This window comes from Neobacillus mesonae (assembly GCF_001636315.1).
GTDB lineage: Bacteria > Bacillota > Bacilli > Bacillales > Cytobacillaceae > Neobacillus > Neobacillus mesonae.
In genome coordinates, this window is the sequence record NZ_KV440949.1 from 3,720,699 (window position 1) to 3,778,369 (window position 57,671).

The window sequence follows — 57,671 nt, forward strand, 5'->3', positions numbered from 1 at the left end:
GTCAGTAAGCCGCTGAAGGTCGGCGCCAACCCGTATGATATTATCGGCGACAAGCACAGGATTTATGTGACAAGCTTGGATGGAGACTCGCTTGCCATTATTGACCGTACGGCTTTTACTAAAAGTAAGCAAATCCGGCTGAACAACGGACCGCATATGATGATTTTAGGTGAAGAAAATGAGTAGATATAAAGTTTTGATAGCTGATGATGAAGAGCAGATGCTGATGCTGGTCGGGTCCTATTTAGAAAAAGAAGGATATGAAACCGTTACCGCTGTGGATGGAGAAGAAGTATTGGCACGGTGGGAACAGGAATCGTTTGATTTGGTGATTTTGGACATCATGATGCCGAAAATGGACGGCTTTACCGTGTGTCAGAAAATTCGAGAGGTCTCAAAGGTCCCGATAATCATGCTGACGGCAAAGAGTGAGGAGTTGGACCGGATTCACGGTTTAAAAATCGGTGCCGATGATTACATTGTAAAGCCGTTCAGCCCTAAAGAATTAGTAGCACGCGTTGAAGCATTGCTGCGGAGGTCAAATGATTTTAAACCAAGGCAGAACCTACTAGAACAAGGGGGGGTGGCTATTGACTTGGAAGGGCATACCGCTGAGGTCCAGGGAAAAAGACTAAATTTGACGCGAAAAGAATTTAGTCTGCTGGAGTTCTTTTTCAATCATAAAGGACAAGTTTTTTCCAGGGAGCAGCTGCTTGACCATGTATGGGGGCTGGAGAGTACCGGAACATTACGAACTGTTGATACTCATATTAAAACCTTAAGAATTAAGCTGGGCCCGGCAGGTCATTTGATCAAAACGGTGTGGGGAGTGGGGTACAAATTCGAAGATTAAACCTTGGGTTAAAGCAGAAAATTTGGACGACCATAACCATCGTTGCCGTGATTGCGATTGTGTTTGGAACGGGATTAACCTACTATTTATATGAAAAATTTTATGTAGAAAAACAAAAAGAAATCTTAATTATGCAAGGGGAAGAGCTTCGGAAATTTTATTTTAAAGCGGCGAACAAGGCGGAGTTTAAGAAACGGGTGCAATGGACCGATGCTAGTTCTGATGCCAAGGTGATTTTTACCGAAGATCCGATGCTCTTAAGTGCAGGGATTCCTTATGATGAATTGGCCGAAAATAACTTAATTACTTTTGATGAAAGACAGCGGCTGCTAGCGGGAAAGACGGTTATTTTCATCCGGGAGCATCCACGATTTCACCAGGATATTTTGGCGGTAACGATTCCGCTTTTAGAAAAAAAACAATTAATTGGGGCACTGTTTCTTTATATGCCGCTCGCTGATATTTACGAACCGTTTAAGTCCATTCGCACCGTGCTGGTTGTGAGCTTAGTTCTGCTTTTAGTGATAGTTGTCTGGATGGGGCTTAAAATGACAAACCGTCTGATTAAACCATTAAATGAGATGGAAACCATTTCGCAAAAAATGTCCCAGGGAGATTTTTCAAAAAGAATCGAGGTTCGTCAAGCCGATGAAGTGGGGAATCTTGCTGCCTCCTTTAATACTCTCGCTTCGTCTTTGGAAGAGGTTGATCAGAAGCGGAGGGAGTTTTTGCAAAATGTCTCCCATGAATTGCGGACACCGCTTAGTTATATGAAAGGATACACTGAGGCCATATTAGATCGCGTTGCTGGCGATGAGGCTGTTGCCCGAAAATATGTTTCGATTATTCATAACGAAACAGAAAGGATGCAGCGGCTCGTCCATGATTTGCTAGATCTAGCTCAGTTGGAGGATGACTCGTATCCGATGAAGGATGAACCGCTCCCGTTTGCTCAGCTGATTACGGAGGTGGCCGAGCGGTTTGGATTGTCTGCTCGTCAAAAAGAGATTCAATTGGTGCAGAAGCTGGATGATGAGATTATCGTCAATGGAGACTCCGATCGGCTTGAGCAGGTAGTCAGCAATCTGCTGGATAATGCGATTCGGTATACGCCTAAGGGTAAACCAATCAAGATTACTTTAACGGAGGAAGGGTCCTTTGCCGTGATGATGATTCAAGATTCGGGACCTGGTATCTCTAAGGAAGACCTGCCGAAAGTCGTAGAACGGTTTTATCGCGTCGAGCGGGCCCGTTCACGAAAAGAGGGCGGAACCGGGCTAGGGCTGGCGATTGTTTTTCAGATTGTTAAAAAACATAACGGGGAACTGAATATTGAATCAGAAGAAGGCAGCGGAGGTACAACGGTTATCGTGAAACTGCCTTTATATGAATAATTCCGGTGAAAATTGCAGTAGGGTTAAGACTTTACTGCTATTTTTTTGTTAATCTCGTTAATTGGAAACACTTTTGAGAATTTTGTTAGGGGAATTGTCGGCAATAAGCTCTTTTGGAAACACTTTAGTTGTTTTAGCTAAGGGAAATGTCGCCAATAGGCTGTATTGGAAACACTTTAGTTGTTTTAGCTAAGGGAAATGTCAGCAATAAGCGGTATTGGAAACAGTTTAGTAGTTTTTGTTAAGGGAAATATCGCCAATAGGCATTATTGGAAACACATTTGTTACTTTTTCAAAAAGAAATGTCGCCAATAGCTTCATCGGAAACAGAATTCTTGGTGTCAGGCACCAAATAGAAAAAATTTCAAATTAAAATAAAACCTCCTAAGCGGGTGCATCGTCTAAGTGTTAGGAAGGGGGAACAGACTTGGATGAATTGACGATTGAAGCACTGGCGGCAGTCGATAAAGAAGAACTAATAGATGAGATTATGAACCGGTATGGACAAGAAATCCTCAAGCTAACTTATTCTTATGTGAATAATAAAGCCGTTGCGGAGGACCTGACTCAGGATATTTTTGTTAAGTGCTATAAAAATCTCCATACATATAACGGCAAGTCCAAGCTCCGAACATGGCTGTGGCGGATTGCGATTAATCATTGTAAGGACTTTTTAAAAAGCTGGTATAACAAAAACGTGGTGATTACGGAAGAGGCACCAGCGATGAATGTGACGAAAAAAGAAATGGTCGAAGAGAAGGTAATCCAAAAAGAAGTGGATGATCAATTAATAACAGCGGTAATGAGCCTTCCCATTAAATATCGGGAAGTGATTTATCTTCATTATTATGAAGACATGCAAATCAAGGAGATTGCACTGTTAACCGAGGTCAGTAATAATACGATAAAAACTAGACTTAGACGTGCCAAAGAGCTTCTCAAAGAAAGATTGGAGGGTTAAGGTGTGATCGAGGACCGTTTAAAAAAACTTAGAAAAACAATGGATCAAACTTCATTTGCTAATCTAAATTTTTCCGAACAGCACCGCAGGAAAATCCATGAAAAAATTAATAAGCAGGATGAGAGGGAGGAAGATATTCTTCTAGCCATCATGCAGCTGCTAGTGCAAGAAAAAACAGGTTTTGAATTGATTAGCTTGCTCCGTGGAAGGGGAATTCAAGCATTTGATGACAACGAGGGCTTTTTATATACGTTATTGCATCGATTAGAGCAGTCCGGCTGTTTACAATCCGGATGGGATCAAACGGAAGTGAAATATTACCAGATTTCCGATAAGGGACGAAAGCTTTTACGGAAAGCGGAAAAGAGCCAAGTGAAAAGGCAAATTATTTTAAAAGAAGTACTTGGGGGGTGATACTGAAATGGATAAAAAACAGCTGTTTTTAAATGAAGTCACCAGCCATATCAAGTCAAAAGAGGCTCAAAAATATGTCGCTGATGAATTAAGTTATCATGTAAAGGAAGCAAAGAAACGTTTGATAGGAAAAGGCTTGACAGAAGCCGAGGCTGAAGAAAAGGCAGTTGAACAGATGGGGAGCCCAACAAAATTAGGACAACAGCTTAACAAATTGCACCGGCCAAAGGTTGATTGGGTATTAGTGCTTTTGTTGGCGGCAACTTTGTTTCTTGGATTTCTACCATTATTTTCGCTAGGTTATATGGATGAGAGGTATTTTTCAATCAACAAGACTGTGATTGTCCTTTTGGGAGGAGCAGCTGCCATAGGAATTATGCTGATAGATTACCGGAAGTGGCAAAAGTGGTGCTGGATGTTTTATGCAATCGGCATTCTAATTCTAGTCATGTTAAGATTTTTTGTTTCGACCATGGTAAATGGAGTACCCATTTTTAGGATTTCTCCCGTTTCAATTGAAAGTACAATGGCAATTCCATTCTTTTTCCTTGCCTGGGCCTCCCTTTTTAACAATAGGAAGCTAAGGCTTTGGCAGTTTTTCATTTTGTTTTTGATTCCATTATCCTTATTTCTTGCAATGCCAAGTCTCGTCAATTCATACATCTACACTATAATGGTATTTGTTATGCTTTGCTGGAGTAAGTTTAGCAGAAAAGCCATTATTACAATTTGGGCTGTAGCAGCCGGAATCCCTGTTATGATTGGTTTGGTTTTTTGGCGTTCTATAAAGCTCTATCAGTTCGAAAGGCTGCTGGCATTTTTGCACCCTGAAAAATATCAAAATGGTGCGGGATATCTTTATCTGCACTTGAAAGCTCTGCTCGCTAAAGCCGGCTGGTTTGGAAACCATGGAGGGAAAGACTTTATTCCAGAGGCCCATACTAATTTCGTTTTTGCCAGCTTAATCTATCATTATGGCTGGGTATTCGCTATTGGGCTCGTAATAATTCTCACCCTATTAGGTTTAAGAATCATTATGGTCTCTCTAAAAATAAAAGATTCATATAGTAAGCTTCTTCTGTCCGGTGCATTCGCACTTTATTCAGTCCAATTGGTAACACATATTTTTATGACACTTGGACTTTTTCCAATCATTTCTATATCCCTGCCATTCATCAGCTATGGCTTAATGCCGACTGTGTCAAATGCAATCTTAATTGGAGTAGTATTAAGCGTTTATCGAAGGAAGGATTTAACCATTTCTCAACAAATCCTGGAAAAATAATAAAAACGGGAAGCAGCTTCCCGTTTTTATTATTTATCATTCAAAAAATCCCAACGCATATTTAACTGCTTCATGAACATCCTTTGTTTCATACGCCTGTAAATCCTCAAAGCTAATTTTCATCTTTACATTTTCCAAGTCATAGCCGCTGTCTAAATCAATGTCCAGCAGGACCTCATATCCTTCTTCATTCACACTGGTATTAATAATATTAAAGGTTCGGATGGCGGTGCCTGTTTCATACTCAATCCGGTCTAAGAAATCTGCCATTATGTATTCCTCCAGCCTCAAGATTCACTTGTAGCATTTGCTAATCCAATCGTGTCCATTCATCACTTTTTAAAATGATTGGGACAGCTGGACGATGAGGTAGACAGCAACACCCCAGATGATGAGCGCAGAAAATTTATTGATGATTTTTAAGAACTTTCCTTCCGAATCGAAGTTGCCGACAATTTTTCCAGCTATGGCTAACCCGAAGAACCAAAGCCAGGAAACAATGATACAAACGGCAGCAAAGGCAGCTTTTTCAGAACCATGGTAATTGAGCGAGCTCGTTCCAATCACCCCAATAGTGTCAAGAATCGCATGGGGATTAAGCAAGGAAACCGATAAGGCAAACATGATTTGTTTCTTCGTCGACATCGCCGCTTCCTTTTGGCTTAAATTGGCGGGTTCACTTTTCCAAATGGCCCAGCCCATATAAAGCAGGAATACAATTCCAATTGAAAAAATCACAATCTGTAAAACAGGAACCGTTAAGACAATGACAGAAACGCCCAAAACGGCTGATAAAATGAGCAAAGTGTCGCAAAGCGCAGCCGTCAGGACCACCGGAATAGCTCTCGTGAACTTTGGCTGAGAGGCACCTTGATTAAACACAAATACATTTTGAGCCCCAAGCGGCAAAATCAACCCGAAGGCTAATACAAAACCATGAAGAATGGCTGCTAACAAATCGTTCTCCCCCTAAATTTATATCTCTAATAAATGTATGAGCCGTTTCCTAGATGATACTTTCATAATAGATATATGGAGGAGATACGTCCACTAATTGAAATTGAAAGGTTGAACGAGCGGTTGAGCGGGGAAATTAGTGTTAGAAGGTATTATGTCTCATAGAACCCGTCTATGGGACAAAACGAGCGTTGGGATAAAAGAAACTGTCCCATAGAATCTGTCTTAAGGGAAAAACCGAGCAGTCAATGAAAAGTGCAAAATAAAAGGCTTATTGAATACAAAATCAAGAAAATCTTCAATCAGTTGCCTATTAAATAAAGTATGCCGCCAAACACAAAAAAATCTCGTAACTACAAAAAGAGGAAGGACAACACCCTAAAAAGTGTTGTCCTTTTGCGTTTATTGATTCTTATTTTGTTCCCTAGCCGCTTTCTTTCGGGCCTTCTTATTTAATCCAGTCTCAGAACCAAATTCCGTATCGTCCTTGTTCCCGCCAGTGTGCGGCTGGTTGCGGTTGTCATTCCGATTAGTCATGGTTTCACCTTCTTTATTATGTAGTAAATTGCTACAACAGGCTGCTTTATCAACGCAGCCATCCTTATCCTGTGATGTTTTTCAGAAATTATTCCATTTAAAAATTTTAAAAAAATAGTGTTTTTTGTTTGTAATGTTACAAAAGTTTTGCTAACTTTATATTAAGTAACATTACAGGAGGAATTTTAGTGGAGTGCGTTAGCCCCATCAAGGAAATCAACCAGATTAATTCCATAAAGGAAAAATTGCAAAAGCAGTCACTCCGAGATTATTTGCTGTTTGTTTTTGGCATTAACACGGGAATCCGGGTGCACGACTTGCTTTCTTTAAAAGTGTCAGACGTTTGGGATGGGCAATCGGTAAGAGAATTCCTAACCATTTCTGCTGAAAATAATGAAGCGCCAAAAGTGCATTATTTAAACCAGCAGGTTAAAACCGCATTAGAAAATTATTTAGCGGGCGCAGGCGGCTTACTTCAAGACTGTGATTTTCTTTTTAAATCCAAAAAAAATAACCTGCCAATCACTCGCCAGCAGGCATATCGGATTATTAACGGGGTCGCAAAAGAGGTAGGAATTACCGAAAAAATCGGTATGCATACGCTGCGGAAAACATTTGGTTATCATGCTTACCGAAAAGGGATTGCGATTTCGATTTTAATGGATATTTATAATCACCATACTCATGCCGAAACATTGCGTTATATCGGAATCGAAAAGGATGAGGAACCCTACATTAAGGTTGATGTGAATCTTTAAAACGAAAAAACTCCTCCATCGTAAACGACAGAGGAGTATCATCAATCAATCTGTATCCAAAGGTTCCGTCATTCTTACGTGAACCAGCTCTTTCACCACGTCTTCGATAACAGGAACCTGTAGCGTTTCTTTGTCCTTCATAAACTTGAAAACACCGTTATTAAAGTCAGTCCCTTGTTCTTTGAAAAAAATGCCTTCGTATACCACATTTTCGTTATGCTCGAAGCTCAATAGATATTGATTTCCTTCTTTTAAAAGGTAGGCACGGACGCCTTTTTCAAAATGTCCTTCTTGGTCTCGTAAGGAGCGGGACACCGATATAATATGCAAATCCACGAAGGGAATCTCGCGTAATAGGGCATTAATAATTGATCCTTTTGTCATCTGTTCCCAGCGGCTTTGGGCTGTCTGACCGAGGATGATCTGCGTAATATGCTTTTCACGGGCGACTTCAGCAATGACTTCAGCAACAGGTCGCTTTTCATTATCTTTTAAAATATAAGCCTCCGCATGATGCTGTTCGGCTAATTGTTTCCACCTGGTGATGTAATCTGATTTTTCCGCATCGAGTTCATCGAAAGGGGCAGGATCAATGGTCAAAATATAGAGCGGGCAGTCCAGCATATGGGAAAGCTTGCAGCCGCGCTGAATCAGCCGTTCACCATTTGGTCCATAATAAACACAGACGAGAATGCTTTCATCCATACGCCCTTTTACTTTTTTCAATTTATTCACCTCGAGGCTTTGATGCTGACAGTTGGTTTAAGCTTCCGTTACCCAAGACTATAGCTGATACGGATGGAACCGTCAACCCAAATGTGTATATTGCAGATATATTAGAAAAACTGCAGATATCTTACTCAAAATTGCAGATATATTTCAAAGAATTGCAGATATCCTGCGGAACCCGTAGATATTTTCATTTTAAAATTTATTAAATTTAAGAACTTTCCACCAAGAAAGGAGGCAGATGGATGTCCTTACTCCATATCATGATATTCATTCCGTTTTTATTTGCTATTCTTGTACCATTTATCCATAAAATGTGCAATCCGCGCATCCATACTGGCTGGTTCGTACTTATCGTACCGCTTGGGATCTTTCTTTACTTATTAAAGTATATCCCGTTAACCGCCAGCGGCAAAACAGCTCTATTCGAACTGTCGTGGATGCCGTCGCTAGGCATCAATTTCACCGCCTATTTGGATGGTTTAGCCTTAATCTTTGCCCTGCTGATCACCGGAATCGGGGCACTCGTTATTCTTTATTCCATTTATTACTTATCTAAAGAAAAAGAAGCACTCCACAATTTCTATGTGTACCTGCTTCTATTCATGGGTGCTATGCTCGGATTAGTGTTCTCCGACAATATCTTTGTTCTATATGTATTTTGGGAACTAACAAGTATCTCTTCTTTTCTTTTAATTGCCTATTGGTACCACCGGAAAAATTCCCGCTATGGTGCGCAAAAGGCGATGTTGATTACGATTGCCGGCGGCCTTGCCATGCTGGCGGGTCTGATTTTGCTCAGCATTATGGCGGATACTTACAGCGTACGTGAAATGATGAGCATAGCTCAGGGAATAGCGTCACATAAGCTATTTCTTCCGGCCATGATTCTCTTGCTATTAGGAGCCTTTACAAAATCGGCACAGTTTCCTTTCAGTATCTGGCTTCCAGATGCGATGGAAGCCCCGACACCCATCAGCGCCTATTTGCATTCCGCTACCATGGTAAAGGCAGGAATCTATTTAGTTGCCCGATTTACACCGGTGTTTGGCGGCAGTGCCGAATGGTTCTGGCTCGTTACTGGTGCAGGAATCCTCACGCTCCTATATGGTTCGCTTAACGCGGTTCAGCAAAAGGACTTAAAAGCGCTGCTGGCCTATTCAACCATCAGCCAGCTTGGTTTAATTATGAGTCTATTAGGGCTTGGATCGGCTGCCCTTTATTACAGAACAGGAAATGAAGCATCCGTTTATGCATTTGCCGTGGCGGCAGCGATTTTTCATATGATCAACCATTCTACCTTTAAAGGCAGCTTGTTTATGGTGATTGGGATAATCGACCATGAAGCCGGAACCCGGGACTTACGCCGCTTGGGCGGACTCGCAGCTTTAATGCCTGTATCGTTTACATTGGCCATTATTGGCAGCTTCGCAATGGCAGGACTGCCGCCATTCAACGGATTTTTAAGTAAAGAAATGTTTTTTACAAGCGTTTTGACGCTGATCGAGCAGCCTGTATTTGGTGCAAAGACCCTTGCTGTGCTGATTCCTATTATCGCATGGGCGGCCAGTGTGTTTACATTTATCTACTGTATGATTCTTGTGTTTAAAACGTTTACGGGCAAGCACCACCCAGAAAAACTGGATAAACCGGTACACGAAGCACCGCTTGGCATGCTGCTTCCGCCAATGATATTGGCAGCCCTTGTGATAGGAATTTTCTTTTTCCCAAATGTCATTGCTGACTATTTCCTGAAGCCTGCTTTAGCGGCAGTTGTCCCTGCTCAGACAGGTCTTGATATAAAAATAAGCGCCTGGCATGGCTGGAATAAAGAGGTATTTATGACGATTGGCGTAATCGCCTGCGGTTCCCTTCTGTATCGTAGCTTAAAAAAATGGTCGCCAGTTTATCAGCTATACCCTAAAAGATTTACACTTAATCATGCATATAATCTGGTTCTTCAAGGAATGGAAGATCTATCATTAAAGATCACAAAACGTTATATGACAGGATTTGTCCGTGATTATCTTGTGTATATTTTCTTCACGATTATCCTTGTTCTCGGTGGTGCATTGTGGCTGCTAGGCGGAACTAGCTTTAATTTTTCAAAAAATGCTCCGGTTAATGCCTTTGAAGTGGGAATGGTTATTGGGATGATTATGGCTGTCTTAACTGTGTTGTTAGCAAAATTAAGGCTGACCGCAATTATCGCCCTTGGTGCCCTTGGTTTTCTTGTTTCTTTATTGTTTGTTGTGTTCCGGGCTCCAGATTTAGCTTTAACCCAATTAGTGGTGGAAACTGTGACAACTGTGCTATTCCTGCTATGTTTCTATCATTTGCCGGAATTACGAAAGGAAAAAAGCCGCATTAGCTTCAAATTAACGAATCTGGTTATTTCGTTAGGAGTCGGGTCGGTCTTTACGGTACTGGCTTTGTCGGCAAACAACCACCGTTTTTCTGAAACCATTTCAAGCTTTTTCGAGGATTCCTATACCCTTGCCGGTGCTAAAAATATGGTAAATGCGATCCTCGTCGATTTCCGCGGGCTGGATACGATGCTGGAAATCCTTGTATTATGCATCGCCGGTCTCGGGGTGTTTACCTTGATTCATATGGGGGATAAGGGCCAGGAGACAGGCAGCAGTCTATTAGAAAAAATAAGGTCTAATGATGTGATTTTACGGACTGTGACAAAGGCTGCGAGCATCATTATTTTCACCTTTGCGGTTTACCTCTTTTTTGGGGGGCATCACAATCCTGGCGGAGGATTTGTTGGCGGATTAAGCGGCGCAGCGGGATTGATTCTCCTTTATCTAGCGTTTGACTTCGAAACAATTCGTGAAAATATTCCGGTGGATTTTAAAAAATTAGCGGCAGCCGGGGTTCTTATTGCCGTTATGACAGGAGCAGGTTCCTTCCTGTTTCAAGCACCTTTTATGAGCCAGACTTTTGGCCATGTTGAGCTCCCTGTTTTTGGTGATACGGAGCTCGCAACAGCGCTGATTTTCGATTTAGGTGTTGCCTTAGCGGTGGTCGGGACGGCGATGACGATTATTCTAACGATAAGTGAGGACGAATCATAATGGAAACACTTATGTCACTACTCGTAGGTTTGTTTTTTGCCATTGGAACGTATTTAATATTATCGAAAAATTTACTGCGGATTATTTTAGGCACCTCGATTATTACCCACGGCGTCCATCTATTAATCTTAACGATGGGCGGCTTGAAGACCGGAGGACCGCCGCTGCTCGGTGAAAGCTTTTCCGCCTTCACTGACTCTCTGCCGCAGGCGCTGATCCTGACATCCATCGTGATTAATTTTGCTGTTACGGCTCTGTTTCTCGTGTTAAGCTATCGTGCATATAAAACATTGGGAACAGTGGATGTGGAAGAACTGCGGGAGGTGGATGATGAATAATTTAGTGATTTTGCCGGTTATTATTCCAGTTATTGCGGGGCTTGTAATGGTGATTTTTCGTAAAAATATCTTCCTTCACCGCTTTGCCGGTGTTCTGGCCCTGCTTGCACTTTTACTTGTTTCCATCCTGTTACTCATTCAAGTAGATACAGGCGGTATTCAAACATTGCAGGCCGGCGGGTGGAAAGCACCTTATGGAATCAGTTTTGCAGCGGATATGTTCGCTGTACTCCTGCTGTTGAGCACGAGCGTTGTTGCGTTATTTTGTCTGCTATATGCTTTTCATTCTATTGGTCAGAAGCGGGAGGAGCATTATTTTTATCCGTTGTTTTTATTTTTGATAGCTGGTGTAAACGGTTCGTTTTTGACAGGGGATTTATTTCATCTTTTTGTCTGTTTTGAGGTTATGCTGATTGCATCATACGTATTGATTTCTCTTGGCGGTACCAAGGTGCAGCTGCGGGAATCGTTGAAATATATTCTGGTGAATGTGGTCTCATCTTCGCTATTTTTAGTTGCTGTCGCCTATTTGTATGCCCTCACCGGGACGTTAAATATGGCTCATCTTTCAGTTGTCGTGGCTGAGCTTGGGCAAGATGGATTGATGACGACGGTTGCACTTCTCTTTTTGCTCGTTTTTAGTATTAAAGCCGCACTGTTTCTTTTCTTTTGGCTTCCAGAATCGTATAGTGCACCGCCCGCCGTAATTGCCGCTATTTTTGCGGCACTGTTAACAAAGGTTGGGATTTACACCATCATTCGAATGTTTACGCTCATCTTCTATCATGAGCCTCAAATTACTCATCAGTTCCTTGGCGTGCTTGCTGCAGTTACGATGGTTTTTGGCGCGATTGGCGCGGTTGCTTATTCCGATATTAAAAGAATCCTCACCTATAACGTGATTGTTGGTGCGGGATTTGTGATTGCTGGTTTAGCTTCATTCACTGCTGATGGAATAACGGGATCGGTTTTCTATCTTATTCACGATATTATGACTAAGGCACTGATTTTCCTTTTGGGCGGGGCAATTATTCAGTTGATCGGAACTAGTAAATTGAATCAAGTGAGCGGGCTGATTCGTAATCATCCATCTTTAGGCTGGATGTTCTTTATATGCGCCCTTGCACTGGCTGGAATCCCGCCTTTAAGCGGCTTCTTAGGGAAAATTTTTGTCACCAAAGGGACATTTCAAGCAGAATATTATTGGCTTGGGGCTGTCGGTCTGGCTACCAGCTTAATGGTGCTGTATTCGCTTATGAAGGTGTTTATGAATGTCTTTTGGGGCGAGACGACTTTGAGCAAGGGGATGGAGAAGGGTACAACAAAAGGGCTGATACTTCCGATTGGCGCTTTGACTGCCATTTCTGTTCTGCTGGGGCTCGGTGCTGAAATGATCTTACCGTATGTACGTCTTGCAGCTGAGACGCTGTTGGTTCCTGCCCGATATATTGAAGCTGTTCTGGGATTGGGGGGATAAGGAATGGCAGTTCAAGTTTTGATTAATTTATTTGTCGCCATTTTATGGATGTTTCTTCAGGATAAATGGAGCAGCCTGTCCTTTTTTAGCGGCTACTTGGTAGGGATCCTCGTTGTTTTTGGGTTGCGCCGCTTTTTTCCTTCATCATTTTATTTGAAAAAGTTCTTTGCTTCGGTCCATTTGTTTGGGGTATTTTTCAGGGAATCGGTGATTTCGAGTATTTATGTGCTTGGTCATGTTATTCGGCCGAAACTTCAAATTACTCCCGGCATCTTTAAGCTGGAGACAGAACTTGAGACCGACTTTGAGGTTACCCTTTTAGCTTTACTTCTTACTTTAACCCCCGGTTCTGTGGTGATGAAAGTGACGCCCGATAAGAAGGTGTTTTATGTTCATGCCCTTAACTTGCCGGAATCAGAGGAATCGGTAACGTGTTCAAAAGTCAAATTCGAGCATGCGATAAGGAAGGTGACCCGTTGATGTTTCAATACTTTTTATCCGGAAGCTTATTTTTTCTATTATTATCGATTTTAGCAGCGCTGTATCGTGTGATAAAGGGTCCTTCGATGCCTGATAGGGTGATGGCACTAGATAATATCGGTGTCAATTTGCTTGCGGGAATTGCAATTCTATCGATGTTTTTGAGGACGTACGCCTTTTTCGATATTATTCTTTTAATCGGGATTCTCTCCTTTGTAGGGACAATAGCATTTGCCAGATTTTTAGAAAGGGGTGTGGTCATTGAGCGGAAACGGGTACATTGAATGGATTGTCGGCGGCTTCATTTTGATCGGAGTCATTTTAAGTTTCTTAAGTGCCGTCGGGTTAATTCGATTTCCCGATGTCTATACACGCGCCCATGCGGTTTCTAAAAGTGCCAACTTAGGAGTGCTCTGTATTTTGCTAGGCACCTTTCTCTATTTTTTATTGAAAGATGGCTATTTCAGCATCCGCCTTCTGCTAGGAGTCTTCTTCGTATTCCTGACCTCGCCTGTTGTTGCCCATATGCTGAATCGTGCCGCCTATCGAAGCGGAGTTCCGATGGCGAAAGAAAGCGTGCGAGATGATTTGAAGGGGTATTTTGAAGGTGAGGAGAAGTTGTGATGGTCTCCTTATGGGAATGTTACTAAAATTTTCTCCCCTAGAAAATATTAAAACCTATTTTTCAAGGCTTGTACTAAATCATTAGACCGGCCTGTCCAGTTCAGCATATGTTATAGCAGCATAACGGAAAGGAAGACTTGAATGGAGCCAAAAATGTATATGCATTGTGAAAATGCGGGCGGTCCGTTTGGGTCTGCTAAAAAAGTTATGAAGCGGCTAGGGAAGCAGAGTTATTCTAAAATGATAAGAGAGCTTGGTTTTTTAACCAGGCTCTTTCTGTGTATATTGAATGGTCAAGCGATGCATTCTAATATTGCTGGAATTATAGGTTATTTTTTCAAAAGGAGCCCTTGGTACTATGTTTTCATTTCGAGGGGATGCCCACAGGGTCTATCTGAAGCTGCAAAAAGCAGTCTATAAAAAAGAAGCGGTCCTTCAAATGAAGGAGCTTAAGGAAATAGAAGAAATCATCCGCTTTTATCATTCTTTAGAGAGCAGTGCGCTGAGGCTTATCTTTTATCGAATGGTCAAAGAGAAAAACGGGTCTGGTTTCATCCTGATTTTCGTCACTTCTTTTCCGTGGCTGCTGTTAATGTTCTCCAAGCAAATCACTGACATACTGGGCAGCTTGCTGTGGGTCATTTTTGGTCTGGTTTACCTGCTAATCCTAACGATAAGCGTGATTCTCCATTTCAGTGAAAAAGCCTGGGCTGCCTTTCATATGGAAATCATCCAAGACGTTTTAACGGAAAGGAAAAATAAGGAATCCTCCATTGAATAACCTCGCCGTCCAGAACATGCTGAACGGTGTAGGGTTAATCAAAATAAACTGGTTCGTCGGGATTTTTCAGAAAGCGAAAGGCCATTTCTATCTGTGACTTTGTATTTCTTGCTACGGACAATTTCGGTAATTCGTCTTCCGCGAAAAATTTTACAGCGCTGGTTTCCACGCTCACAGCTGCCTGGCCGCCAACAATTTCACAGAGGATAAACAGCTTGTAGACATGATAAAGCGAAGGGGGATGGGGATGCCGTTTATTATCTGTTACGGCTATTAATTTGACTGGTTTCACGTCAAAGCCTGCTTCTTCCTTCACTTCTTTTACGGCCACTTCGCCTGGAGTCAAACCTATGTCCGCCCAGCCGCCAGGGAGCGACCAATCACCTTCCGCCCGCTCTTGGACCATCAAAATTTTTCCCTCTTTAAAAACTGCCGCCCGAACATCGACTTTTGGCGTGGCATACCCTGTTTCACTTGCAAACAAATTTTTGATTATGGTTTTATCCAAATCGGTATGCTTTTCTACAATGTCAATACTGATTTCTCTAATTAATTCAAATCGCTCTAAATCATATACATCCTTGGAATATGTTAATCCTGCTTGGGCGATGGATTGCAGCTGCTTCGCCCATTGAAGCCATTTTGGTTCCACCATTTTCACCACCTGCTTGTCTTCTGTTTCTATTATTTTATACCTTATTTTAACATTTGACCCGACCTCCGCCCTAATATTCATTAATTCCACAAAATTACAAAAAAGTCCTTGAAAGTAAAAAGCAAATCCAGTAATATAAAATTACGCTATTTTTGAAAGGAATGAACAAAGGGACGATGAACAACTAATCCTATTTTTAGAAACAATTCGGATCAAACGAAATTTATTCTGGATGGGATTAGTGCGGCCTTTTTTATATAATAGTACATCACTAGCAGGTGTACTATGACTTTTTTGCGCCAAAATGCCTCCTATCCAGAAATTATGGATATGGAGGTTTTTTTATGGAACAAACGAGTTCAAATGTTACGATGGGGGCATTGTTCAGGAATAAAGTGATCCGGACATTGCTGCTATCAACATTTTTCCTGCAAATCGGAATATGGGTGAGAAATTACTCCATCTTGCTATTTGTTGTAGAAAAAACAAATGAAGACCCGGTGGCAGTATCTCTTATATCTGTCGCAGAGTTTGCCCCGATTTTTTTATTTTCTTTTATCGGAGGTACTTTCGCCGACCGATGGAAACCGAAACGGACGATGATCTGGTGTGACTTTCTAAGTGCGGTTTCTATTTTTGTAGTCCTGCTGGCCCTTGTTTTTGGAAGCTGGAAAGTGATTTTTTTCGCCACGTTAGTATCTTCTATTTTGTCACAGTTTTCACAGCCTTCAGGGATGAAACTGTTTAAGCTTCATGTGAAAGAAGAATTAATTCAAATGGGGATGTCGATTTATCAAACGATATTTGCCCTGTTTATGATTCTCGGTCCAGTTCTTGGAACATTTGTGTATCAGCATTTCGGTATTGATGTCGCCATTGCCATTATGGGTGTTGCATTTTTGCTTTCGGCGGGGATTCTATTTTTACTGCCAGCTGATTATGAGCTTGAGAAGAAAGCTGAGGATTCAACGATTATCGAAGAGATGAAGGCTGGTTTTCGCTATGTGTGGAATAGTCGTGCGCTTACTTTATTAGGCGGCTGTTTTGCCGCAGCTGGGTTGGCATTAGGGCTTACGCAGCCGCTTGCTGTATTTCTAGTTACGGAACAGCTTGGGCTGCCGAAGGAACAGCTGCAATGGCTGATGGCGGCATTTGGGACCGGTATGATATTAGGCGGCGGTTTGACAGTAGGAATCGCCAAAAAGACGCCGCCGCAAGTCTTACTTGCATTAGGTATGACGGTAAGTGCCATCGGATTTTTTGTGATGGGATTATCTGAATCCTTCTGGCTGACCTTAACAGCCGAGTTTTTTAGTGGTTTGTTCATGCCGTGTATTCATATCGGAATCAACACGATGATCTTGAAAAACACGGACGCTGCTTTTATCGGCCGTGTTAATGGGATTTTAAACCCAATCTTCATGGGGACCATGGTCATCACCATGACAACAAGCGGCTGGCTGAAAAAAACCTTTTCACTCGTCACCATGTACGAAACAACAGCACTTCTGTTCATCGCTGGGATTCTTTTCCTTGTCCCATTATTCAAAGGAGAAGCTGTTCTGAAAAAGAGCGAAAGAGCTTAGAGGGTGTCAGGCACCATGTGAAAAATTCACATGGTGCCTGACACTTTTTTGAAATTAATGGTAAAATGAAGAGGACTGAATTTGAAGGGTGGTCGGATGATGGATGTGATAGATAAAGCGCTCCAGGCCGCGAGTAAGGCGCATGAGCAACAATATCGGAAAGGGACGGATATTCCTTATATTGTTCATCCGGTCGCGGTGGGGATGATTTTACTGAAGGCTGGGTACAGGGAACAAGTTGTTGCAGCCGGAATCCTGCATGATACGGTTGAGGATACAGACGTAACCTTGAAGGATCTGGAACGGGATTTTGGCAAGGAGATTGCTGAATTGGTCGCCGGATGCACCGAACCGGATAAATCTCTGTCATGGGAGCAGCGAAAGGAACATACCATTGAGTATTTGAAAACTGCTTCGACTGAAATCCGGGCTATAGCATGTGCTGATAAGCTGCATAATCTTCGTTCCATTATAAATGATTACGAACAATCTGGCGAAGAAGTCTGGAGCAGGTTTAAACGCGGTAAAGTACAGCAGAAATGGTATTATACAAATATTATTGAAAGCCTGCGATATGTGGGAAGCTTTCAATTAGTAGACGAATTAGAACAAGAAGTTGTTCGATTATTTAACTAGGAATCTAGGTGGGGATGATTTTGGAAATTAGACTATTAACTCCAGCAGATGCAGAAGACTATTGGGAATTAAGACTTGAGGCATTAAAGCAAAATCCTGAAAGCTTCTTAACCAGTTATGAGGAAGCCGTGACAAGAGAGAACCCGGTGGAACAGGTGGCGAGAAATCTATCCGCAGCTGGAAACTACACATTTGGTGCGTTTGAGGGGCATAGGTTAATTGGCATGGCCACATTACTTCACGAAAGCTCCACAAAAATAAAACATAAAGCCAATATCTTCGCCGTGTACGTTACGCCTGAGAAACAAGGTTTAGGTGCGGGTAAAGGATTAGTTACCGCGGCCATCGAAAAAGCCAAAACAATTGAAGCCATTGAAAAAATCAACTTAACAGTAAACGCCAGCAACGAAAAAGCCAAAAAACTCTACACCAAACTAGGCTTCAAAACCTTCGGACACGAAGAAAAAGCCCTAAAAATCGACAACACCTACTTTGACGAAGAATATATGGTCCTGAATAATAAATAGTTTTCGATGTGGTGTCAGGCACCATGTGAATTTTTCACATGGTGCCTGACACCAATTTATTTTTGCACTGTGATTTAGATTGTTATCTTGCTTAAATGGTTTGTGGTAGAATGGATTGTTGTAGAGATTGGAAGGTGGCTAGCAAGATGACTTTCTATCAGGTTTTAGTTTTTATTCATATATTTTCAGCGATTTTAGGGATGGGTCCTGGTTTTATTTTAACGACAGTGGTCAAATCGGGGAAAACAATGACTGAGCTAAGACATTCCTATGCGATTAGACATAAGCTCCATATTTATGTCATGATTGGCGGCATCATGCTGCTGATTACTGGTCTGCTCATGGGAGTCATGAATACATATCTATTTCATATGGGGTGGTATCTTACTAGTCTGGCACTCTTCTTAGTAGCCCTTGCGATGGGGCCGCTTGCCTTATCACCAAGGTCAAGACCGATTAAGGCTCTATTGGAATCCCACAAAGGTGAAGAGATCCCTGAAGAATACAAACGGCTGGCAAAGCAACTTTTCCTTATAGAAAATATTGAAAATGTCATTTTCTTAATAATTATTACTCTTATGATCACAAAGCCGTTTTAATGCGATAATAAAAAACTTGGGCCCCCCGCCCAAGTTTTTTTACGAACAAGCCCTTAATGATTGTATTTACCCGCCTCTGAATAACTGCCAGGTACTGTCTTTATTTTATAAATAAAATAATAATATTTATACAAAACGATAAGCAGCAACGCGATTCTTGCGAGCCAATTATTTACTAGGATAAAGGCGAAGGCAATCATCACATCGGCAAATAGCAAAATCGTAAGTTTTTGTCTTAATGTCATTGCCCGCTCAATTATGAAGGATTCTAAATGCTTCTGATAGATCTTCGTCCCTTTAAACCAGCGTTCAAACCGTTCTGAACCTTTAACAAAACAGAAGGAGGCCAGCAGTAACAGCGGGGTAGTCGGGATTAATGGCAGAATGATCCCCAAAACACCGACCCCAAGGGCGATAAACCCGCAGATAATAAAAGCGACTTTTGCAATTTTTGAAATTTCAAACGCCCCCCACAGCTTACCATTAAATTTCCTCCATTATATCATTATTCATTTCATTTATGGAAAAATTTGATGATCCCCCTCCAGTTTTGATAAGCTACAAAAAGGTGATATTGAATTTGTGTCCAATCTAATTCATCTCTTTTCCGATTAAAGTGGAAATATAAGGGGGAGAAATCGTTATGACAAAGGAATCAATACTCGTTGTGGAAGATGAAGAGAAAATTGCCCGGCTTTTGGAGCTTGAACTTGAATATGAAGGGTATACCGTTACAAAAGCGCTGGACGGAATAGAAGGGCTAGAAGCTTATCGCACCAAAGACTGGGATTTGATTTTATTGGATGTTATGCTTCCCGGTTTGAGCGGAATTGAAATTTTAAGGAGAATCCGGGCGAATGACAGTCATACACCGGTACTGTTATTAACGGCGAAAGATTCAGTAGAGGACAAAGTCTCAGGACTTGATTTGGGGGCGAATGATTATATCACGAAGCCGTTTCAAATTGAAGAGCTGCTGGCAAGAATCCGGTCCGCACTCAGGTTTAAACCAGTAGAACAGCAAGAAGAAGCTGACTGGCTGGCTATTGCCGATTTAAAGCTAAATGAAAAAACAAGAGAGGTCGTAAAGGGCGGTGCTCAGATAGAATTAACCCCGAGAGAATTTGACCTCCTTGCATTCCTATTGAAAAATAAACGCCAGGTTCTGCAGCGCGAACAGATTTTGGAAGCAGTTTGGGGCTATGACTTTTTAGGCGATACCAATGTTGTCGATGTCTATATTCGATATCTCAGGAAAAAAGTTGATATACCTAGTGAACCGTCACTCATTCACACGGTTCGCGGCGTAGGATATGTCATAAAGGAATCAAAATGAAGCTTAAGAACAAAATCAATTTATATACCGCAGTGCTGTTTTCAATTCTTTTGCTGTTAATGAATCTATCCGTTTATTTTTTATTTAGCAGTCTAATGGTGAATTCTCAGCTTGATATTGCGAAAAGTGAAGCCGTTAAAACGTCAGAAGCCTTTAATCAATCGCTTGGTACCATTCCTGATCGGGATTTATTGCGGGCATATGTACCGATTAATGGAATGATTCGTATTGTTAAAGAAGATTTAAGGGGTCCCCTCGTTACTTCGCAAACTGAACAAAGTTTAAGTAAGCAAAAAGCGGTTTACTATACTGGAGAAGTAACCAAAAAGCTTAAAATCGGGCAGAATAGCTATATTTTTAACTCAATGCCAATTATTTTGCAGGATGGAAATGTTGCCAATTTGCAAATTTTTAAAAACATCGATATTACAATGGATATCATTAAGACATTACGCATTGTCTTGACGGCAGTGACGATTTTGGCATTGATTCCTGCTTTTATCTCCAGCAGTGTACTTAGTAAGCTCATTACAAATCCAGTAGCCACGATGATTAACACGATGAGGGACATCAAGGAAAGCGGTCATTTCAAACGGCTGCCATTAAAAGTTGAATCAAAGGACGAGCTGTATCAGATGGGAGAAACCTTCAACCATATGATTGATTTATTGGAAAGCAATTTTGAAAAACAAAAATTGTTTGTTTCCAACGCTTCACATGAATTAAAAACACCACTGACGATTATCGAAAGCTATGCCAGCTTGTTAAAAAGACGAGGAGCGAACGATCCTAAGCTTTTTGAAGAATCCATAGAAGCCATTCATTCTGAAGCAATAAGGATGAAGGAAATGACTGAGCAGCTGTTAATGCTTGCTAAACATCATGAGGGATGGAATATTAATCGGTCGCACTTCAATCTGGTTGAATTAGTCCAGCAGACTGTAAAAAACTTTCAAAGTGCCTATCATCGAAAAATTGTTTTAGATGGGGATGTCTTAAGTAATATTACCATTCAAACAGATGAACAAAAGCTGAAGCAGCTCTTATTTATATTTTTGGATAATGCAAGGAAATATAGTGACGACATGATCATGGTTTCACTTGGAAAGGAAAGGGAAGAGGTCTGTATTCGGATTATGGACCATGGAATTGGCATATCCGAGGATGAGCTGTCTAAAGTGTTCGATCGTTTTTACCGCGTTGATAAAGCAAGAAGTCGTAAAAGCGGTGGTACTGGCCTGGGGCTTCCTTTGGCAAAGGAGATTGCAGAAGCCATTGGCGTAAGAGTCACATTAGAAAGCAAGGAAGGCATTGGAACAACAGTTTCCCTTTATATTCCGCTGTAACGGGCAATTTTTTATTTTAGCCTGTTTAAAAATGAAAAAACACCCTTTTTCTCAGCATTTTCTCATTTTAATGGATGATAATGAAGGTAATGAAAATGGAATGAGGTATATAAAATGAGAAAAAAACGATGGATTTGGATTCTCATCAGTATTTTTACAGTTGTCATTTTGTTTATCGGGTTTCTGCAATGGAATGGGTTAAATTCCAAAGCTGCAGCTTTGTCAAAGGAGAAAGCAACAGACCTTGTTGAACAAAGATACAAAGGAAAAGTCACGAAAATTAATAAAGTTGATGGACAATATACCATTGAGATGAACCGAAATAAAATGCGCTATGAAATTAAGCTTCAATCGAATGGCCAGGTTTTGTCCTTTTCAAAAATAGACAGTAATGAAAAGCAGGATCAGCCGCAAACAAAAACGGACGCAGAGATTAAAAAACTCTTGTTCACTGAATTCAAAGGAGAAATCGTTTCCTTTAAAAAACATTCGGAAAAGCAAAGAGATATATATGATGTTGTTCTACAAAGCAAAGACCGAAAGTCGATTGTCAAAGTGGATGCACAGACAGGGGAAATTATTTTTCGAAAAATAATTGAATTTAACAAGCCAACCGTGAAAGTATCTGAAGCCGAGGCATCCAAAATTGCTCTTGAACAAGTAAAAGGAAAAGTGGATGATATTGAATTGGAGGAATCAGGCGGTACCTCCTATTATCTTGTTGATATAGATACTGAGGATGATCGGGAAGCGACTATTCAAATACATGCCATTACCGGTGAGGTCCTGTCTGTTACCTGGGATGATTAATGAACTTCTAACGTTTTCTCATTGAATTCTAATCTTTCTTTCCTTTTTCTCTAATCTTCGCCGGTTAAAGTAGGAGTATAGAAAAGGAAATGGAGATGGTTCATGATGAAACATAAACTTATAATCGGGTCTATTGCAGCAACGGTTTTACTAGGTGGGGCAATGGCAGCAAATGCTGCAAAAAACAATCAGCCGGAAAAAATCGTTCAAAAAGCGGAAACTGGCAATGGAATGATTTCACTTGAAGAAGCCAAAGCGGTTGCTTTAAAACAACATGATGGGATTGTTGAAGCGATTGAATTAGAGGATCGTTCGGGAAAGGCTTATTATGAAGTAGAAATTGAAAAAGGCGATAAGGATTTTGATATTAGAATTGACGCTAAATCAGGAGAGGTTTTAGCTTCGAAAGACCGGGATGATGATCATGATCAAGCTGATGATCAGGAACTCCCTTCAACTCAGAATAAAAATCTATTGTCAGCCCAAGAGGCAAAAAAGATTGCAGAAGATAAAATAAAAGGGAAGGTCATGGAAATCGATTTGGAAGATGAAGACGGCCAACCAGCCTTCGAAGTAGAACTAAAAACCAACACCGGAGAAGTTGAACTGAAAATCGACGCAATAACCGGAAAAATCCTAAAAGAAGAACATGACAACTAAGTATAATGCAAAAAAAGCGGGAGAGATGCCTCTCCTGCTTTTTTGCATTTTTAATGGTGTCAGGCACCATGTGGAAATTTCGCAAACTGTCCACTCCACGCGGACAAATGTCCGTGAGTGGTGTCAGGCACCGATTATTGCACTAAAATTGTTCCAAATAAGTACCAAAAAGGCACTGAAAAAGCACTGTGATATTATATTAAAATTATATAAATTAATTTCCAAAATTATTGTAAAATCAAAGATTTTATAAAGGGGAAAATAAAAATAATTTGTACCAAGGTAAAATTTACTGTTGATTAAATAAAAAAAAGGAAATAAAATTAATTTAGCGCGAAAGTGAATAGCGATGAAAGCGGTTTAATCTTATATCAAAATAATATAATGGGTTAAACCTTCCATCTTTTAGGACAACATAGATTGGAGAGGTGCAAATGAAAAAAGTGAAAATTAGTTTAGCGTGGCAGATTTTTATCGGCCTAGTTCTCGGAATTATTGTCGGTGGCGTTTTTTATGGAAATACACAAGTGGCCGATTTTCTTCAGCCGTTCGGAACCATTTTTATCCGTTTAATTAAAATGATTGTGGTGCCAATTGTTGTTTCCAGTATTATTGTTGGGGTTGCCGGCGTTGGTGACATGAAGTCATTAGGGAAACTCGGCGGGAAAACACTCCTTTACTTTGAAATTATTACCACTATTGCCATCATAGTTGGCTTATTTGCCGGGAACGTTTTTCATCCTGGAACTGGTATAGACCGAACTCAATTAACTAAAACAGATATTAATACTTATGTTGAGACAGCAAAAACAACAGAGAGCCATTCAATGGCCGATACATTCATAAATATTGTTCCGACAAATATCATCCAATCCTTAGCAAATGGTGATATGTTAGCTATTATTTTCTTCTCTGTAATGTTTGGTTTAGGTATTGCTGCAATTGGGGAAAAAGGCGAACCACTGTTAAAGTTTTTCAGAGGAACAGCAGATGCGATGTTCTATGTCACTAACCAAATTATGAAGGTTGCCCCGATTGGTGTATTTGCCTTAATCGGAGTTACTGTTTCTAAGTTTGGTTTATCATCACTTATCCCGCTGGGAAAACTTGTAATCGTAGTTTACGGAGCGATGGCATTTTTCATTTTAGTCGTTCTTGGGTTGACTGCGAAAATTGTTGGTATCAATATCTTTAAGTTTTTAAAGTATTTAAAAGACGAACTGTTATTAGGATATTCAACATCCAGCTCAGAAACAGTACTTCCAAAGATCATGGAAAAAATGGAAAAGCTCGGCTGTCCGAAATCCATTACATCATTTGTTATTCCGACTGGTTATTCGTTTAACCTTGACGGGTCGACTCTTTACCAAGCCATTGCTGCATTATTCATTGCGCAAATGTACGGCATTCATATGAGTATCACCCATCAAATTACATTAGTACTTGTATTGATGATTACCTCAAAAGGAATTGCCGGGGTACCAGGAGTTTCATTCGTCGTATTACTCGCGACGTTGGGAACCGTAGGCATTCCAGCAGAAGGTCTAGCCTTCATCGCAGGTATCGACCGAATCCTCGACATGGCCCGTACATGTGTCAACATCGTCGGCAACTCATTAGCTGCGGTTGTCATTTCTAAATGGGAAGGTCATAAGGTTAACGATGAAGTTGAGCAATCAGCAGCATAATGCAAGAATGGAAAAAACGGTGCTTGGTGTCAGGCACCGTTTTTTTATATAAAAAAATCGTAGAGAAATTCTCCACGATTTTATTGATTATTTATTTCAAGTGCTAATGGTATTGTAATTTCAACTTCTGTTCCTTTATTTAAAGTGCTCGTTAAATTAATGTCCCCGCCGTAAGACTCAATAATTCGTTTACATACCGTTAAACCTAAGCCGGAGCCGTCCTTTTTCAAAGTATAAAACGGATTAAATGCCTGAGCGATTTGTTCGGCAGACATCCCTGATCCATTATCTTTGACCCTTATGGAGCATAAATTATTTTTTCTTTCTAAAAAGATATACAAACTTCCACCGTTCGGCATAGCTTGCAGGGAATTCTTAGTTAAGTTAAGGATGACCTGTTTTAATTGGTCTTTAACACACGAAACAAAGAGCGATTCCGATGAATACGAAGTAATTAATTCAATGTTGGTAAAATTGGCCTCGGATTGAATGATTGGATTGATTTCCGCTGTGATATGGTTGGCGTCATAGGTTTTTAAATGATAGGCAGTCGGTTTACCTAATACTAATAACTCGCTCACTATCGAATTAATCCGGTCTATCTCTGTCTGAATCACTTCAAAGTATGAATGTGCCTTTTCGTCGCGGTATTCTTCACTTAGTAACTTCACCAGCCCTTTTATTCCTGTTAGTGGATTTCTAATTTCATGGGCGGTGCTGGCAGCCAGCTTTCCAATTAACTCCAGTTTATGAATCTCCGTTTGCTCCTGTTCCTTTTTCAGATTCCTTCTTAAAAGAATGTATTTAATAAGTAAATATAAAATGTTAAAAACTGTTAAAAGAATAAAAAGGTATTTTAAAAACGTTCTTCTGTAGTCATCGGCAGTGTTGAAATTCTTAAATGCCGTAATGGTCCAAGGTAGCTGGGCGACACTGGTTCTTGAGATGACAGTGTTATCTTTTGGAATTTGACCAGTTTTAAAAAGGGTTTGTCCAGTGTTATCAACAACAAGTACGGTTTCCCCTTTTATTTGGTTTTTAATTTTTGCTTCCATTTCATCTAGTCTTAAAGACGCAATCAGTACCCCTTTAACACGCCCCTGTTCGACAATCGGAGTGGAAATGGAGATGATGTAACGACCCATTATACTGCCAATATGCGGTTTTGAAAAACTTGTCTTCTTAGTTTTGACGGTATGTTGAAAATAGGGACGCTTGCCCACATTTACAGGGTTATTTATAGGATTTGTACCAATCAGTACATCACCGTCCGTATTGGCCCAATAAAAACCAGAAAAACGCGTATCTTTCCCCGCAGTTTCTGTAAGTATTTTTTTCAATTCACTAAGGTCGTTTTTTTGTACTTTTATGGAAGTTGCCAGCATTTCTAATCTGCCAACCGTTTCCCCAAGGAAATTCTCGATATTCATGGCATAAGTATTGGCAATTTTTTGTGCCTCAATCTTTTCCTCAGTGTTCATCATTTTTACATGATGCTGCGAGAGTATGTAACTTATGCCGGCTGCTGGGAGTATGGTTAGCAGTATGTATATGAGTATATGTTTTTTTACAAATGTTTTCGCATCGTGCTGAAAGGCCAAGGGGATCTACTCCTCAATAGTTATAATTATATTTTACTATTATTTTATATTTAGATTATAACTTTTCCTCTATTAGTCAAGAATTATTTTGAAAATTTGGACAACATTGGGGTTTTGCCAATACGAGATAGTTTTATTTTCATATTTTAATAATATAAGGCTTAGATATTTATTACGTAAACAGTAAGGTGGTGAAAATGGTGCATTATGATGGGCGCAGACGTCCATTTACCTTCTGTATATTTCCTGGATATCGTTGGTGAGGACCGGGCTGCAGCGGGCCGGGTGCCCCCATAAATGAGGTGGATGGTTGTTGTTATAAACATGACCGCTGTCTTAGCAGCGGTAGAATTCCCTGTGAATGCGATTTTGAATTCATGAGATGCCTGGAACATAAACGGAATCCAGACACAGACGAAGGCAGGAAAGCCCAACTCATGTATGATTTTATGAAACTCAAAACTTTATTTACCTGCGGCGACTGGCCGAGGCAATATTAGACAGCGGCATCTGGGATGGATGCTGCTTTTTGTTGTACTTTGGGATCCCAATGGAGGGGAAAATAAGATGTTTTTGCCCAAGGAGCTGCGAGGAAGGGTGTTGGCGGTAAAAATGAAGGGTTGATTTTGCCCAAGGAGCTGCGAGGAAGGGGGCTAGCGGTAAAAATAAAGGGTTGATTCTGCCTGAGAGGCTGAGAGGAAGGGGGGTGGCGGTAAAAATGAAGGGTTGATTTTGCCCGAGAAGCTGAGAGGAAGGGGGCTATCGGTAAAAATAAAGGGTTGATTCTGCCCGTGAAGCTGAGAGGAAGGAGGCTGGCGGTAAAAATAAAGGGTTGATTCTGCCCGAGGAGCTGCGAGGAAGGGGGGGAGCGTAAAAATAAAGGGTTGATTCTGCCCGAGGAGCTGCTTGAAGGAGGCTGGCGGTAAAATGAAGGGCTGATTTTGCCCGAGGAGCTGCGAGGAAGGGTGTTGGCGGTAAAAATGAAGGGCTAATTTTGCCCGAGGAGCTGCTTGGTAGGGTGCTGGCGGTAAAAAATGAAAAGGTGATTTTGCCCGTGAAGCTGCTTGGCCGGGTGCTGGCGGTAAAAATGAAGGGTTGATTCTGCCCGTGAAGCTGAGAGGAAGGGGGCTATCGGTAAAAATAAAGGGTTGATTTTGCCCGAGAAGGTGTCGGTAAGGGGGCTCGCGGTAAAAAGAACAGAGCTCTATTGCCCGAAAAGGTACCCAAGCAGTCCTCAACGGTAAAAAGAACCGGTATCTATTGCCCGAAGAGGCACCCAAGCAGTCCCCTGCGGTAAAAAAGAACCGGTATCTATTGCCCGAAGAGGCACCCAAGCAGTCCCCCGCGGTAAAAAGAACAGAGCTCTATTGCCCGAAGAGGCACCCAAGCAGTCCCCCGCGGTAAAAAGAACTGAGTTCTATTGCCCGATGAGGTACCCAAGCAGTCTCCAGCGGTAAAAAGAACCGGTATCTATTGCCCGAAGAGGCACCCAAGCAGTCCCCCATGGTAAAAAGAACCGAGTACTATTGCCGGAAGAGAGCCCGAAGCCTGTCCCCATGGTTAAATGACCTAAATTCCAATACTAGCAAATGTCACTAGCAAAGGTTCTTGGCAATTCCCGAAATACTCCCGACTTCTGTAGTACAATATTTTTAAAAAAGTTGAAACTTTTCAATGCTGACTTTTCTCTAATGTGTGAAAGGAGGTCAGGCGATTGGATGAAATAAAATTGATCAGAAAAGCAATAAAGGGAAACGAAAAAGCCTTTGAAAAACTGCTGGAAATACATAGCGATCGATTATACCGGACGGCTTATCTATATGTTGGCAACCGCGAAGATGCCTTGGATGTTTTACAAGAAACAGCTTATAAAGCCTTTATCGCGGTAGGGCAATTACGTGACGAACGGTACTTTCTAACATGGGTGACAAAAATTCTTATTCATTGTGCTTACGATGTAATTAACAAGAGAAAAAAAGAAACCCCTGCAGCCGACAATATTATTGAACTCATACCCGGTAAAAGGGAGAAACTTGATGAAGCGCTTGACTTGGTCGAGGCAATAGACCAATTAAATGAACAACAAAGAAATGCTATTATTCTTTTTTACTATCAGGATTTGTCTCTCGCGGATGTCGCTAAACTCATGAATATTCCGGTAAATACCGTAAAAACCTATCTATCGCGGGGTAAGAGCCAATTGAAAAAACTGTTAGGAGGCGATGAATACAGTGGAAAAGAAACCATTTCATGAGCAATATGAAAAAATAGATGTGCCGCAAGATGAAGTGCTAAAAGCAATTAAGACAGGTGTCAACAGGGCAAAGACAGGCCGTAAATCTCGAAAAAATAAAGCCATTGCGCTTTCCGCCGCTGCTGCAGCAGGTATTTTTATTTCCTCCAGCTTCATGTTTCCTTCTTTTTCAAAGGTTATGGCCGACATGCCAGTGGTTGGTTACTTTTACAGGGATCTGGTCGGCGAAAATTTAGCGGCACAAAAGTTAATTACAAAATTAAATGAGACCGCAAGCTACAAAGGGATTGATGTTGACATTACCAGTGCCTATTATGATGGGGCGGTGATTGGGGTTACCTTTGATGTCAAAGGGAAGCTCAAGACGGAAGAGGATGGCCGTGTCATGGGATTTTATGAAATATTTAAAGGCGACGAAAATCTTGGTGAAACAAAAGAAATTGTCTATATGGAACCCACGGAAAACGGCTTTACAGGCAAAATTCAGTTAAGCTATCCTAAGACGGAACTCCCTGCAGACACTACTTTCCCGCTTAAATTCAAGAGCATCGGTGACAAAAAAGGGGCCTGGCGCTTTGATGTTCCTATTAAGCAATTACCATTTGAAATCAAAACCGTTGATAAGGAAAGCGTTAAAGATGGCTACAAGGTGCATGTTGATAAGATTATTACGGGAAAAGCCTCAACTGCGGTTAACTATACGTTAACAATGCCAGATAAAGAAAAAAATGATCACGTTTATTTAGAGTATTTCGATAACAATGGTAATAGCATACATTGGTTATCGGATGCGAGACTTGAAAAGAAAAAGGATGGCGACCAGATTATTATAAAGGGAAGAACGACTTTCCCGGAAAAACTGATAGATAAAACAAATTATGTTGAAGTTCGACCTGCAATAGCCCTAACAGAGGATTATCAGTTTGTCACCTTAAATGAAAAGACTCCAATTGATATTAGGTCACCGCGGCAGGATCTATCGGTTTTGATTGAGAATATTTCGGTAACAAAGAAGAAATTCACTGTAGATTTTCAAGTCAATCAAGGTGATAAAAAAAGACTGTATTTTACAGACTATGGAAACTTCGCTCGAAATGATATAACTCTTGTAAAAGAATCTAGGAAGAACATTTATGAAGAACCAATAAAACATACGGTTGAAACGTTAGATAGAAAAAAATTACGATTCCGTAGCACTTTTCAGCTTAACGATAATTTTACCCCAGAAAAATTTGTACTGCGAATAGATCTTGATAATCTTGCGGTTAATATGCCGCATGAAATGGAATCAGTAAAGATAAATCTTAAATAAAATTTGCCACAGTCCTCAAGGCTGTGGTTTTTTCATCCCCATCCTAAAGATAAGTATTTCCGCTCCGAAGAAATTATATTATAATAATTCCTTGTGTGCATTCCCGCTTTTATCCAATCATAAAGGGATGCTATTTAACCGAAAATAATATCGGTTCAATATAAAAAGGGGGAAATAATATTGAAATGGCAAAAACGAATTCTTTCGATGATCCAGGAACGTCAAGACAAAAAAGTGGCATTAGCAGTTGATACCTCAAGTAATGAAGCCCCAGCTATCCTAATCAATAACATTGTTAAATTGTTTGAAACGGTAAAACCGGATACGATCTTAGTTCAGGCTGATTTTAAAATCAGAAGCATTGCCCCGGTCAAAAGCGATTCAATTAAATATCATACGCATGGAAAATCCTCATATACATTGGTACTTGAATGGGCTAAAGAGGAACAAATTGACACGTTATTTTATATCACCGACGTTACCGGCTTTCTGCCTGAAGATATAGAACAGGTTGATTTTGAAATGTTTTGGCTGGTGTCAGGCACCTTCATGCCGCGAATTCCGTTTGGCAAAGCGATTAAAGTCGCTTAAAATTACTAAAAAGGCTGTTCTAAAAATAGGGCAGCTTTTTTCAATGGATAAAAATTGTAACTGGCGCCTATTTTGGAGAAAATAGATATAACAGAGTTATTGGGGGAAAGGGCGTTTGGAATGAAACTCGTTTATTGGGTGTTGAAAATTGGACTGCTCCCTGTTCTTATGTTCTTGGGGACTTATTTCATGAAGCTTGCAGGCTGGTGGGCGATTATCATTTCGGTCATTGCATTTATAGTGGCTAACGGGCTAATTGATCGAAAAATAAACCAGTTTAATCACCAGTACTTCATCAATAAATTTCCCGTGCTAGAGGGGCTGAAGTATGGACAGATTATCACTGTTGAATTGAATAATGGGAAGGTACTCGCCAGCCGTATTTTCGCCTCAGGTCTTAGTTCAGAAATCTTAATTGGTGCTGAACCGGTTAAAGATAATGAACTAGAGGAATTTTTGAAGGGCATTAAGAAAACTCGCTGGGTAAAGCTAAAGAAGGTCAAGATGATTAAAATTATTAAATGACTGAAAGGCCGATTGCCGGCAATTATTTTTCAATCGGCCGGTGAAATTTATAATAGAAAAAAGGTAAATAAGAATAACAGCAAGGAACCTGCAGTAATGGGATGCTTAACATGGGAAAGCAGGTATTGAACGGTTGTTTGAACTTCCTCGTTGTCTCTTTCTCTAAAAACACCCCAAAATACCATCGTAAATACTGCGGTACAGAATAACAAGGTCAAATTATAGGACAAATATTCTGTGTTGACGGCGACGCGAAACGTATAAACATACCCTTTTTGTATTAAAAACCGATAAAGTACGTATGCAATCAGTGCCTCGGCACCCATTGTAATAAAGGCACCAAACCAAAAACCAGCAACCCGGCTTTTGAACAAATTCATAGCGGTCCCGCCCTTCAGCTAACAATTGAAAACATCATAAAAGCAAAGATTAAAATGAATGTGAGCACAGCACCAAGTATGACCTGATTGTGAATACTCTTATCCATTTTTAGTTTTTGCAATAATGCTGCTAGATTTAAAAACCACAAGACTCCTAATAAGGAAACGACAAAAAATCCAAAAAATACTTCCATTAACATCCTCCGTTGTAAAAGAATAACAAACTAATTAATTCGCTGTTCTTTGTCAAATATCCTTTTTTCATGAATCAAATCTGCAAAATACAAAATAAGGAAGGATTTGGATGCTGTTTTGTGGAATATACATAAAATATAAAACCGTACAAGGAGTGGGTGTAAATGTCAAAAAAGGAATTAGTAAGCTGGGGTAAATCACTATTGATTGCACTTGGAATCGCTCTTGTGGTCAGGACATTCTTTTTTTCACCTTATATCGTGGAGGGCTCCTCGATGGAACCGACGCTTCATGATCAGGAAAAGATGTTTGTTAATAAGTCAGTTGATTTTGTTAGAGGGGACATTGTCATTATTAAAGGCCCAGCGGAAAACTATGTGAAAAGGGTAATCGGGTTTCCGGGGGATAAAATTGAAATGAAAAATGATCAATTATTTATTAATGGGGAGATTTCTAAAGAACCCTATCTATCACATAATTTAAAAGCAGCGCAGGAAATAGGGAGCAGGTTAACAGAAGATTTCGGGCCGTTCATCGTTCCTAAGGGCCGCTATTTTGTCATGGGCGACAATCGTTTACACAGCACAGACAGCCGCAACGGCCTTGGACTTATTAAGGAAGAAAGTATCGTAGGTAAAACTGAATTTATTTTCTTTCCATTTACGGAAGTCAGGGTTGTGAAGTAGTAAGAGGAGGATTCTCAAATGGCAACAATTGATTTACAGAAAAAAAGCGTCAAGATTGTGTTGGAAAAGAAGAGTTTGAACAAGGTTAGAGCAAGGGTAGGACTTGTTCTCGATATTACCGGTTCCATGAGGTCCTTGTATAAGAATGGTACCGTTCAAAAGGTTGTGGAGCGGATTTTGGCGATAGCCTCCCAATTTGATGATGATGGACAGCTGGATGTATGGGTGTATGACAATGAGTTTTCACGGCTAAAGCCCGTAACGGAAAGGGATTTTGAAGGATATGTGAATCGGATTATTCTTGAAGATGACTTAGTCCATAAATTCGGCAGAAATGATGAGCCGCCTGTTATGAAGGATGTTTTAAAAAAATATTTGGAAGAAGAACAGAGTGACGACCCTGCCTATATTGTTTTTATCAATGATGGGGGCTGCAAGAAAACGATTAAGCCAATTATTGAAAGTTCAGCTAAATACCCAGTCTTTTGGCAGTTTGTCGGAATCGGCGATGGGAATTTCGATTTTTTAAAGACTCTGGACACAATGGAAGGAAGAATCGTAGACAACGCCAACTTTTTACATATTGCAGAAATAGATAAGATTTCAGACAGTCAGCTTTATGACTCTTTATTAAACGAGTTTCCAAGCTGGATAAGGGAAGCACGGGAAAAAGGGATACTTAAAGTGGAGAAAACGGTACAGCCGGCAGCCCAAGAGCTGGTAAAGAAGAAGCAAGGCTTTTTTGCAAAGTTGTTTGGCCGTTAGGTGGAATATAAATTGAAAAAGCTTATGCTTTGTTAATTATTTTTAGTAAGGAATGAACAAATATGAGACAAATTATTGCCCTTGGCGGCGGGGGCTTCTCGATGGAGCCAGAAAACCCGCTTTTAGACACCTATATTTTGCAGCAATCCAACAAGCTCAAACCAAAAGTTTGTTTTTTGCCTACCGCAAGCGGTGACGCGGATGGCTATATTTCAAATTTTTATCGTTTTTTTGAGCTTCAGAACTGCGAGCCTTCCCATTTATCATTATTTAGGCCATGTACAAGGGACCTTGAAGGATTTTTGCTCGAAAAGGATATTATCTATGTCGGTGGCGGTAATACGAAAAATCTCTTAGTTTTGTGGGAAGAGTGGGGGATTGATGTCATTTTAAGAAAAGCGTGGGATGCTGGAATCATTCTTGCAGGAATCAGCGCGGGTTCCATTTGCTGGTTTGAAGAAGGTTTAACAGACTCCTATGGCGACGAACTCGAACTAATCAAGGCGCTGGGGTTCTTAAAAGGAAGTAACTCCCCTCATTATGATGGAGAAGCTGATCGAAGACCTGCCTTTCATCGATTAATAGAAACTGGGAAAATGCAGCCTGGTATTGCAGCGGATGACGGGGCCGCTGTTCATTTCATCGAGCAAGATATACATAAGGTTATTAGCTCTAGACCTAATGCAAAGGCGTACAAGGTATCTTTTGATGGAAAAATAATCGAGTCTGAGCTTGAGACTAAATACTTGGGTACAAATTAAAAAAATGAAGGACATTTTGTAGCTAGTCCAAATGGATTTTGTCATTCATAAAGGTCAACTGTGGCTGAAATGGCTGAAACTATCTTTATAAGTATAAAATTACGAGTAGATTGTGTTACCTACTGATTTTTCAAACAGTAAATCATAAGGGGAAATTTCATGGATAAATCGCAAATAATTAAAGAGAAGCTAAATTTAATCGACTGGTGCGAATCGCTAAAAGGGTTATCGAATGATATCTGGTTTGCTCGGTTTAAGGAAGGCAGCTGGGGGATCGCCGATGTGATTTCCCATTTCATTTCCTGGGACCGGTTTTTACTGGAAAATCGTATTCCATTTATTATTCATTCTGAAAAGTTCCCAAATAGATGTTAACGCGATCAATGCGGAGGCATCCCGCTATGCAAGGTCAGGTATCTCTAAAGCTGACCTTATTAATGATTTTGTCCTAATCAGAAAAAATCTTGTTTCGCAAACTGCTAGTATTCCTGATGATAGATTTCAAGAACCATTGAACATTGGCAGCAGTGTGACATTAGCTGGCTATTTTTCAGGACTTATTGAACATGATAAAAAGCATATGGACCAAATCAATGCTTTTATAAAATCGTATTAAAAGAGTTGGTCTATTAATCTACGTACCCACAGCAATAAAAAACAGCAAAGTAATTCGCATATGAACCCACTTTGCTGTTATTATAAAGAACGTCCTGGTAATCAGTTTGTGTTTTTTCGTTTGTTTTTCATTAGTTCAGCCATTTCTTTCGAGTTAGGACTTGTTTCATTTTGTAAATTATTAACGATATTAGTATAATCAGTTTCATTTCTGTTCTGACTTAATTTATAGGCTGCCTGGATTTCTCCCACCTTAATCTTAAATCCAACTATCCCCTTCAGTTGACTTTCTAAAAGCTGAGGTGAAAGTTTATCCCATAAAACTGGATTTTCACGATTTCCCTCGTATTTTTCCAGCATTTTTGTTAAATCTTCTATTAATTGATCCTTCTCTAAAATGCTTGCTTTTCCATACATATGGACCGCCTGATAATTCCAAGTCGGAACATTTTCGTGCGAATACCAGGAAGAAGAAATATAGCATGTGCTCCCTGAAACATAACTAGCACATCCTCACAGCTCTCAAAGGTTCTCCACTGAGGGTTCCCATAAGCCATATGTCCAGTAAGATAGTAATCATCACCTTTTTTATGTAACCCCAAAGGCAAATGAGTAGCGATTGGTTTTCCTTGTTCTGTTGTGACGATCGTGCCAAAAGAGTTTTTTTGAACAAAGTCCCAAATTTCATCAACATTTGTGACCTTAAAATATTTTGGAATATACATAATCATCCACCTTTAAAAAGTTATATGAGTGTTTTAGTCATTATAATGTCCGTTTGTTCGTCATCACCCATATAAAAAGAGTGGGCTCCAGTTTGAACAAATCCCATCTTCTTATAAAAAGCCATAGCATTTTCATTCTTTTCCCATACGCCTAGCCAGATTTTCTTTTTATTACGTTCCATCGCAATTTCGATCGCTTTATTTAGCAGATATTTGCCGAGCCCGTGTTTTTGAAATTTACTCCTTATATAAATCCTCTCGACTTCAAGAGATTCATCACCCATTTCTTCGGACTGAGCATCATTGGTGTTGACCTTTAAATATCCAGCAACTTCATCATTAAAATAAACAAAAAAGAATTGTGAAGAAATATTGGATAATTCCTTTTCTAATTGCTTTAAGTTATAGGCCCTTTCCAAATAAGCACTCAAATTTTCAGGTGAATTCTGATCTTTAAATGTTTCGGTAAATGTTTCATAACTAATTTCTTGAAGCTTGAGTAAATCTTCAAGGCTACACTTTTTAAGAATTGTAGACATTTAATATTTCGCCCCTTTAATAATTTCGCTTGTTCCCTTTTTTTACAAATTCCCAGTCTTTTTCGACATTTTTTCTAACTCTTTGGAGGAGGTTAAAAATGGCCTCTCCTTCTTCTTTCGAAAATCCCTCTAATGCAACAGTATTGGAGTAATCATTTTCTCTTTTAATAAAAGGATATACATTTTTCCCTTTCTCTGTCGGAAAGAGCTTCTTTATTTTTTTGTTATGGTGATCGTCTTTCTTTTCAATAAAACCATTCATTTCAAGTTTTTTTATTGCACGAGCTGCTGTTGTTCGGTCTACCTTTATCATCTCAGACAACTTTTCCTGAATGATCCCTGGATTTTCACATATTCGCACAAGGTACAAATACTGCCCTTTTGTAAGGTCATATGCTTTAAATTCGATATTACTTATAGAATCTAAAGCCCTGGCTATCATTCCAATTTCACGAAGAATTTCCTTCATCATTGCATCTCCACCCAATGTTCTGTAATTAACCTTAAGCAAATATTAAAATATTTTTGTTGCATTTGCAACAAAAAATAATTTCCTTTGCAAGTACTGCAATAAGAGAACTGCTTAATCTACCAGCAATTCATTTTTCCATTTAATTAGTCATATGACTCAATTTCCATTTATTGATTGCCATATACAGTGTGACTGTATAAAATAATTTTTTCCCGCTTACAATTATTTTATTTTTGGTCTTTAGTTTCAAAGCGGAACAGCAAGATAAGAAAACAACTAGATAACCAAAAATGATAGGCCAAAAGTAGATTTTCCAAGAAATGGCCGCGTACTAACTAAAATATGGATAAAAATTTCCCAACGTCACTAGCAATCTGGCGTTGGTTTTTTATGTATCGACAGGAAAAATTGCTGGTGACTGACCTTCATCGACACTCTATGATTCTCTTTTTTTCCCAATCACACTCGTATTTTTGCCGTGATATAATCATTTTGCAATTCAAAAAAAGATAGTAGGAGGATGGGAAAATGAAGAAGAGAACGTCACTAGTTTTAGTGTTGGGATTAACGGTTGGGGCAGTTTTACCAATGTCAGCTACGGTGGCTGCGGAAAAGACCCCTTACAATGTAACCGCTTCCAATCCTACAAAGCAGTTTGGTAAGGATGCAAAGGTCAATTGGAAAAAGGGACAAGCTGTACCGTCGTTTGTACATGGTATGCTGTCGGCAAAAGCCCATAAAGACCAGCATGCGATCAAGCAATTTTTGAAAGATAATAAGGAACTCTATCAACTTGATGCTGACAAGGATCTTACACTTCTTGAAGTTCAAAAGGACGAGCTTGGTAGTACGCATTACGATTTTGTCCAATCTGTTCAAGGGATTCCAGTTGATGGTGCCAAGTTTAAGGTGCATACGGATAAGGATGGGATTGTAACGGCTGTAAACGGTGACGTGTTCCCGGAAGCATCCTCCTATTTTAAAGGCAAGCTGAAGGCCAATGTTTCTAAGAATGATGCCTTGGAAACAGCGTGGAAATCGATTGATTTAACGAAAGAAGAAACTGAGACGAATGCCGTCGACCCAACCGGCAAAGAGGTAGAAGATACCGCTGAAAAAGCTGAACTGGTTATTTTTAAAAACAGAAATAACTTTCATTTAGCTTATAAAACCAATCTTCAATTCATTCAGCCATACCCGGCGAACTGGGTTGTCTATGTTGATGCTGTTAACGGCAATATCCTAGATTCCTATAATGCCGTTGCGGATGGGGCAACAACCGGGTCTGGATATGGTGTTCTAGGAGATTATAAAACATTGAACACCTACTATCAAAACAGTACTTACTATTTATATGATGTAACGAAACCGATGAACGGTGTGATTGAAACGAGAACGGCGGCTAATCAATCACGACTGCCAGGTAATTATTCAGTTGATAGTGATAATAAATTCAATGCTGTTTCGCAGGGGGCTGATGTGGATGCCCATTATTATGCCGGTGTTGTCTATGATTATTATAAAAATACGTTTAATCGTAATAGTTTTGATGGTAATGGGGCAACTCTCCGTTCAACTGTCCATTATGGCAGAAACTATAACAATGCGTTCTGGAACGGGTCGCAAATGGTGTATGGGGATGGCGACGGAGTTACCTTCAGACCGCTGTCCGGTTCTTTGGATGTTATTGCCCATGAACTAACTCATGCTGTAACAGAGTACACAGCAGGGCTGGAGTATCAAAATCAGTCGGGTGCTTTAAATGAATCCATCTCTGACACGTTTGGCGTCTTCCTTGATAAAGGTGATTATTTAATTGGTGAGGATGTGTACACTCCGAATAAGTCAGGAGATGCACTGCGCAGTTTATCAAATCCGAGCCTGTATGGCCAGCCGGAGCACATGAATAATTATGTAAACACTACTTCCGATAACGGCGGTGTTCATACAAATAGCGGAATCCCTAACAAAGCAGCCTATTTAACAATCTCCAAGCTAGGAACGGCTGTAGCAGAGAAAATCTATTACCGTGCCTTAACGGTATATCTTGCTCCTCGAAGCAGCTTTAGCGATGCTCGTGCCGCCCTCCTTGCAGCCGCTGCCGACCTATATGGCACTGGCAGCACACAATACAACACCGTAGCCTCCGCATGGTCTTCAGTGGGAGTTTACTAAGAAATATGAACCTAGCAAACCTATAGAAACAGCCGCTGCCAGCAATGTGCAGCGGCTGTTTTGCTGTTAGGAAAACTCTTTACCACCATGTAAAAAAGAAATATGTAATTTCCTATAATACTGTTATACTAAAATCGGCTGTTCCATCATCTTCCATATAGATGTTGGATTTAGGAGGAAATCAATTTGAGACATATTTTAGTAGTCGATGATGATAAAGAAATTGTTCAGTTAATTTCGATATATTTACAAAATGAAGGGTATAGAATTTCCAAAGCATTTAATGGCGAAGAGGCATTAGCTGCAATTGAAAAGGAAAAGATAGATTTGGTTGTTTTGGATGTTATGATGCCAAAAGTGGATGGTATGGAAGTATGCAGGATATTGCGTGAAAAGAATCATGTCCCCATATTAATGGTTAGTGCAAAATCGGAGGATATGGATAAAATAACAGGATTAATGACCGGGGCCGATGACTATCTTACAAAACCGTTTAATCCACTGGAACTGACGGCTAGGGTTAAAACGTTGATTCGGCGTACCTACCTTTATCATGAGGAGAGAAGTGTGGAGGAGATTATTAAGATTGGCAGTCTTGAAGTCAATAAAACCTCTCATACGGTGACGGTAGACGGGCGAATGATCCCATTAACAGCTAAAGAATTCGATATTTTGTACATCATGGTTTCCAATGTTGGAAGGGTTTTTAGCAGTGAGGAAATCTTTGAGCTGATCTGGAAGGAGAAATTTTATTCGTCCAATAATACCGTAATGGTTCATATTAGTAATCTCCGAGAAAAGCTTGAAAAGGAAATGGGGTATAAGTTTATTAAGACGATTTGGGGAGTGGGATATAAAATCGATGGCTAAAATATCAGCTTCCATCTATGGCAGATTACTATTAGTTTTGCTTATTTGCAGCCTTATTGCAGCACCTGCTGCGGCTATATTGCTTTACGCTGTAAAAGTAATTTACATCAATGTCCCTTTGCCGCCTAATGTAAATTTCTTCATAAAGCAAACCTATGGTAACTATGGTAAATTGAATTTGTTTTTTATTGGAATCACCATTTTAACAATAATATTTTATTCCTTATGGATGATCAAGAGAATTTCCTATTTTAGGCTTATTCGCAATTCTACTCAGCAGCTTTCTAAGGGCGATTTTAATCTTGAAATTCCGGTCAAAGACAAAGGCCCTTTAAGCTCGATTGCACAAAATTTAAATCAAGTAAAAGGCCAGCTAGAAACTTTAATAGAAGAAGAAAAAAGGGCCATTCGGACGAAGAATGAATTGGTTACCAATGTTTCACATGACTTACGAACACCGCTTACTTCAATCATCGGGTATTTACGATTGATTGAAGAAGATCAGTACAGGGATGAAGTCGAGCTTCGCTACTATATTCATATTGCTTATGAAAAGGCATTAAGGCTAAATGGCATGGTTAATGACCTGTTTGAATTTACGAAAATAAACAATCGTGAAGTTTCACTAAGGAAAATCGGCTTTAATCTGAATGAATTGCTTAGACAGCTTTCGGCACAGTTTCATCCTGAACTAATAGCTGCCGGTATGGAAATCGAAATAGAAAGTACGAATGATGAGATAATGATAGAGGCAGACCCCGATAAACTTATGAGAGTTTTTGAAAACCTGATTGCCAATGCCATTAAATATGGAAAAACAGGAAAAAAGGTAGACCTCATTGTAGAGAAGCAAGGACATCATATTATGGTAAAGGTGATCAATTACGGACAGCCAATTCCTGCAAAAGCCATTCCGTTTATTTTTGAACGAATGTATCGTGTAGAGCAATCCAGATCAGATGAAACCGGGGGAACCGGGTTAGGACTTGCCATTGCTAAAGGAATTGTAGAATTACATAAGGGGTCTATTACGGTAAAAAGTAATGAAGCAGAAACTTTTTTTCAAGTACAATTACCATTAAATTAATAGGGCGTTGTTATACCGTCTATATTTTTGAAAAAATCTTTAGGTTTTCTTTAGGTTTATTTTCATTTCTCTTTAGAAATAATGGCTATATTTGGTTTAGACCATTTTTCTAGGAGTGCTTTGGATGAAAATAAAAACAATTGTGATTGGTTTACTAGTTTGTATTTTGATAAGTTATGGCTATTTTGTAAAGGATGTAGAGAATGCCTCGAATAAGAATAAGGAACCGATCACGACCATAAAAGGTGAAGCTGGGGTATTAATGGATGTTGAAACAGGTAAGGTAATCTATGCTAAGAATGAAAACAAAAAACTTTTTCCTGCTAGTACTACAAAAATGTTAACGGGGTTATTAGCCATAAAATATGGTAATTTGGACGACGAAATTACCGTGGGAAAAGAGGTTAAGTTAAAGACAACAGGAGAAAGCACAGCCTGGCTGAAAGAAGGACAGGTTCTTACTTTAAGAGAATTATTGGCGGGTTTGATGCTTCCTTCCGGCAATGATGCAGCTAGAACAATCGCCATCTATACGGCAAAAAGACAAATGGGTAATTCACATGGTTCAGATGAAAAGGCATTGGATTATTTTGTTAACATGATGAATAAAGAAGCAAAAAAATTAGGAGCCTTTGACTCACACTTTATGAATCCCCATGGATTGCATCATACTAACCATTATTCAACAGCCCATGACTTAGGATTAATTGCAAAAGCAGCTATGAAAAACGCCAATTTTAGGGAAATAGTTAGCAGTAAAATCTATTCAGATGAAGCAATTACATATGAAAATCGAAATCAGCTTCTCAATTCAGAGAGCCCATTTTATTTTGAAGGTGCGAATGGAATCAAAACCGGTTTTACAGACGAAGCGGGCTATTGCCTTGTCTCTTCTGCTGAAAGAAATGGAAAAAAAGTGATTGCTGTCGTATTAAATTCAGACCAAAATAATGTTTGGAATGACTCTATCGCTTTACTTAAGAAGGGATTTACCTCGGAATATGTAAAAAAATAATTTATGTCTAAGGCAGCCTCTCAATATTAGGGGCTGCCTGTTTATTTAGTACTTCTACATTCCGAGCTAGCCTGTTTAGGGGATTGCGATTGCTACTGGTGCGCAAAAAAAATAGATTGGTGATGTCACCAATCAAATTATGGGAAGTTTTAAGAAATGAGTTCGAGGAACTTATTTCTTAATTAAGTTACTTATATAGTAAGGAAAAGTTGTGGAGAATTTAGGGGGAAGTTATGTGGAAATTGTGAAGAGTTCAGGAGGACTTAAAAGCAGTCTATAGGATTGATTATGGTTAATTTTTCAAATAAATAGTTTGATTTTTAAGTTACTTGTTTTATAATTTTATATGTTAACTTAACTTTAAGTTTGGTTGACTAATATAAAATGAGGTGATGGCGTGGATTGGAACAAGCTGGCGAAAAACGTGATTGAAGGCTATGAGCTGTCAAAAGAAGAAGCGAAGGAAATCTTATTTTCAAAGGATGAAGAAATTCTTTCTCTAGTAAATGCTGCCTATGAAATTCGCAGACATTATTACGGTAAAAAGGTTAAGTTAAATTTGATAATAAATGCTAAGAGCGGGCTGTGCCCGGAAGATTGCGGCTACTGCGCCCAATCTATTAAAGCAAAAACGGAGATCGATCGCTATACCCTGATTAGCAAACAAACCATTGTCGAGGGTGCCAAGGAAGCGAAGAAGAATAAGATTGGTACATATTGTATCGTCATGAGCGGACGCAGGCCAACGAATAATGAAGTAGATACGGTCATCTCCGCGGTTGAAGAAATTAAAAACGAGGTCGACCAAATCAAAATTTGCGCTTGTATGGGGCTTGTGACAGAGGAGCAGGCGGTAAGATTGAAGACTGCAGGTGTTGACCGTTTTAATCACAATATCAATACGAGTGCTAACCATCATACCAATATTACAACGACTCATGATTATGATGATCGCGTGAATACGATTGAGAATGTTAAAAAAGCAGGTATTTCACCATGTTCCGGTGTGATTTGCGGCATGGGTGAAACCGAAGATGATATCGTGGAAATGGCTTTTGCATTAAAAGATCTTGATGCGGATTCGATCCCGGTTAATTTCCTTCATCCAATTAAAGGGACAAAGTTGGAGGATTTGGACGATTTAACACCACTTAAATGTTTGAAAATCCTTGCCTTGTTCCGTTTTGTAAATCCAACAAAAGAGATCCGCATTTCCGGCGGCCGAGAATTTAACTTACGCTCGCTGCAAAACCTAGGTTTGTTTATCGCCAACTCCATATTCGTCGGCGACTACCTAACAACAGACGGCCAAGCAGCAAAAGAAGACTACCAACTCATACAAGACCTAGGCTTCGAAATCGAAGACAACCCATTCGAAGTAGAATCTCAAAGCTTCGCAACAACCCATTAAAAACAAATCTTGGTGTCAGGCACCACTCGTGGACAATTGTCCACTGTGGGCGTACAGTTCCGTTGAAAGAAGGGCAAAAAAAAAGATTGGTGTCTGACACCAATCAAAATTATGGGAAGTCTTAAGAAATGAGCCCGTGAACTTATTTCTTAATTAAGATGCTTTTATAATAGGGAAAAGTTGTGGAGAAATTACGAAATAGTTGTGTGGAAGTTGTGTAGGTTTGTTAGAAGAATTATAGGAATTACCTATTGAGGACAAAACCGGCTGAGAAACCTAGGAAACTGTCTTTAATAAGCCCTATTGAGGACAAACCCGGCCTAGAAACCTATGAAAATGTCTTTAATAAGGCTTCTAGAAGACAAACCCGGCCTAGAAACCTATGAAAATGTCTTTAATAAGGCTTCTAGAAGACAAAACCCGCCTAGGAACTTATGAAAATGTCTTTAATAAGGCTTCTAGAAGACAAAACCCGCCTAGGAACTTATGAAACTGTCTTTAATAAGGCTTCTAGAAGACAAAACCGGCCGAGAAACTTATGAACTGTCTTTAATAAGACCTATTGAGGACAAACCCGGCCTAGGAACTTATGAAAATGTCTTTAATAAGCTCTCTTAAGACCAAAACCAGACCAGAAACCACATAAATTTGTCTTTAACAAAACAAATGAAGGACCAAATCTAACCTCCCCCCTAAAAAATGTCTTTAATAAGCAAAGGTCCGTCCCGACCACAAACCAATACGTCGGAGCAGACCTTTTTCCATATCGAAAACAAATCAACTTATTTCTTTTGCGCTTCCAAGAACACCTTTTGTGCCGCCAATACACCGGCACCCGGTTCGAATTGGTAGTTGAAATCCTGCAATCCTGCTTCCAGTAAAGAAACAGCTTGAAGAATATCGCTAGGGAAGCAATAGCCCATATGTCCAAAGCGGAACATTTTACCTTGCAGATGGCCAAGACCGCCGGCGAAATCAAGATGGTATTTCGTTTTCAAATGGCCTAAAAATGCCCCTAAGTCCAATCCTTCCGGAGCGAGAATAGCCGTAATCGTAGGTGAAGCAAATTCATCAGAAGTTAACAGTCCAATCGAAAGGGCTCTCATCGCTTCCCGAACCATATTTTTCATTAACTCATGACGGGCAACGGTCTGCGAAAATCCGCCTTCCTCCTCGATCAAATCACATACTGCGGAAAGTCCATAAATCAAAGAAACCGCAGGGGTATTCGGAGTCATGCCTTTCTCTGCCCACTCCCGATAGCTCATTAAATTCAAATAATAAGCAGGTGTTTTATTCTCTTCAATTACCTTCCATGCGCGGTCGCTAACACTCAACAGGGCAAGTCCTGGAGGGAGCATCATTGCTTTTTGCGAACCCGTTACTAAAATATCTACGCCCCATTGATCCATTTCTGCAGGAGCACCGCCGATACAGCTGACGCCATCCACAATAAACAAGGCATCTGTCTGTGTCCGTACAACCTTTGCCAATTGGTCGATTGAGTTAAGAATCCCTGTGGAGGTTTCGTTATATGTCGCAAACACTGCTTTAATATTGGACAATGGTTTTAGAAATTCAGCCAGTTCTTCAGCAGTGCAAGCTTCACCCCAAGGTTTTTCAAGCTTATGTACATGGAAGCCATATTTTTCACAAATGGAAACGAAATAGTTGCCGAATGCGCCGACAGTAATGACAACGACTTCTTCCCCTGCTGCAACGGTGTTAACTGCAGCGGCTTCTAATGCCGCAGTACCGCCGGATGGGAGCAGCAAAATATCCTGCTTTGTTCCGAAAACAGTTTTCACACGATTGGTTGTTTCACGGTATAACTGTACAAACTCTTCGCTGCGGTGGCTCATCATATCCCGGTTCATCGCCAGCTGAACTTTTTTCGGTATCGGTGTAGGTCCTGGATGTCGTAAAATGTTTGAATACATAACGTTTCCCTCCAATAAACTCTATAAAAAATATTACCAATTTTCTAATTAAATTATAGCAAATCCTTTTTTAAAAATCTTCCAAAAGAAGAAAGGCCAATTCCAAAAAGGAAACAGCCTTTCGAAAAAAGAAATTTTTAAGGAATCATAAAGCTTAACACTGAGTTTTGCAGCCACACGATGATGCCGATAATAACAACTAGGAAAATACTGTGTTTAATTGTAAAGCGGAACAGCTCTGATTCCTTACCGACAAGGCCAACTGCTGCACAGGCAACGGCAATTGACTGCGGTGAAATCATTTTCCCGGTAACTCCGCCGGATGAGTTAGCGGCAAGAGCCAGAATTGGATTCATGCCAATGGATTCCGCAGTAACTTTCTGCAGGTTGGCAAATAAAACGTTTGCCGACGTATCTGAGCCAGTTACGAATACTCCCAGCCAGCCAAGGAAAGGCGAGAAGAATGGGAATAGAACCGCCCCTGTTTTAGCAAGGGCTAATCCAAGTGTTGTACTCATTCCTGCAACATTTATAACATAGGCAAATCCAACGACCGAAGCAATGGTGATCAGCGGGTACTTGACTTCATTCAATGTCTCCCCGAATGTTTCGACCCAAGCTTTCCATGACATTTTTACAATAAACTTTGTGATAATCGCGGCTATTACAATTGCTGTACCGGCTGCCGCTAATATCTCCAATTTGTAGAATGCAGGTGCCGCAGCAGCTCCAGCTTTACTAATCACTTTGTTATGAACCAAAGGCACTTCCGGCATAAATGTGAAGGCATGTCCAATTGAATTAATGGCTTTTAAAATGGCATTCGAGCCTTCATAGTGTCCGCTTAGGGCACTCTTGATTGTCGGTATTCCCCAAAGAGTAATCGTAGCGGTTAACAGAATGAATGGTGACCAGGCTTTAAAAATTTGCCCGCTGGTATAGTGAACCGCTTTCGATTTTCCTCCGGGAAGAGTAACCGCGGCAGTCGCGGCAAATTCTTGCTCCGCTGAAAAACGAAAAATGGTCTTAGGTTTCCAGAAATTAAGAAAAATCGCTAATGATACTAAGGAAATAAGTGCTGATAAAATATCTGGCAGCTCAGGTCCTAAAAAGTTAGATGATAAATATTGCGCAATAGCAAATGAAAGACCGGATACTAGAATTGCCGGTAACACTTCCATCGTTTTCTTAAAGCCAGCCATAATCAGTACTAGGTAAAACGGGATAAACGCTGATAAAAAGGGCAGCTGCCGGCCAATCATTTTAGAAATTTCTTTAGCCGGAATCCCGGTAGGTCCTTCCATTGCGATAACCGGTGTACCGATAGCGCCAAAGGCAACAGGTGCCGTGTTAGCGATTAAACAAATTCCGGCTGCGTAGAGCGGATTGAATCCCAGCCCGACCAATAAGGCGGCGGAAATCGCAACTGGTGCGCCAAAGCCTGCCGCTCCTTCAAGGAATGCGCCAAATGAAAAGGCTACCAATAATGCTTGCAAACGACGATCCTCTGTAATTGATAAGACCGAATGGCGAATGATATCGAATTGACCTGATTTTACGGTTAACTTGTATAAAAAGACTGAGGCAACGATGATCCAGCCGATTGGAAGTACGCCATAAACAGCTCCTTGTGTAGCCGACATGACCGCCATGCCAGCTGGAACTTTATAGGCAATAACGGCAATAATAATAGCGAGAATAAGTGTCGTCAAACCAGCTATATGGCCTTTCATCCTTTTAATAGCTAAAGCCCAAAAGAAATAAAGAATGGGGATTAGGGCAACAATTGCGGTGAGGGCAAGACTGTTCCCAGCTGCCGTGAAATTTTGAGTAAATGTCATTCACATACTCCTCCTTGATTGATTTGTCATTTCATCGTATGTACCTGTAAAAAAACAGCCATCCTCCTGATCAAAACCGGTAATCGCTTTCAAATGATGACAAGGTCATCTGATGACTAGATGTTCAACATGGTGATATGAAAAATTATATTAATATTTAAATAAAATTACAATAAAAAATTTTATAGATTTTTTAATAGAATTTTTGAAGTAGATGCAAATCATTTGAAAAAAGGTATAATGAAAGGGCGTGTCAATGTTGATGAATTATTTAAAGGGGCACTGGTATGAACTATAAAAAAATAAAACCAAAAAAAATATATGAAGAAGTAGCCGAGGCTATTTATGAAATGATTCGGTCCGGACAGCTCAAACCAGGAGATAAGCTTGACTCTGTCCAGCAGCTGGCGGAAAATTTCCAGGTGGGCCGTTCTGCAATCCGTGAGGCATTGACCTCATTACGGGCAATGGGACTTGTTGAAATGAAGCAGGGAGAAGGAACATATGTAAAAGAATTTGAAAAAGATCAAATTACGTTTCCTTTATCCACTGCGATTTTAATGAACAAGGATGACATTGCGGAATTAGTAGAGGTACGGAAAATTGTCGAAAGCGGTACTGCGGCGGCTGCTGCGAAGAAAAGAACGGAACAGCATCTTTCTTTGATGGAGGCTGCCTTAGAGGCGATGCTTGAAGCAAAGGGCGATGAGGAATTGGGTGAAACAGCGGATTTAAAGTTTCACATGGCTCTGGCTGAAGCTGCCCATAACCAATTATTGCTCAACCTTATGAATCATGTGTCTGAGCTGATGGTCGAAACGATGCGGGAAACGAGAAAGGTTTGGCTTTTTTCGAAAGAAACCACGATTGAGCAGCTTTATAAAGAGCATTTGGCGATTTATGAAGCAATCAAATCACAGGACGAAGAAGCAGCTCGGAATAGCATGCTGACTCACCTTGAAAATGTAGATGCTATTCTAGGAAAGTACTTCCAGCACACAACAAAGTTTAACGGGGAGTAACAACTTATTTCTAAAGGGTTCTCATAATATTGAGAGCCTTTTTTGTGTTTCTTTAAATCAAGAAAAAATGCTTTTTTTGATGAAAGCCCTTCCTTAGGTTGATAATTTTGGTGTAAGATATAAAATATATTAAGTCATCAGATGACCGGTTAACTAGCAAATAAACATGGAGATAGAAATTATTTTTGAGAGGAAGAGAAAAATGAAGGTTACTCTTTTTGCGACTTGTATCGTTGATATGTTCCAAGGTAATGTTGGCAAAGCGACTGTTGAATTGCTTGAAAGGCTTGGATGTGAAGTGGAATTCCCGGAATCGCAAGTTTGCTGCGGACAGCCCTCGTATAACAGCGGTTATGTGAAGGAATCGAAAGAAGCGATGAAGCGTATGATTGAGACGTTCAGCGACGCCGAATATGTTGTTTCACCTTCCGGTTCGTGTGCGTTTATGTTCCATGAGTATCCTCATATTTTTGCCGGTGACCCTGTATGGGAGCCGAAAGCAAAGGCATTAGCCGCTAAAACGTATGAGCTGACGCAGTTTATCGTTGAAGTGTTAAAAATAGAAGATGTCGGTGCCAGATTTGAGGGAAATGTCACCTATCACACCTCCTGCCATATGACGAGATTACTAGGGGTTAAAGAACCGCCTATGATTCTTTTAAAAAATGTCAAAGGCCTGAAGTTCACTGAATTACCTGGTAAGGAACAATGCTGCGGCTTTGGCGGCACCTTCTCTGTAAAAATGGCACAGATTTCCGAGCAGATGGTGGATGAAAAAGTTCGCCATGTCGAAGAAACCGGAGCACAGTACCTGGTGGGTGCGGACGCGGCCTGCTTAATGAATATCGGCGGCCGAATGGAAAGACTGGGGAAACCGGTGAAAGTGCTGCATATTGCGGAAGTATTAAACAGCCGATAATTTTTTATAAAGTGGGGGGAATTTCCTATGGCAATGAAGATTGGCACGGAGAAGTTTAAGGAACGTGTGGAAAATGGCATACATGATGATTTCATGCGCGGTGCGGTAGCCTCGGCGCAGGACGGAATGAGCCAGAAGCGAAGGGCGGCAACAACCGAAGAGCTTGGTAACTGGGAAGACTGGCGCAATCATGGCGAGGAAATCCGCCAGCATGTTCTAGAGTACTTGGATTTTTACTTGGAGCAGCTAAGTGAAAATGTGGCCAAACGCGGCGGGCATGTCTTTTTCGCGCAGACGAAGGAAGAGGCAAATGAATATATCAGAAGCGTTGTCCAAAAGAAAAACGCTAAAAAAATAGTGAAATCCAAATCAATGGTTACCGAAGAAATCAGCTTGAACGCAATGCTTGAGGAGGAAGGCTGTGATGTCGTCGAAACGGACCTTGGGGAATACATACTCCAGCTGGATGAACATGATCCTCCTTCACATATTGTGGCACCGGCTTTGCATAAAAATAGAGAGCAAATACGCGAGGTATTTGAAAAAAAACTTGGCTATACTAAATCATCCAATCCGGAAGAACTTTGCTACCAAGCACGTGTTACCCTTCGCGAGAAGTTTTTAGAAGCGGATGTTGGCATCACTGGCTGTAACTTTGCGGTGGCGGAAACAGGCTCTTTCTGTTTAGTTACAAATGAAGGAAATGCCGATTTAGTAACGGCACTGCCAAAAACGCAAATTACCGTCATGGGGATGGAGCGGCTTGTACCGACCTTTGAGGAAATGGAAGTACTTGTGAGCATGCTGACCAGAAATGCCGTTGGGCAGAAGCTGACCAGCTATATTACTGTATTGACCGGACCGCGGGAGGAATTAGATGTCGACGGACCTGAAGAATTCCACCTGGTAATCGTGGATAATGGAAGATCAAAAATTCTCGGCGGTGAATTCCAGTCAGTATTGCAATGTATCCGCTGCGCTGCTTGTATTAACGTATGTCCGGTGTATCGTCACATTGGCGGCCACTCTTACGGTTCGATTTATCCAGGACCAATTGGCGCTGTTCTTACTCCGTTATTGGGCGGCTATGATGAATACAAGGAGCTTCCGTACGCTTCTACACTTTGCGGTGCCTGTACGGAGGTCTGCCCAGTGAAAATTCCGCTGCACAACCTGCTGCATAAACACCGTGAGGTTATTGTGGAGAAAGAAGGAAAAGCACCGGTTTCAGAAAAACTATTAATGAAAGCCTTTGGGCTAGGAGCCTCTTCTCCAACTCTTTATAAAATTGGTTCTAAAATTGCACCGGCAGCACTAAATCCATTTACATCAGGGGATAAGATCTCCAAAGGACCGGGACCATTAAAGGCATGGACGGAAATTCGAGAATTCCCTGCGCCGAATAAAGAGAGATTCAGAGATTGGTTTAAAAATCGCGACAAAGGAGACAAAAACTCATGATTGGCACTATCCATAATCGAGATAAATTTTTAAATCAAATTGCCAGCCAGCTGAACCGGCCTCGAAAGTCCGCCCCGATTGAACGGCCAGCTTGGAAATACCAGCCGCAATATGAAATCTATAAGGATGCGTCGCAGGATGAGCTGCTAGAGATTTTGAAGGAACATTGTAAAAAAATTCATACGAAGATTTTTACTACAGATTTGGCAGAGCTGCCGGTAGTCGTGAATAATGTGGTTGCTGAGTATGGCGGCGGTTCAGTGGTGACATGGAAGGACGAGCGCTTCTCCAAGTGGGGGCTTGACCCTTTAATGAAAGAAAAGTGGCCTTCTGAAAATATTGATGTATTTGAATGGGATTATACATTGGGAGAAGAGAATGTCCGTCAGGCAGAGAAAGCGAATGTCGGCATCACGATTAGTGAAATTACCCTTGCGGAATCCGGTACGGTTGTCCTGTTTAGCGATAAGGATAAGGGAAGAACGGTCAGCTTTTTACCAGCCACATCGATTATGCTGATTCCAAAAAGCACCCTTGTTCCAAGGATGACGCAGGCAGCAGTGAAAATGCGGGAGATCCATGAAGAGACCGGACATGTGGCCTCATGCATTAACTTTATCACCGGCCCGAGTAACTCAGCCGATATTGAACTCAATCTGGTAGTCGGCGTCCATGGCCCAATTAAAGCTACTTATATTGTAATTAATGATTTGTAATTTTTTAAAGGCTCTTTTCTAAAAATACAGTTCTTTTTCTGATTCGCTAATAGAACATCAATTTTCGCTAATAAAATAGCAAAAATCGCTAATAGAACTTAAAGATTCGCTAATAGAAACCCAAAACCCGCTAATAGGGTATAATTTTGTACTGTAATCATGATATCTGAAAGTTAAAACTTACGTAATAACAACAATATTTACAAGAATTGAGGAGCCGCGTCCAAACTACTGGATGCGCCTCCTCTTTCTATTCTATCAATGGCTTTATTTTCGGAAACAGCTTTACCGCATTATTGAAAAATACGTCCTCGTGCGCTTCCTTGGGAATAAGCTCCTTGATTAAATCAATATATGGCTGTACCTGGACCAACGGCCAGTCGGTGCCAAACAAAAACTTCGAGTAATCATCCGTAAACGCTAATGCATGTTTTAAATGATTAAAAAAGTAAGGGGAATCCAGCTTTTTCTGCAAATCCTCCCGCGTACCAACAAGAAGCCCCGACAAATCCGCATACATATTGCGATTTTTATACAAAACCTCGGCGCCATCAAGCACCCACGGGTCACCAAAATGGGCCATCATGAAGTTAATCTCCCTGTTTTTTACCGCCACTTCATCCAAGGTAAGCGGATGGGCATACTTCAGCAAGCCGCGCTCTGAGTAGGTATCACCTGTATGAAACACGACCGGCAGTCCATATTTGACCGCCAGCTCGTATACGGGGCTGTACACCTCATCATAGGCAAAGAACGGATAGTAGCCAAGATAAATTTTAATTCCGACAACCTCAGGATTCGAAAGGCATGCTTCAAGTGCCGCTAATTCTTGACGGGCTAAACGATATGGATTAATCCCTGGGCAATAACAAACGTTTGCTGGAATCTGCTCCTCTAAATCAAGTCCCATCGGTGTCGCAGTCTCGTAATCCGGGAAACCGTCCGCCTTCGTTTCTGTCAGCCCCATGGCAATGCCGAGGACAACGTTCGCATCCCGGTACTCTTGCGCTAAGCCAGCTGAAGTATAATCCAGCTTGGATAGATTGGCGGCGGTATCTTTAAAACTGGTAATGTTGGAAAAATGTAAATGGGCATCAATAATTCGCATCATCTGCCTCCTTTCAGCTGCCGGAACGATTAAAGCGAATTGTTTTTAAAGCGTGCAGCGCATCTTCCGGAATGGCTTCATTGTTAAATAAATAGAAAATTGGTTTGGTCCAATATGTTTCACCGTGACCCAATTGAAGCAGCGAATAAACACTATGGTGGGTTACTTCTTTATTCAAATAAAGCTCTGATTTTCCTCCATGATAATCAGAAATGACTTGCAGTGTCTCGGCTACAGCATCATGACCGATGATGAAGCTCTTGTTCACATCAATCTCCATTTCGCCTTTTCCAAATTTATGATTTAATCCATCATTCGAAATCCAGCTATTATTTTTATTTTTAAACGCAGCTTGGCAATACCAGCCTTCATTTTTAAAATATTGGTTCGTACCCTGCAGAATTTCAGTTGTATGACACATTACCGGCGCACCCGGGAGCAGCAAAAAATATTGGTTAAAGGTAAGTCCCTTAAAGGTTTCGTGCTGTGTAATTTGAACCTGAACCTTTATTCCCGTCCAGCCATTTCCTTTGTTATCGGTGAGGCTGGCAAACTCCGCAGACCGCTCTTCTTTTAACAACGAGTTTCCGGAAATGTTCAGCAATGCATTCCGAATACCGCCTGGCCATGGATTCCACCAAGATTTTGGCTTTAGCGCAGGGAAGGATGTATCCAGCCATTCTTGCCCGTTATTACTTAAAGAGTACAGACCAGGGAAAAAGTCAGGTGCTGCTTTGATGGTGTTGAGCCCATTATCCACGTGGTAAACTGGGATTCCTTCTTCAACATATTGGTCTGTTTGAATTACTGAATGATCGGTTTGGATCATAAGCGCTTGATGGACAGAGCTTGCTAACTTTAGGTCAGCATTAAGTTTTAGCAGCTTAACCTTGGATTGCCCTTTGAAATGAAGTGGAAATACTGCTTCATTTTTTCCGTCTTCTTCGGAAAAATGCTTTGTTATTGCTGGTTGGTCGTCATCCAGAAGACGAAGTTCCCCATCCAAATTCGACAGTTTACTATCTTTATAATGAACTGTCGCTTGTTCTTGGACGAACGGGTTATGGTTCTTAGGATAAAATTGCACGGGCTGAGCAGCTGGTTTCTCATCTGCATGTACTTTTTTACGAGCAAAGGCCTGAAAAGCATCCCAGGTTGGAAAAGCCCCGACTGAAAAGTAAGTTGGTTCTGTCTTGGCTGTCCCGTTGGCATGGATGACGCCAAGATTGTGTTCAAAGAATAAGAACCAATGAAGGAACTGAACCTTTGTGTCACTGCTCCAGCAAAATCCGCTCGGCAATGCCGGATGGCGCTTAAATATCCAATTTTCATGAAACTTTTCACCCTGCCAATATTCCAGCATGCCATCCTTCATTTCATTAATTTCGATAAGCCCGCCATCATAAGGGAGGACAGATTGGTACAAAGATTGAGCAAAATTATGACTGTCATTCAGCCAGATTTCCTGTTTCGTTGCTTCAGCTGCCAGATTATGAATTTCATAGTGATGTTCCATTAATCCTTCTGCATACACATTGGCGACAGAATAAAGCTTAAGGTCCGGGTAAGTCTCCGATTGATAAATTGCTTTTAAACAAACAGTGCCCTGTTCCTCAAAAAATTCCACTTGCTCCGGACGTTTTTTTGAAAATTCACTGGAAAACGGCTTGCCAAGCTTTGGGTAGAAAAAGAAAGACTCTTCATCGAACGCGAATCCAGTGCGCCCGAAATATAGGCGATTATCGAACTTACTCAAATAGGCATGGGCACAGCCGTTATAAACATGCCAATAGTCCGCACATTCGCCGGTTAATTTGAAGCCCATCCCGTAAAACGCTAAGCCGATTTCTTTTGAAAAAAGAACCTTTTCTCCGGAATTCTTGATCGCTTGAATTTGTAACTTCTTTTGATAAAAGCCGTAGCTAGTTAAACGATACGCCACTGGAAGGAGTTTCCGTTCCTTTGCTTCCATGGTAATTCGAATCTGCTCTTCCTCGAACTCAATAAATGGTGCCTTCGGTAATGTAAAGGCAAATTGTACTTCTTCATTAAAATGGTTCTCCAGCTCTAAATAGAACTGTGAAGCGGTTTCAAGGAACGGCGGATCATTCGGTATTTTTGCCGTCATCCGGGCAGGGTATTTGCTGTTGATTCCAAGCTTGAAGTCTGCTTCTTTTCCATTGATTTTTAATGTAGCCGATACGGTTGGATGGGTGCGCCAAATATTTTGCTCTTCGGAGATTTCCCCGACAAAGAATCGGCCTTCAACAACGGTCGAATCCGTTACTGTCAGCTGTTTTGAAAAATCAAAGCGGATATTTTGGTCATCATAGCCATTGATGTTGATTTGCAATGGCTCGTTTGTCTTGTTTTCAATATGAAAATGAATCGGATATTCAGTGCCAAAAATTAAGTCCTGCTGTTCAGTGGAAGCATAGATCAAGTACTGGTCTGTTTCAATCAATCTGAGCCCCCGGCCTTTGCGCTCATACTCCAATCTTAGCTTACTGCCGTCCTTTTCCCACTTGTATTCATAAAAATCAAAGCCATTTTCTTTTCTGCCATCCGGCTTTATTTCGATGTCCATTTTGCGGTCAGTGTACCAGTCCGCTTTTTTAAAAAAATCTTGGACAGCTTCTGTTGTGAGTACAGAAGGGATAAAGTTCATCAGATGAACGGTGTCGTCTCTGTTTTCCCAGAAAAAGCCGCATTTTTTGTACAATGGGACTGCTTTTGTATTGCCGCCCCATGTATAAAGGTCAAGTCGCGGCCATCCTAGTTCGATGGTCCTTTCGACGGCCTTTAGCACGAGCTGTTTGCCGATTTTCTTTCCTTGATATTCTTCACGCACGTTAAGCAGGGGAATGTAGAGTGCACCGCTGTCCTCGCGATATTCGCTGACCCCGCAATAGCCGGCAACACTGTTTCCATCTATGGCTAAATAAGTATTTAGGTTAATTGAATTCTCTTCCTGCTGCCTGACACTTGCGGCAGTCGAAATGTCACTTCCGCCGCCCCAGCCGTCACGGCTATGATTCCACATATCAGCAACTTGTTCGGCCAATTCATGAGTATATTCCACTATTTTAGTTTTCATATGGTTACTCCCTCATTTGAAGTTTTTTTCGCTAACCATCCTCGATTACCTCAACGCTTGAAAAATTAGTTAACTGAATCTTGATCATGTTAAAAACCCCCTTTCATAAATTTGAAAAAAATAAAAGGCCCTGCTACTGCAAGGCCTTTCATCAACAAAATTATATTTCTCAACATAGCGGTAGAGTGCCGCTTGTTAGAAATCAGATGGTAGACTGGCAGGATTGTACAGGCAAATGTTAAATTGATTGGATTTTGAGCTTGTTACCAACATCCTGTACACCTCCTCTTTTAGGTAATAATTACCACAATTAGAATTATATAATAAATGATTCTGAAAAGTAAATTACTTTTTTGGAGAAATTTAGTAGTTTGGAAGGGGAATTGTTGGAGATTAAGGGTATAGGCGACCGTCCGTCTGGAAAAATGGTTTTGTCGGTCGCGTAGAGGGGGTATAGGCGACCGGGCGGCGGGAAAAGTGGAGGTGCCGGTCGCATAGAAGGGGTATACGAGCCCGGGCGGCGGAAAAAATGGAGGTGCCGGTCGCATAGAAGGGGTATACGCGCCCGGGCGGCGGAAGAAATGGAGGTGCCGGTCGCATAGAAGGGGTATAGGCGACCGGGCGGCGGGAAAAGTGGAGGAGCCGGTCGCATAGAAGGGTTATAGACGACCGAACGGCAGAAAAAATGGAGGTGCCAGTCGCATAGAAGGGGTATACGCGCCCGAGCGGCGGAAAGAGAAGAGTTGTCGGTCGCATAGAAAGGGTATACGCGCCCGAGCGGCGGAAAAAGAAGAAGCGTCGGTCGCATAGAAGGGCTATACGCGCCCGAAAGACAGAAAAAGAAGAGTTGTCGGCCGCATAGAAAAGGTAAACGAAACTGAACGACAAGAAAAAGATCTATCTAGCAGCTATGAAAGCAATAAATTTACATCACACCCAGACCCCAAAAAAATATTTCCACCTTTTAAAACTTTTTCCCTGTTCGGTAGTCTAATATGTAAGACAACAAGGTTAGTGAAGGGGGCGTGCACATGGCCACGGATGAACGATTAGTCAAAAAGGCAATCAAGGGGGACGATTCAGCATTTTTACAGCTGATCGAACTCTACAAGATAGATTTATATAAGACCGCGCTTTCTTTTTTACGAAATGAAGAAGAAGCGCTCGAGGCCGTCCAGGAGGTAACGTACCGGGCTTATAAAAATAGAAAATCGGTGAAAGAGCCTTCTTATTTTAAAACATGGCTGCTCCGCATCATGATCAACTACTGCAATGACCAATTGAAAAAGCAAAAGCGAGTCATATTGAATGATGAAATCCTGAACATGCAGGGGGCAGCGGAATCCCATACCAAAATAGAATTGAAGGACGCCATGCAAGGATTAGATGACAGGTCTCGTGAAATCCTCACTTTAAAATATTTTCATGAATTGAAAATCAAGGAAATTGCTGAAACGCTGCAATGTCCGGAGGGTACGGTCAAGACGTGGTTGAACAAAGCGTTAAAGGCTCTTAGGAAAAAATTAGAGGGAAATGGCGGTGATTTACATGTATGAAAAGGAAGAAAAGCAATTAAAAAATTTATACGATAATATTCAGGTTCCGATAGATTCATTGGACGAAGCGATTTTTGCCGGATTTCAAAAGGCCAAATTGGAGGAGAAACGGCAATTGCGCCGAAAAAAATGGTTTTTTTCTGTTGCTGCCACAGCTATTTTTTTATTTGGATTTTTAACCTCGATCCGTCTCTCACCAGCGTTTGCTGACTATATTTCCGTCATTCCCGGCATGGAAAAAATAGTTGATCTTATTCGAACCGATAAAGGAAGAATGCTGGCCGTTGAAAATGATTATTATGAAAAAATCGGTGTGTCCCAAGAGAAAAATGGCTTGAAGTTTACGATTGATGGCGTAATTGCCGATCAAAGCCAGGTGGTCCTGTTTTATACGATAACATCCAAGGATAAGCAAAAAATACTCGAAACGGAGAAGGTTCAATTGGAAAGTTTTGAAGGGAAAAAGCTGGAGCTTGGAGGCATATCAATGGGAAGCCCGCTTTATTCAGAAAAAGGAGCAACCACACATAGTGATATGTTTGAATTTTATTTTCAGTCACCTCTTCAAGAAAAAAAACTACAGCTGAAGGTTTGGGTAAAAGGGAAGAAAGTAAAGGAAGAATTCACAATAAACTTTGAACTAAAAAAAGACATACAGTTGAAAAAGTCATTTGTTATTAACAAAACAATTTCAATGGAAGGACAAAAAATAACATTTTTAAATGCCGACATATATCCATTACGTGTGGCGGTCCATGTCAAAATGGACCCAAACAATAGCAAAAGGATCCTAAGCTTTGATGACCTAAGGCTTGTAGATGAAAATGGAGAAACATGGAATAAAATTAATAACGGGATTACTGCAAATTTGATATCACCTGATGAAGCTGTTATTTACCTGCAAAGTAACTACTTCCGGGAACCAAAGGAATTGTATTTGGTCTTTAATAAAATCCAAGCAGTCGACAAGGATAAAGCCTTTGTTGTAGTGGATACAGTAAAGCGGCAAATCCTAAAACAGCCAAAAGGAAATTTACTACGAAATTTACGAGTAGAAGGAAACGAGCTAATCTTCGACCTTCATACTAAAAAAGAATTCAACGCATTTCTCTTTACAAGAATAACGGATGGGAATGGAAAGGAACTACCATCTAATTATGGCTTCACCGAGGGAATGAATGAAAAAGGAATCACCGAATTCGGAGTCAGCATTCCTAATCCAAAACATCAAACCAACCCAATCTCTTTAGAACTAAGCGCCTATCCATCCTGGATCAAAGGCAATGAAAAAATAAAGGTAAAATAAGTAAAAAGGTGCCTGACACCAAAATTGTCAGGTGCCTTTTTATGTTTCTAACAAGATAGAATCTTTCACAGAGAATAGAACAAATTCACTGTTCATAAATATTAATAAGGATTATGTATTGAGAAAAAAGTAGTAATAATAGATTACAATAGAATTGTCATATGTAAAGACAATAACTATACTAGTAATGAGTAAAGAAGAGAAAAGAGGGG

The 57,671-nt window shown here is 40.6% G+C and carries 57 protein-coding genes and 1 pseudogene (1 of these 58 only partly in view); 42 read left to right on the plus strand and 16 right to left on the minus strand.

Going from position 1 to position 57,671, the window contains the following annotated elements:
• The 6 genes from A6749_RS17295 to A6749_RS17320 all read left to right on the plus strand — a co-directional run.
• Positions 1-186: the 3' portion of a YncE family protein gene (locus A6749_RS17295; protein WP_066392836.1), read on the plus strand. It extends 786 nt beyond the left edge of the window; the window shows 186 of its 972 coding nt (coding positions 787-972); the start codon falls outside the window, past its left edge; its stop codon occupies positions 184-186.
• Positions 179-853 (plus strand): response regulator transcription factor, encoded by a 675-nt coding sequence (locus A6749_RS17300; RefSeq protein ID WP_066392839.1) that lies wholly within the window; start codon positions 179-181, stop codon positions 851-853. Before A6749_RS17295 ends, A6749_RS17300 begins: the two co-directional genes overlap by 8 nt.
• On the plus strand, positions 823-2,247 hold the full coding sequence (locus A6749_RS17305; RefSeq protein ID WP_066392848.1) for a sensor histidine kinase: 1,425 nt from the start codon (positions 823-825) through the stop codon (positions 2,245-2,247). Before A6749_RS17300 ends, A6749_RS17305 begins: the two co-directional genes overlap by 31 nt.
• 427 nt (positions 2,248-2,674) lie before the next feature.
• Complete coding sequence (locus A6749_RS17310; RefSeq protein ID WP_066392852.1) at positions 2,675-3,208, plus strand: sigma-70 family RNA polymerase sigma factor; 534 nt, start codon at positions 2,675-2,677, stop codon at positions 3,206-3,208.
• Positions 3,209-3,214: 6 nt separating this feature from the next.
• The gene (locus A6749_RS17315) at positions 3,215-3,622 is read left to right on the plus strand and encodes a PadR family transcriptional regulator (protein ID WP_066401024.1); all 408 of its coding nucleotides are present in this window, start codon (positions 3,215-3,217) and stop codon (positions 3,620-3,622) included.
• A 7-nt stretch (positions 3,623-3,629) separates the two neighbouring features.
• A complete protein-coding gene (locus A6749_RS17320; RefSeq protein WP_066392855.1) occupies positions 3,630-4,907 on the plus strand; it encodes an FtsW/RodA/SpoVE family cell cycle protein in 1,278 nt (425 codons plus the stop codon).
• 36 nt (positions 4,908-4,943) lie between these two features.
• On the opposite strand, the gene A6749_RS17325 is transcribed toward A6749_RS17320, so the two are convergent.
• From A6749_RS17325 to A6749_RS29160, 3 genes are all read right to left on the minus strand, one after another.
• Positions 4,944-5,177, minus strand: a complete 234-nt coding sequence (locus A6749_RS17325) for a hypothetical protein (RefSeq protein WP_066392860.1) — start codon at positions 5,175-5,177, stop codon at positions 4,944-4,946.
• 69 nt (positions 5,178-5,246) lie between these two features.
• The gene (locus tag A6749_RS17330; protein ID WP_066392871.1) at positions 5,247-5,864 is read right to left on the minus strand and encodes a LysE/ArgO family amino acid transporter; all 618 of its coding nucleotides are present in this window, start codon (positions 5,862-5,864) and stop codon (positions 5,247-5,249) included.
• Positions 5,865-6,266: 402 nt separating this feature from the next.
• Positions 6,267-6,401 (minus strand): hypothetical protein, encoded by a 135-nt coding sequence (locus tag A6749_RS29160; protein ID WP_269085703.1) that lies wholly within the window; start codon positions 6,399-6,401, stop codon positions 6,267-6,269.
• Between the two features lie 188 nt (positions 6,402-6,589).
• Between A6749_RS29160 and A6749_RS17335 the strand changes: the two genes are divergently transcribed.
• Complete coding sequence (locus A6749_RS17335; RefSeq protein WP_066392876.1) at positions 6,590-7,159, plus strand: tyrosine-type recombinase/integrase; 570 nt, start codon at positions 6,590-6,592, stop codon at positions 7,157-7,159.
• Positions 7,160-7,204: 45 nt separating this feature from the next.
• On the opposite strand, the gene A6749_RS17340 is transcribed toward A6749_RS17335, so the two are convergent.
• On the minus strand, positions 7,205-7,885 hold the full coding sequence (locus A6749_RS17340) for a universal stress protein (protein WP_066392879.1): 681 nt from the start codon (positions 7,883-7,885) through the stop codon (positions 7,205-7,207).
• Between the two features lie 248 nt (positions 7,886-8,133).
• Between A6749_RS17340 and A6749_RS17345 the strand changes: the two genes are divergently transcribed.
• The 7 genes from A6749_RS17345 (at position 8,134) to A6749_RS17375 (ending at position 14,671) form a co-directional block, all read left to right on the plus strand.
• Positions 8,134-10,971: a Na+/H+ antiporter subunit A gene (locus A6749_RS17345; RefSeq protein ID WP_066392883.1), complete on the plus strand. Its 2,838-nt coding sequence runs from the start codon at positions 8,134-8,136 to the stop codon at positions 10,969-10,971.
• Positions 10,971-11,309: a Na(+)/H(+) antiporter subunit C gene (locus tag A6749_RS17350; protein WP_066392885.1), complete on the plus strand. Its 339-nt coding sequence runs from the start codon at positions 10,971-10,973 to the stop codon at positions 11,307-11,309. The genes A6749_RS17345 and A6749_RS17350 overlap by 1 nt, the downstream gene beginning before the upstream one ends.
• A complete protein-coding gene (locus tag A6749_RS17355) occupies positions 11,302-12,786 on the plus strand; it encodes a Na+/H+ antiporter subunit D (RefSeq protein ID WP_066392890.1) in 1,485 nt (494 codons plus the stop codon). The genes A6749_RS17350 and A6749_RS17355 overlap by 8 nt, the downstream gene beginning before the upstream one ends.
• A gap of 3 nt (positions 12,787-12,789) precedes the next feature.
• Positions 12,790-13,266: a Na+/H+ antiporter subunit E gene (locus A6749_RS17360; RefSeq protein ID WP_066392901.1), complete on the plus strand. Its 477-nt coding sequence runs from the start codon at positions 12,790-12,792 to the stop codon at positions 13,264-13,266.
• A complete protein-coding gene (locus A6749_RS17365) occupies positions 13,266-13,550 on the plus strand; it encodes a Na(+)/H(+) antiporter subunit F1 (RefSeq protein ID WP_066392906.1) in 285 nt (94 codons plus the stop codon). Before A6749_RS17360 ends, A6749_RS17365 begins: the two co-directional genes overlap by 1 nt.
• Positions 13,528-13,890, plus strand: coding sequence for a monovalent cation/H(+) antiporter subunit G (gene mnhG, locus A6749_RS17370; RefSeq protein WP_066392908.1), 363 nt, complete (start codon positions 13,528-13,530; stop codon positions 13,888-13,890). Before A6749_RS17365 ends, mnhG begins: the two co-directional genes overlap by 23 nt.
• A gap of 358 nt (positions 13,891-14,248) precedes the next feature.
• On the plus strand, positions 14,249-14,671 hold the full coding sequence (locus tag A6749_RS17375; RefSeq protein WP_066392910.1) for a hypothetical protein: 423 nt from the start codon (positions 14,249-14,251) through the stop codon (positions 14,669-14,671).
• A 34-nt stretch (positions 14,672-14,705) separates the two neighbouring features.
• On the opposite strand, the gene A6749_RS17380 is transcribed toward A6749_RS17375, so the two are convergent.
• On the minus strand, positions 14,706-15,323 hold the full coding sequence (locus A6749_RS17380) for an NUDIX hydrolase (protein WP_066401025.1): 618 nt from the start codon (positions 15,321-15,323) through the stop codon (positions 14,706-14,708).
• A gap of 347 nt (positions 15,324-15,670) precedes the next feature.
• Between A6749_RS17380 and A6749_RS17385 the strand changes: the two genes are divergently transcribed.
• From A6749_RS17385 to A6749_RS17400, 4 genes are all read left to right on the plus strand, one after another.
• Complete coding sequence (locus A6749_RS17385; protein WP_066392916.1) at positions 15,671-16,912, plus strand: MFS transporter; 1,242 nt, start codon at positions 15,671-15,673, stop codon at positions 16,910-16,912.
• A gap of 99 nt (positions 16,913-17,011) precedes the next feature.
• A complete protein-coding gene (locus A6749_RS17390) occupies positions 17,012-17,548 on the plus strand; it encodes an HD domain-containing protein (RefSeq protein ID WP_066401026.1) in 537 nt (178 codons plus the stop codon).
• Between the two features lie 20 nt (positions 17,549-17,568).
• Positions 17,569-18,075, plus strand: coding sequence for a GNAT family N-acetyltransferase (locus A6749_RS17395; RefSeq protein ID WP_066392927.1), 507 nt, complete (start codon positions 17,569-17,571; stop codon positions 18,073-18,075).
• A gap of 146 nt (positions 18,076-18,221) precedes the next feature.
• Positions 18,222-18,674, plus strand: a complete 453-nt coding sequence (locus tag A6749_RS17400) for a DUF2269 family protein (RefSeq protein ID WP_066392934.1) — start codon at positions 18,222-18,224, stop codon at positions 18,672-18,674.
• A gap of 53 nt (positions 18,675-18,727) precedes the next feature.
• Here the strand turns inward: A6749_RS17400 and A6749_RS17405 are convergent, their stop codons facing one another.
• Positions 18,728-19,150, minus strand: a complete 423-nt coding sequence (locus A6749_RS17405; RefSeq protein WP_330220463.1) for a YbaN family protein — start codon at positions 19,148-19,150, stop codon at positions 18,728-18,730.
• A gap of 167 nt (positions 19,151-19,317) precedes the next feature.
• Here A6749_RS17405 and A6749_RS17410 point away from each other — a divergent pair, with 167 nt between their 5' ends.
• The 5 genes from A6749_RS17410 (at position 19,318) to A6749_RS17435 (ending at position 24,514) form a co-directional block, all read left to right on the plus strand.
• A complete protein-coding gene (locus A6749_RS17410; protein ID WP_066392945.1) occupies positions 19,318-20,010 on the plus strand; it encodes a response regulator transcription factor in 693 nt (230 codons plus the stop codon).
• Positions 20,007-21,356 (plus strand): sensor histidine kinase, encoded by a 1,350-nt coding sequence (locus A6749_RS17415; protein WP_066392953.1) that lies wholly within the window; start codon positions 20,007-20,009, stop codon positions 21,354-21,356. Before A6749_RS17410 ends, A6749_RS17415 begins: the two co-directional genes overlap by 4 nt.
• A 114-nt stretch (positions 21,357-21,470) precedes the next feature.
• Entirely contained in the window at positions 21,471-22,166 is a 696-nt protein-coding gene (locus tag A6749_RS28990; protein ID WP_066392955.1) for a PepSY domain-containing protein, read from the plus strand.
• A gap of 102 nt (positions 22,167-22,268) precedes the next feature.
• Entirely contained in the window at positions 22,269-22,826 is a 558-nt protein-coding gene (locus tag A6749_RS17425) for a PepSY domain-containing protein (RefSeq protein ID WP_084797884.1), read from the plus strand.
• Between the two features lie 434 nt (positions 22,827-23,260).
• Positions 23,261-24,514, plus strand: coding sequence for a cation:dicarboxylate symporter family transporter (locus A6749_RS17435; RefSeq protein WP_066392960.1), 1,254 nt, complete (start codon positions 23,261-23,263; stop codon positions 24,512-24,514).
• Between the two features lie 80 nt (positions 24,515-24,594).
• Here the strand turns inward: A6749_RS17435 and A6749_RS17440 are convergent, their stop codons facing one another.
• Complete coding sequence (locus tag A6749_RS17440) at positions 24,595-26,115, minus strand: PAS domain-containing sensor histidine kinase (protein ID WP_066392963.1); 1,521 nt, start codon at positions 26,113-26,115, stop codon at positions 24,595-24,597.
• Between the two features lie 1,714 nt (positions 26,116-27,829).
• Between A6749_RS17440 and A6749_RS17445 the strand changes: the two genes are divergently transcribed.
• The 4 genes from A6749_RS17445 (at position 27,830) to A6749_RS17460 (ending at position 30,797) form a co-directional block, all read left to right on the plus strand.
• A complete protein-coding gene (locus tag A6749_RS17445) occupies positions 27,830-28,369 on the plus strand; it encodes a sigma-70 family RNA polymerase sigma factor (RefSeq protein ID WP_066392966.1) in 540 nt (179 codons plus the stop codon).
• Positions 28,347-29,681: a DUF4179 domain-containing protein gene (locus tag A6749_RS17450; protein WP_066392969.1), complete on the plus strand. Its 1,335-nt coding sequence runs from the start codon at positions 28,347-28,349 to the stop codon at positions 29,679-29,681. Before A6749_RS17445 ends, A6749_RS17450 begins: the two co-directional genes overlap by 23 nt.
• 180 nt (positions 29,682-29,861) lie before the next feature.
• Positions 29,862-30,272: a vWA domain-containing protein gene (locus A6749_RS17455; RefSeq protein WP_066392972.1), complete on the plus strand. Its 411-nt coding sequence runs from the start codon at positions 29,862-29,864 to the stop codon at positions 30,270-30,272.
• Positions 30,273-30,392: 120 nt separating this feature from the next.
• Positions 30,393-30,797: a hypothetical protein gene (locus A6749_RS17460; protein WP_066392975.1), complete on the plus strand. Its 405-nt coding sequence runs from the start codon at positions 30,393-30,395 to the stop codon at positions 30,795-30,797.
• Positions 30,798-30,844: 47 nt separating this feature from the next.
• On the opposite strand, the gene A6749_RS17465 is transcribed toward A6749_RS17460, so the two are convergent.
• Both A6749_RS17465 and A6749_RS17470 read right to left on the minus strand, forming a co-directional pair.
• Positions 30,845-31,177: a hypothetical protein gene (locus A6749_RS17465; protein ID WP_066392976.1), complete on the minus strand. Its 333-nt coding sequence runs from the start codon at positions 31,175-31,177 to the stop codon at positions 30,845-30,847.
• 14 nt (positions 31,178-31,191) lie between these two features.
• The gene (locus tag A6749_RS17470; RefSeq protein ID WP_066392977.1) at positions 31,192-31,371 is read right to left on the minus strand and encodes a hypothetical protein; all 180 of its coding nucleotides are present in this window, start codon (positions 31,369-31,371) and stop codon (positions 31,192-31,194) included.
• Positions 31,372-31,536: 165 nt separating this feature from the next.
• On the opposite strand from A6749_RS17470, the gene lepB reads away from it, so the two are divergent.
• The 4 genes from lepB to A6749_RS29295 all read left to right on the plus strand — a co-directional run bounded on the left by lepB (position 31,537) and on the right by A6749_RS29295 (position 33,959).
• Positions 31,537-32,058, plus strand: coding sequence for a signal peptidase I (lepB, locus tag A6749_RS17475; protein WP_066392978.1), 522 nt, complete (start codon positions 31,537-31,539; stop codon positions 32,056-32,058).
• 18 nt (positions 32,059-32,076) lie between these two features.
• Complete coding sequence (locus A6749_RS17480) at positions 32,077-32,823, plus strand: vWA domain-containing protein (RefSeq protein ID WP_066392979.1); 747 nt, start codon at positions 32,077-32,079, stop codon at positions 32,821-32,823.
• 62 nt (positions 32,824-32,885) lie between these two features.
• Positions 32,886-33,584: a Type 1 glutamine amidotransferase-like domain-containing protein gene (locus A6749_RS17485; RefSeq protein WP_066392980.1), complete on the plus strand. Its 699-nt coding sequence runs from the start codon at positions 32,886-32,888 to the stop codon at positions 33,582-33,584.
• A 159-nt stretch (positions 33,585-33,743) separates the two neighbouring features.
• Positions 33,744-33,959 (plus strand): hypothetical protein, encoded by a 216-nt coding sequence (locus tag A6749_RS29295; protein ID WP_330220448.1) that lies wholly within the window; start codon positions 33,744-33,746, stop codon positions 33,957-33,959.
• 342 nt (positions 33,960-34,301) lie between these two features.
• Here A6749_RS29295 and A6749_RS17495 read toward each other — a convergent pair.
• The 3 genes and pseudogenes from A6749_RS17495 to A6749_RS17505 all read right to left on the minus strand — a co-directional run bounded on the left by A6749_RS17495 (position 34,302) and on the right by A6749_RS17505 (position 35,932).
• Positions 34,302-34,930 (minus strand): annotated as a pseudogene (locus A6749_RS17495) (FMN-binding negative transcriptional regulator).
• A 14-nt stretch (positions 34,931-34,944) separates the two neighbouring features.
• Positions 34,945-35,463 carry a spermidine/spermine N(1)-acetyltransferase gene (locus A6749_RS17500; RefSeq protein WP_066392981.1) on the minus strand — a complete coding sequence of 173 codons (519 nt, stop codon included), beginning with the start codon at positions 35,461-35,463 and terminating at the stop codon, positions 34,945-34,947.
• A 16-nt stretch (positions 35,464-35,479) separates the two neighbouring features.
• Positions 35,480-35,932, minus strand: coding sequence for a MarR family winged helix-turn-helix transcriptional regulator (locus A6749_RS17505; RefSeq protein ID WP_066401028.1), 453 nt, complete (start codon positions 35,930-35,932; stop codon positions 35,480-35,482).
• 531 nt (positions 35,933-36,463) lie between these two features.
• On the opposite strand from A6749_RS17505, the gene A6749_RS17510 reads away from it, so the two are divergent.
• From A6749_RS17510 to bioB, 5 genes are all read left to right on the plus strand, one after another.
• Positions 36,464-38,110, plus strand: coding sequence for a M4 family metallopeptidase (locus A6749_RS17510; RefSeq protein WP_066392982.1), 1,647 nt, complete (start codon positions 36,464-36,466; stop codon positions 38,108-38,110).
• Positions 38,111-38,296: 186 nt separating this feature from the next.
• Positions 38,297-38,980: a response regulator transcription factor gene (locus A6749_RS17515; protein ID WP_084797886.1), complete on the plus strand. Its 684-nt coding sequence runs from the start codon at positions 38,297-38,299 to the stop codon at positions 38,978-38,980.
• On the plus strand, positions 38,973-40,067 hold the full coding sequence (locus A6749_RS17520) for a sensor histidine kinase (RefSeq protein ID WP_066392987.1): 1,095 nt from the start codon (positions 38,973-38,975) through the stop codon (positions 40,065-40,067). The genes A6749_RS17515 and A6749_RS17520 overlap by 8 nt, the downstream gene beginning before the upstream one ends.
• 124 nt (positions 40,068-40,191) lie before the next feature.
• On the plus strand, positions 40,192-41,082 hold the full coding sequence (locus A6749_RS17525; protein ID WP_066392988.1) for a D-alanyl-D-alanine carboxypeptidase family protein: 891 nt from the start codon (positions 40,192-40,194) through the stop codon (positions 41,080-41,082).
• A gap of 397 nt (positions 41,083-41,479) precedes the next feature.
• Positions 41,480-42,493, plus strand: coding sequence for a biotin synthase BioB (bioB, locus tag A6749_RS17530; RefSeq protein WP_066392990.1), 1,014 nt, complete (start codon positions 41,480-41,482; stop codon positions 42,491-42,493).
• A 782-nt stretch (positions 42,494-43,275) separates the two neighbouring features.
• Here the strand turns inward: bioB and A6749_RS17535 are convergent.
• Positions 43,276-44,433, minus strand: coding sequence for a pyridoxal-phosphate-dependent aminotransferase family protein (locus A6749_RS17535; protein ID WP_066392993.1), 1,158 nt, complete (start codon positions 44,431-44,433; stop codon positions 43,276-43,278).
• 137 nt (positions 44,434-44,570) lie between these two features.
• Entirely contained in the window at positions 44,571-46,274 is a 1,704-nt protein-coding gene (locus A6749_RS17540; RefSeq protein ID WP_066392995.1) for an L-lactate permease, read from the minus strand.
• A gap of 287 nt (positions 46,275-46,561) precedes the next feature.
• Between A6749_RS17540 and A6749_RS17545 the strand changes: the two genes are divergently transcribed.
• From A6749_RS17545 to A6749_RS17560, 4 genes are all read left to right on the plus strand, one after another.
• Entirely contained in the window at positions 46,562-47,296 is a 735-nt protein-coding gene (locus A6749_RS17545; protein ID WP_066392997.1) for a FadR/GntR family transcriptional regulator, read from the plus strand.
• A 202-nt stretch (positions 47,297-47,498) separates the two neighbouring features.
• Positions 47,499-48,215 carry a (Fe-S)-binding protein gene (locus A6749_RS17550; RefSeq protein ID WP_066392999.1) on the plus strand — a complete coding sequence of 239 codons (717 nt, stop codon included), beginning with the start codon at positions 47,499-47,501 and terminating at the stop codon, positions 48,213-48,215.
• 27 nt (positions 48,216-48,242) lie between these two features.
• Positions 48,243-49,676: a LutB/LldF family L-lactate oxidation iron-sulfur protein gene (locus A6749_RS17555; RefSeq protein ID WP_066393002.1), complete on the plus strand. Its 1,434-nt coding sequence runs from the start codon at positions 48,243-48,245 to the stop codon at positions 49,674-49,676.
• A complete protein-coding gene (locus A6749_RS17560; RefSeq protein WP_066393005.1) occupies positions 49,673-50,392 on the plus strand; it encodes a LutC/YkgG family protein in 720 nt (239 codons plus the stop codon). The genes A6749_RS17555 and A6749_RS17560 overlap by 4 nt, the downstream gene beginning before the upstream one ends.
• A gap of 250 nt (positions 50,393-50,642) precedes the next feature.
• Here the strand turns inward: A6749_RS17560 and A6749_RS17565 are convergent, their stop codons facing one another.
• Together A6749_RS17565 and A6749_RS17570 are read right to left on the minus strand one after the other, a co-directional pair.
• Positions 50,643-51,500 carry an amidohydrolase family protein gene (locus A6749_RS17565; protein ID WP_066393007.1) on the minus strand — a complete coding sequence of 286 codons (858 nt, stop codon included), beginning with the start codon at positions 51,498-51,500 and terminating at the stop codon, positions 50,643-50,645.
• Between the two features lie 13 nt (positions 51,501-51,513).
• Positions 51,514-54,597, minus strand: a complete 3,084-nt coding sequence (locus A6749_RS17570; protein WP_066393010.1) for a GNAT family N-acetyltransferase — start codon at positions 54,595-54,597, stop codon at positions 51,514-51,516.
• Between the two features lie 1,031 nt (positions 54,598-55,628).
• Here A6749_RS17570 and A6749_RS17575 point away from each other — a divergent pair.
• Positions 55,629-56,153, plus strand: coding sequence for a sigma-70 family RNA polymerase sigma factor (locus A6749_RS17575; protein ID WP_066393013.1), 525 nt, complete (start codon positions 55,629-55,631; stop codon positions 56,151-56,153).
• On the plus strand, positions 56,146-57,459 hold the full coding sequence (locus A6749_RS17580) for a DUF4179 domain-containing protein (protein ID WP_066393016.1): 1,314 nt from the start codon (positions 56,146-56,148) through the stop codon (positions 57,457-57,459). The genes A6749_RS17575 and A6749_RS17580 overlap by 8 nt, the downstream gene beginning before the upstream one ends.
• Positions 57,460-57,671: the final 212 nt, after the last annotated feature.

Coding starts and splice junctions, on each gene's coding strand:
- A6749_RS17545 (WP_066392997.1), top strand. CDS start 46,562: ATGAACTATAAAAAAATAAAACCAAAAAAAATATATGAAGAAGTAGCC.
- A6749_RS17360 (WP_066392901.1), top strand. CDS start 12,790: ATGGCAGTTCAAGTTTTGATTAATTTATTTGTCGCCATTTTATGGATG.
- A6749_RS17300 (WP_066392839.1), top strand. CDS start 179: ATGAGTAGATATAAAGTTTTGATAGCTGATGATGAAGAGCAGATGCTG.
- A6749_RS17480 (WP_066392979.1), top strand. CDS start 32,077: ATGGCAACAATTGATTTACAGAAAAAAAGCGTCAAGATTGTGTTGGAA.
- A6749_RS17550 (WP_066392999.1), top strand. CDS start 47,499: ATGAAGGTTACTCTTTTTGCGACTTGTATCGTTGATATGTTCCAAGGT.
- A6749_RS17385 (WP_066392916.1), top strand. CDS start 15,671: ATGGAACAAACGAGTTCAAATGTTACGATGGGGGCATTGTTCAGGAAT.
- A6749_RS17365 (WP_066392906.1), top strand. CDS start 13,266: ATGTTTCAATACTTTTTATCCGGAAGCTTATTTTTTCTATTATTATCG.
- A6749_RS17325 (WP_066392860.1), bottom strand. CDS start 5,177: ATGGCAGATTTCTTAGACCGGATTGAGTATGAAACAGGCACCGCCATC.
- A6749_RS29160 (WP_269085703.1), bottom strand. CDS start 6,401: ATGACTAATCGGAATGACAACCGCAACCAGCCGCACACTGGCGGGAAC.
- A6749_RS17535 (WP_066392993.1), bottom strand. CDS start 44,433: ATGTATTCAAACATTTTACGACATCCAGGACCTACACCGATACCGAAA.
- A6749_RS17565 (WP_066393007.1), bottom strand. CDS start 51,500: ATGCGAATTATTGATGCCCATTTACATTTTTCCAACATTACCAGTTTT.
- A6749_RS17575 (WP_066393013.1), top strand. CDS start 55,629: ATGGCCACGGATGAACGATTAGTCAAAAAGGCAATCAAGGGGGACGAT.
- A6749_RS17465 (WP_066392976.1), bottom strand. CDS start 31,177: ATGAATTTGTTCAAAAGCCGGGTTGCTGGTTTTTGGTTTGGTGCCTTT.
- A6749_RS17470 (WP_066392977.1), bottom strand. CDS start 31,371: ATGGAAGTATTTTTTGGATTTTTTGTCGTTTCCTTATTAGGAGTCTTG.
- A6749_RS28990 (WP_066392955.1), top strand. CDS start 21,471: ATGAGAAAAAAACGATGGATTTGGATTCTCATCAGTATTTTTACAGTT.
- A6749_RS17350 (WP_066392885.1), top strand. CDS start 10,971: ATGGAAACACTTATGTCACTACTCGTAGGTTTGTTTTTTGCCATTGGA.
- A6749_RS17320 (WP_066392855.1), top strand. CDS start 3,630: ATGGATAAAAAACAGCTGTTTTTAAATGAAGTCACCAGCCATATCAAG.
- A6749_RS17525 (WP_066392988.1), top strand. CDS start 40,192: ATGAAAATAAAAACAATTGTGATTGGTTTACTAGTTTGTATTTTGATA.
- A6749_RS17505 (WP_066401028.1), bottom strand. CDS start 35,932: ATGAAGGAAATTCTTCGTGAAATTGGAATGATAGCCAGGGCTTTAGAT.
- A6749_RS17345 (WP_066392883.1), top strand. CDS start 8,134: ATGTCCTTACTCCATATCATGATATTCATTCCGTTTTTATTTGCTATT.
- A6749_RS17500 (WP_066392981.1), bottom strand. CDS start 35,463: ATGTCTACAATTCTTAAAAAGTGTAGCCTTGAAGATTTACTCAAGCTT.
- A6749_RS17540 (WP_066392995.1), bottom strand. CDS start 46,274: ATGACATTTACTCAAAATTTCACGGCAGCTGGGAACAGTCTTGCCCTC.
- A6749_RS17355 (WP_066392890.1), top strand. CDS start 11,302: ATGAATAATTTAGTGATTTTGCCGGTTATTATTCCAGTTATTGCGGGG.
- A6749_RS17580 (WP_066393016.1), top strand. CDS start 56,146: ATGTATGAAAAGGAAGAAAAGCAATTAAAAAATTTATACGATAATATT.
- A6749_RS17460 (WP_066392975.1), top strand. CDS start 30,393: ATGAAACTCGTTTATTGGGTGTTGAAAATTGGACTGCTCCCTGTTCTT.
- A6749_RS17410 (WP_066392945.1), top strand. CDS start 19,318: ATGACAAAGGAATCAATACTCGTTGTGGAAGATGAAGAGAAAATTGCC.
- A6749_RS17560 (WP_066393005.1), top strand. CDS start 49,673: ATGATTGGCACTATCCATAATCGAGATAAATTTTTAAATCAAATTGCC.
- A6749_RS17485 (WP_066392980.1), top strand. CDS start 32,886: ATGAGACAAATTATTGCCCTTGGCGGCGGGGGCTTCTCGATGGAGCCA.
- A6749_RS17520 (WP_066392987.1), top strand. CDS start 38,973: ATGGCTAAAATATCAGCTTCCATCTATGGCAGATTACTATTAGTTTTG.
- A6749_RS29295 (WP_330220448.1), top strand. CDS start 33,744: ATGGATAAATCGCAAATAATTAAAGAGAAGCTAAATTTAATCGACTGG.
- lepB (WP_066392978.1), top strand. CDS start 31,537: ATGTCAAAAAAGGAATTAGTAAGCTGGGGTAAATCACTATTGATTGCA.
- A6749_RS17555 (WP_066393002.1), top strand. CDS start 48,243: ATGGCAATGAAGATTGGCACGGAGAAGTTTAAGGAACGTGTGGAAAAT.
- A6749_RS17415 (WP_066392953.1), top strand. CDS start 20,007: ATGAAGCTTAAGAACAAAATCAATTTATATACCGCAGTGCTGTTTTCA.
- A6749_RS17570 (WP_066393010.1), bottom strand. CDS start 54,597: ATGAAAACTAAAATAGTGGAATATACTCATGAATTGGCCGAACAAGTT.
- A6749_RS17375 (WP_066392910.1), top strand. CDS start 14,249: ATGTTTTCATTTCGAGGGGATGCCCACAGGGTCTATCTGAAGCTGCAA.
- A6749_RS17400 (WP_066392934.1), top strand. CDS start 18,222: ATGACTTTCTATCAGGTTTTAGTTTTTATTCATATATTTTCAGCGATT.
- A6749_RS17435 (WP_066392960.1), top strand. CDS start 23,261: ATGAAAAAAGTGAAAATTAGTTTAGCGTGGCAGATTTTTATCGGCCTA.
- A6749_RS17390 (WP_066401026.1), top strand. CDS start 17,012: ATGGATGTGATAGATAAAGCGCTCCAGGCCGCGAGTAAGGCGCATGAG.
- A6749_RS17510 (WP_066392982.1), top strand. CDS start 36,464: ATGAAGAAGAGAACGTCACTAGTTTTAGTGTTGGGATTAACGGTTGGG.
- A6749_RS17425 (WP_084797884.1), top strand. CDS start 22,269: ATGATGAAACATAAACTTATAATCGGGTCTATTGCAGCAACGGTTTTA.